At 69.9% G+C, this 57671-nt stretch carries 39 protein-coding genes and 2 pseudogenes (1 of these 41 cut by a window edge); 20 read left to right on the top strand and 21 right to left on the bottom strand.

Annotated elements, in window-relative coordinates:
- The first annotated feature begins 230 nt into the window (after nucleotides 1-230).
- Both A3CE_RS0113240 and A3CE_RS0113235 read left to right on the top strand, forming a co-directional pair.
- Nucleotides 231-1034 (top strand): SDR family oxidoreductase, encoded by an 804-nt coding sequence (locus A3CE_RS0113240; RefSeq protein WP_026468439.1) that lies wholly within the window; start codon nucleotides 231-233, stop codon nucleotides 1032-1034.
- A 250-nt stretch (nucleotides 1035-1284) separates the two neighbouring features.
- Nucleotides 1285-2175: a helix-turn-helix domain-containing protein gene (locus A3CE_RS0113235; RefSeq protein ID WP_020640566.1), complete on the top strand. Its 891-nt coding sequence runs from the start codon at nucleotides 1285-1287 to the stop codon at nucleotides 2173-2175.
- Between the two features lie 130 nt (nucleotides 2176-2305).
- Here A3CE_RS0113235 and A3CE_RS0113230 read toward each other — a convergent pair whose 3' ends face one another.
- Complete coding sequence (locus A3CE_RS0113230; protein ID WP_020640565.1) at nucleotides 2306-2911, bottom strand: TetR/AcrR family transcriptional regulator; 606 nt, start codon at nucleotides 2909-2911, stop codon at nucleotides 2306-2308.
- A gap of 76 nt (nucleotides 2912-2987) precedes the next feature.
- Between A3CE_RS0113230 and A3CE_RS0113225 the strand changes: the two genes are divergently transcribed.
- Both A3CE_RS0113225 and A3CE_RS59865 read left to right on the top strand, forming a co-directional pair.
- On the top strand, nucleotides 2988-3608 hold the full coding sequence (locus tag A3CE_RS0113225) for a class I SAM-dependent methyltransferase (RefSeq protein WP_020640564.1): 621 nt from the start codon (nucleotides 2988-2990) through the stop codon (nucleotides 3606-3608).
- Between the two features lie 2 nt (nucleotides 3609-3610).
- Nucleotides 3611-4540 carry a DUF2218 domain-containing protein gene (locus A3CE_RS59865; protein ID WP_020640563.1) on the top strand — a complete coding sequence of 310 codons (930 nt, stop codon included), beginning with the start codon at nucleotides 3611-3613 and terminating at the stop codon, nucleotides 4538-4540.
- A gap of 13 nt (nucleotides 4541-4553) precedes the next feature.
- Here A3CE_RS59865 and A3CE_RS0113210 read toward each other — a convergent pair whose 3' ends face one another.
- From A3CE_RS0113210 to A3CE_RS0113195, 4 genes are all read right to left on the bottom strand, one after another.
- A complete protein-coding gene (locus A3CE_RS0113210) occupies nucleotides 4554-6752 on the bottom strand; it encodes a xanthine dehydrogenase family protein molybdopterin-binding subunit (RefSeq protein ID WP_020640562.1) in 2199 nt (732 codons plus the stop codon).
- On the bottom strand, nucleotides 6749-7729 hold the full coding sequence (locus A3CE_RS0113205) for an FAD binding domain-containing protein (protein ID WP_020640561.1): 981 nt from the start codon (nucleotides 7727-7729) through the stop codon (nucleotides 6749-6751). Before A3CE_RS0113205 ends, A3CE_RS0113210 begins: the two co-directional genes overlap by 4 nt.
- A 6-nt stretch (nucleotides 7730-7735) precedes the next feature.
- Nucleotides 7736-8371: a (2Fe-2S)-binding protein gene (locus A3CE_RS0113200; RefSeq protein WP_020640560.1), complete on the bottom strand. Its 636-nt coding sequence runs from the start codon at nucleotides 8369-8371 to the stop codon at nucleotides 7736-7738.
- A 265-nt stretch (nucleotides 8372-8636) separates the two neighbouring features.
- Nucleotides 8637-9653 carry a zinc-dependent alcohol dehydrogenase family protein gene (locus tag A3CE_RS0113195; RefSeq protein ID WP_020640559.1) on the bottom strand — a complete coding sequence of 339 codons (1017 nt, stop codon included), beginning with the start codon at nucleotides 9651-9653 and terminating at the stop codon, nucleotides 8637-8639.
- A 148-nt stretch (nucleotides 9654-9801) separates the two neighbouring features.
- Between A3CE_RS0113195 and A3CE_RS0113190 the strand changes: the two genes are divergently transcribed.
- Nucleotides 9802-10671 (top strand): helix-turn-helix domain-containing protein, encoded by an 870-nt coding sequence (locus tag A3CE_RS0113190; RefSeq protein WP_026468438.1) that lies wholly within the window; start codon nucleotides 9802-9804, stop codon nucleotides 10669-10671.
- Here the strand turns inward: A3CE_RS0113190 and A3CE_RS0113185 are convergent.
- On the bottom strand, nucleotides 10584-11537 hold the full coding sequence (locus tag A3CE_RS0113185) for a helix-turn-helix domain-containing protein (protein ID WP_020640557.1): 954 nt from the start codon (nucleotides 11535-11537) through the stop codon (nucleotides 10584-10586). The two genes, A3CE_RS0113190 and A3CE_RS0113185, sit on opposite strands and share 88 nt — an antisense overlap.
- Nucleotides 11538-11689: 152 nt before the next feature.
- On the opposite strand from A3CE_RS0113185, the pseudogene A3CE_RS59860 reads away from it, so the two are divergent.
- From A3CE_RS59860 to A3CE_RS0113170, 3 genes and pseudogenes are all read left to right on the top strand, one after another.
- Nucleotides 11690-12211 (top strand): annotated as a pseudogene (locus A3CE_RS59860) (SDR family oxidoreductase); the annotation flags it as partial.
- A 25-nt stretch (nucleotides 12212-12236) separates the two neighbouring features.
- Nucleotides 12237-13640: an amidase gene (locus A3CE_RS0113175; RefSeq protein ID WP_020640555.1), complete on the top strand. Its 1404-nt coding sequence runs from the start codon at nucleotides 12237-12239 to the stop codon at nucleotides 13638-13640.
- Between the two features lie 232 nt (nucleotides 13641-13872).
- On the top strand, nucleotides 13873-15339 hold the full coding sequence (locus A3CE_RS0113170) for an MFS transporter (protein ID WP_020640554.1): 1467 nt from the start codon (nucleotides 13873-13875) through the stop codon (nucleotides 15337-15339).
- Between the two features lie 146 nt (nucleotides 15340-15485).
- On the opposite strand, the gene A3CE_RS0113165 is transcribed toward A3CE_RS0113170, so the two are convergent.
- Nucleotides 15486-16067, bottom strand: coding sequence for a dihydrofolate reductase family protein (locus A3CE_RS0113165; RefSeq protein ID WP_020640553.1), 582 nt, complete (start codon nucleotides 16065-16067; stop codon nucleotides 15486-15488).
- An 82-nt stretch (nucleotides 16068-16149) separates the two neighbouring features.
- Nucleotides 16150-17097, bottom strand: a complete 948-nt coding sequence (locus tag A3CE_RS0113160; RefSeq protein ID WP_245589507.1) for an LLM class F420-dependent oxidoreductase — start codon at nucleotides 17095-17097, stop codon at nucleotides 16150-16152.
- 519 nt (nucleotides 17098-17616) lie between these two features.
- Between A3CE_RS0113160 and A3CE_RS0113155 the strand changes: the two genes are divergently transcribed.
- Nucleotides 17617-19143: an FAD-binding oxidoreductase gene (locus A3CE_RS0113155; protein WP_245589506.1), complete on the top strand. Its 1527-nt coding sequence runs from the start codon at nucleotides 17617-17619 to the stop codon at nucleotides 19141-19143.
- Between the two features lie 359 nt (nucleotides 19144-19502).
- On the opposite strand, the gene A3CE_RS0113150 is transcribed toward A3CE_RS0113155, so the two are convergent.
- Nucleotides 19503-20219, bottom strand: a complete 717-nt coding sequence (locus tag A3CE_RS0113150; RefSeq protein WP_026468436.1) for an RNA polymerase subunit sigma-70 — start codon at nucleotides 20217-20219, stop codon at nucleotides 19503-19505.
- Nucleotides 20220-20653: 434 nt separating this feature from the next.
- On the opposite strand from A3CE_RS0113150, the gene A3CE_RS0113145 reads away from it, so the two are divergent.
- The 3 genes from A3CE_RS0113145 to A3CE_RS0113135 all read left to right on the top strand — a co-directional run bounded on the left by A3CE_RS0113145 (nucleotide 20654) and on the right by A3CE_RS0113135 (nucleotide 23969).
- Nucleotides 20654-21922, top strand: coding sequence for a cytochrome P450 family protein (locus A3CE_RS0113145; protein WP_020640549.1), 1269 nt, complete (start codon nucleotides 20654-20656; stop codon nucleotides 21920-21922).
- A 104-nt stretch (nucleotides 21923-22026) separates the two neighbouring features.
- A complete protein-coding gene (fgd, locus tag A3CE_RS0113140) occupies nucleotides 22027-23031 on the top strand; it encodes a glucose-6-phosphate dehydrogenase (coenzyme-F420) (RefSeq protein ID WP_020640548.1) in 1005 nt (334 codons plus the stop codon).
- Nucleotides 23032-23075: 44 nt separating this feature from the next.
- Nucleotides 23076-23969, top strand: coding sequence for a bifunctional transcriptional activator/DNA repair enzyme AdaA (locus A3CE_RS0113135; RefSeq protein WP_020640547.1), 894 nt, complete (start codon nucleotides 23076-23078; stop codon nucleotides 23967-23969).
- Between the two features lie 39 nt (nucleotides 23970-24008).
- Here the strand turns inward: A3CE_RS0113135 and A3CE_RS0113130 are convergent, their stop codons facing one another.
- The gene (locus tag A3CE_RS0113130) at nucleotides 24009-24758 is read right to left on the bottom strand and encodes an SDR family NAD(P)-dependent oxidoreductase (RefSeq protein ID WP_020640546.1); all 750 of its coding nucleotides are present in this window, start codon (nucleotides 24756-24758) and stop codon (nucleotides 24009-24011) included.
- Nucleotides 24759-24760: 2 nt separating this feature from the next.
- Nucleotides 24761-25723 (bottom strand): LLM class flavin-dependent oxidoreductase, encoded by a 963-nt coding sequence (locus A3CE_RS0113125; RefSeq protein WP_020640545.1) that lies wholly within the window; start codon nucleotides 25721-25723, stop codon nucleotides 24761-24763.
- Between the two features lie 380 nt (nucleotides 25724-26103).
- Here A3CE_RS0113125 and A3CE_RS59855 point away from each other — a divergent pair.
- The 5 genes and pseudogenes from A3CE_RS59855 to A3CE_RS0113105 form a co-directional block, all read left to right on the top strand.
- A pseudogene (locus tag A3CE_RS59855) lies at nucleotides 26104-26325 on the top strand (acyl-CoA dehydrogenase family protein); the annotation flags it as partial.
- A 77-nt stretch (nucleotides 26326-26402) separates the two neighbouring features.
- Nucleotides 26403-26522 (top strand): hypothetical protein, encoded by a 120-nt coding sequence (locus A3CE_RS59850; RefSeq protein WP_084641532.1) that lies wholly within the window; start codon nucleotides 26403-26405, stop codon nucleotides 26520-26522.
- Nucleotides 26519-26947: an SgcJ/EcaC family oxidoreductase gene (locus tag A3CE_RS0113115; protein ID WP_020640543.1), complete on the top strand. Its 429-nt coding sequence runs from the start codon at nucleotides 26519-26521 to the stop codon at nucleotides 26945-26947. The genes A3CE_RS59850 and A3CE_RS0113115 overlap by 4 nt, the downstream gene beginning before the upstream one ends.
- Nucleotides 26948-27158: 211 nt before the next feature.
- Nucleotides 27159-27575 carry an SgcJ/EcaC family oxidoreductase gene (locus A3CE_RS0113110; RefSeq protein ID WP_020640542.1) on the top strand — a complete coding sequence of 139 codons (417 nt, stop codon included), beginning with the start codon at nucleotides 27159-27161 and terminating at the stop codon, nucleotides 27573-27575.
- Nucleotides 27576-27805: 230 nt separating this feature from the next.
- Complete coding sequence (locus A3CE_RS0113105) at nucleotides 27806-28678, top strand: SDR family oxidoreductase (RefSeq protein ID WP_020640541.1); 873 nt, start codon at nucleotides 27806-27808, stop codon at nucleotides 28676-28678.
- Between the two features lie 160 nt (nucleotides 28679-28838).
- Here A3CE_RS0113105 and A3CE_RS0113100 read toward each other — a convergent pair whose 3' ends face one another.
- The 5 genes from A3CE_RS0113100 to A3CE_RS0113080 form a co-directional block, all read right to left on the bottom strand.
- Nucleotides 28839-29279: a YybH family protein gene (locus A3CE_RS0113100; RefSeq protein ID WP_020640540.1), complete on the bottom strand. Its 441-nt coding sequence runs from the start codon at nucleotides 29277-29279 to the stop codon at nucleotides 28839-28841.
- Nucleotides 29276-29704, bottom strand: coding sequence for an SRPBCC family protein (locus tag A3CE_RS0113095; RefSeq protein ID WP_020640539.1), 429 nt, complete (start codon nucleotides 29702-29704; stop codon nucleotides 29276-29278). The genes A3CE_RS0113100 and A3CE_RS0113095 overlap by 4 nt, the downstream gene beginning before the upstream one ends.
- A complete protein-coding gene (locus tag A3CE_RS0113090) occupies nucleotides 29701-30045 on the bottom strand; it encodes an ArsR/SmtB family transcription factor (RefSeq protein ID WP_026468434.1) in 345 nt (114 codons plus the stop codon). Before A3CE_RS0113090 ends, A3CE_RS0113095 begins: the two co-directional genes overlap by 4 nt.
- A 133-nt stretch (nucleotides 30046-30178) precedes the next feature.
- Nucleotides 30179-30910 carry a hypothetical protein gene (locus A3CE_RS0113085; protein WP_020640537.1) on the bottom strand — a complete coding sequence of 244 codons (732 nt, stop codon included), beginning with the start codon at nucleotides 30908-30910 and terminating at the stop codon, nucleotides 30179-30181.
- Between the two features lie 260 nt (nucleotides 30911-31170).
- Entirely contained in the window at nucleotides 31171-32220 is a 1050-nt protein-coding gene (locus A3CE_RS0113080) for an alpha/beta hydrolase (RefSeq protein WP_020640536.1), read from the bottom strand.
- Nucleotides 32221-32343: 123 nt separating this feature from the next.
- On the opposite strand from A3CE_RS0113080, the gene A3CE_RS0113075 reads away from it, so the two are divergent.
- Nucleotides 32344-32958 carry a TetR/AcrR family transcriptional regulator gene (locus A3CE_RS0113075; protein WP_020640535.1) on the top strand — a complete coding sequence of 205 codons (615 nt, stop codon included), beginning with the start codon at nucleotides 32344-32346 and terminating at the stop codon, nucleotides 32956-32958.
- 1001 nt (nucleotides 32959-33959) lie between these two features.
- Here the strand turns inward: A3CE_RS0113075 and A3CE_RS0113070 are convergent.
- The 3 genes from A3CE_RS0113070 to A3CE_RS0113060 are packed head-to-tail and all read right to left on the bottom strand — an operon-like array spanning nucleotide 33960 to nucleotide 47814.
- Complete coding sequence (locus A3CE_RS0113070; protein WP_020640534.1) at nucleotides 33960-37190, bottom strand: phospholipase D-like domain-containing protein; 3231 nt, start codon at nucleotides 37188-37190, stop codon at nucleotides 33960-33962.
- Nucleotides 37187-40843: a hypothetical protein gene (locus tag A3CE_RS0113065; protein ID WP_043790836.1), complete on the bottom strand. Its 3657-nt coding sequence runs from the start codon at nucleotides 40841-40843 to the stop codon at nucleotides 37187-37189. Before A3CE_RS0113065 ends, A3CE_RS0113070 begins: the two co-directional genes overlap by 4 nt.
- A gap of 2 nt (nucleotides 40844-40845) precedes the next feature.
- Entirely contained in the window at nucleotides 40846-47814 is a 6969-nt protein-coding gene (locus A3CE_RS0113060) for a hypothetical protein (RefSeq protein WP_211231849.1), read from the bottom strand.
- A gap of 494 nt (nucleotides 47815-48308) precedes the next feature.
- On the opposite strand from A3CE_RS0113060, the gene A3CE_RS0113055 reads away from it, so the two are divergent.
- Both A3CE_RS0113055 and A3CE_RS58000 read left to right on the top strand, forming a co-directional pair.
- Entirely contained in the window at nucleotides 48309-50159 is a 1851-nt protein-coding gene (locus tag A3CE_RS0113055) for a CHAT domain-containing protein (protein WP_043790834.1), read from the top strand.
- A 116-nt stretch (nucleotides 50160-50275) separates the two neighbouring features.
- The gene (locus tag A3CE_RS58000; RefSeq protein ID WP_211231848.1) at nucleotides 50276-55210 is read left to right on the top strand and encodes a peptidoglycan-binding domain-containing protein; all 4935 of its coding nucleotides are present in this window, start codon (nucleotides 50276-50278) and stop codon (nucleotides 55208-55210) included.
- Here the strand turns inward: A3CE_RS58000 and A3CE_RS0113045 are convergent.
- Nucleotides 55184-56689, bottom strand: a complete 1506-nt coding sequence (locus tag A3CE_RS0113045; RefSeq protein WP_125591637.1) for an esterase/lipase family protein — start codon at nucleotides 56687-56689, stop codon at nucleotides 55184-55186. The two genes, A3CE_RS58000 and A3CE_RS0113045, sit on opposite strands and share 27 nt — an antisense overlap.
- Nucleotides 56667-57671: the 3' portion of a CHAT domain-containing protein gene (locus A3CE_RS55120; protein WP_084641526.1), read on the bottom strand. 1242 nt of this gene lie beyond the right edge of the window; only the last 1005 of its 2247 coding nucleotides appear in the window; the start codon falls outside the window, past its right edge — the gene reads right to left on this strand; it ends in the stop codon at nucleotides 56667-56669. Before A3CE_RS55120 ends, A3CE_RS0113045 begins: the two co-directional genes overlap by 23 nt.

Below are 57671 nucleotides of genomic sequence, written 5' to 3'. Positions count from 1 at the left end.
CGCAGCCGCGTCCGGACCGCGTGAGGGAGTTTCGCGGCGACGAACGGCTCGGTGAGGAAGCCGAGTGCTCCGGCGTCTGTTCGTGCGTGCCAAGACGGGCTCTCGCAGTACCTTGATCGCCAGGGTCTCCCAGCCGTCCAGGACGCCTGTCAACCTGGATCCACGGGAGGCGCACACGGCGGCCGCCCGATAATCAGCACCTGCTTCCACGACAAAAGGGACGAAGGCCAATAGTGGACGACCAATTCACCACTCACGCAGACCTTTTCGATCTGAGTGGGAAGTACGCACTTGTCACTGGCGGCACCAGGGGTATTGGGATGATGATAGCGCGCGGCCTTCTGCAGGCGGGCGCCCGCGTCATTATCAGCTCGCGCAAGGCAGACGCGTGCGCGGAGGCACAGCATCTGCTGTCCGAATTCGGCGACGTGCAAGCAATCCCCGCTGACCTGTCCAGGCACGACGAGTGTCAGCGCCTCGCTGATCTTGTCAAGGCCGAATCGGAACGCCTGGACATCCTCGTCAACAACGCGGGAGCGATGTGGCGCGAGCCGCTGGAGACGTTCCCGGACGAGGCCTGGGACGCGGTGATCGACCTCAACCTCAAGTCGCCGTTCTGGCTGGTGCAGGCGCTGCTCCCCGCACTTCGCAGGGCGGGCACCGCCGATGATCCCGCGCGGATCATCAACATCGGCAGTATCGCCGCCATTCACGTCGCCGAGTCGCCCAACTACTCCTACGCCAGCAGCAAAGCGGGACTCCATCAACTCACCAGGGTGCTGGCCAGGGAACTGGGCCCACAGCACGTCACGGTGAACGCGGTAGCCCCTGGACCGTTCCCGTCGCAGATGATGGCGTCCACGCTCGATGCCGTCGGCGACATGATCACGGCGAAGGCCCCTCTGCGCCGGCTCGGCCGCGACGACGACATGGCAGGTATCGCCGTGTTCCTCGCCGGCCGGGCCGCATCTTACCTCACGGGCACCATCATCCCGGTCGACGGTGGCATCGCCACGACCGCAACAGGTACCTAGTGTTGCGCGTCGTGGGTTCGTTGACAGCGCAGCTGCGAGGGCGAGCGTCCTGAATGACTCATTCAGGTCTTCGGAGGTCCTGAATGAGTCATTCAAGACCTTTGGCCGGGGCTGGCGAGCCTCGCCGGGGCTGAGCGAGCGCCCTGACTCCGGCGGCCTGAGCGTCGAACAACTTGCGACGCGCGACACTAGGCGACGGGGGTACCAGCAGTACCTCCCTTCGCCTGCGGACACGGACTACGGTGAAGGGGTGGCCACGATCGATCTGCGCACTGAGATCAAGGAATTCCTGAGCTCGCGTCGCGCGCGGATCACCCCAGAGCGGGCCGGACTGCCCGCCTACGGCGGCAACCGCCGGGTCAAAGGTCTGCGTCGCGAAGAGGTAGCTCTACTGGCAGGGGTATCGGTCGACTACTACGTGCGTATGGAGCGCGGCGGTCTCACCGGCGCCTCCGACGGGGTGCTCGACGCGGTGGCCGCTGCCTTGCACCTTGACGAGGCCGAGCGCGATCACCTGTTCCACCTTGCGCGGCAGTCCAGGCCGCCCAGTGGTCCACGCCGACGGCGACCCGCCGTGACGGTGCGTCCGGCGCTTCAGCAGGTGCTCGACGCCATCACCGATGCGCCGGCTTGGATTTGCAACGGCCGTTATGACGTGCTGGCCATGAATCAACTTGCCCGCGCGCTGTATTCCCCGGTGCTGGCCGACACGCGACGGCCGGCGAACACCGCGCGGTTCGTGTATCTGGATCCCGAGGCGGCGAAAACGTTCTTCGTCGACTATGACCGAATCGCCTGCGATGTGGCCGCGAAGCTACGCATGGAAGCCGGCCGCAGTCCGCACGACGAGGAGCTGATCGCCCTGGTCGGTGAATTGTCAACACGCAGTGAACTATTTCGGCGGCGGTGGGCATCTCGGGACGTTCGGCTCCACCGGTCCGGACGCAAGCGTTTGCACCATCCGGTAGTGGGCCGGCTCGACCTGGACGTCGAGTCGATGGAGCTGCCTGCCGAACCCGGCCTGCTCCTGACCGTCTACACCGCGCTCGCCGGCACGGCGACCGCGGACGGTCTGGCCCTGTTGGCGTCGTGGGCGGCCGGCCAGGAGAGGCCGGCGACCGAGATTCAAGCACTCAGCTGATATTCCGCTCGCAGTGGGGGCGCAGGCAAACCCGGTCCCCGGCATTCCGGCGAATTGCGCCTGGGCACGAGATCCATCACCGAGTCGCGGTTGTGTGCCGCCGCCGTGGCGACGGATATGCCTGACGGGATCAGTGGGCCGGATCAGCTGGGCGGCGCAGGCCGGCCAGGGTGACGGCCACCAGCCGGTGGGCCGCGGCGTCGGACGGCAGGCTGCCCGCGGCGGTCAACGCGTGGAGGCAGTAGCTCGCGAGTTCGCCGGGGGACACGTCGTCCCGGATGTCGCCGGCGTCCGCGGCTTCTGAGAGGAGATCGCGGAACATCGCGTGCAGGTGGTGCTGGGCCTGGGCGACGTGTTCGCCGGGGTGCAGGAGCGCCGCCAGTTCGGCGCCGTGCGGTTCGTGCCGGTGGTGCCGAGCCCGCTGGAACTGGATCGCCGCGTAGGCGTTGAGCACCTTCTCGAGGCGGTCGCCGGCGTCGCCGTCCTGGTCCCGGATCTCGGTGAGCTGCGTCAGATGGCTGCGGATCTGGCGTTCGTGCCAGGCCGACAGGATCGCTTCGACGTCGGGGAAGTACTTGTACAGCGTCGCCCGGCCGATCCCGGCTTTCGTGGCGATCTGCGACATCTTCACGCCGGTCAGCCCGTGCTCGGCCACCAAGGCCGCGGTCGCGTCCAGGGCGGCTTCGCGCACCGCCTCCCGGTGCGCCTCGATCGTGTCGGTCCACAGCTTCGGCACGTCTGGAGCATACACAGCGGCACCGTCGAGACAGTCAGCATTGACAGCGACAGAGTGTCTCGATAAAACTGGACCGATGACCGCATCGCCGCACTACTCCCGTTCCCACCGCCCTGGCGGCCCCGGCGACCTGTACCGAAGCCCGCCGCCGTGGGACATCGGACGGCCGCAGGGGGTGTTCCGCGCGCTGGCCGACGCGGGCGCGATCCGGGGCCGGGTCCTCGACGTCGGGTGCGGCACCGGTGAACACGTGCTGATGTGCGCCGGGCTCGGCCTGGACGCCACCGGCGTCGACCTCGCGTCGGCGGCACTGCACCGTGCCGAGGAGAAGGCACGCGAGCGCGAGCGAAGCGCGCGGTTCCTCCGCCACGACGCCCGGAAGCTGGCCGAGCTGGACGAGTCGTTCGACACCGTCCTCGACTGCGGCCTGTTCCACAGCTTCGACACCGACGATCGCGCGGCCTTCGTCCAGGGCTTGCGGATCGTGGTGAATCCGGGCGGCCGGTACTTCATGCTCTGCTTCGGCGACCGCCAGTCCGGCGGCGACTGGCCCTGGGTGCACCGCGTGACGCAGACGGAGATCACCACCGCCTTCGCCGACGGGTGGCGGGTCGACTCGATCGAGCCCGCCACCATCGAGATCACCCCTGACCCGGACGGCGTCCGCGCGTGGTTCGCCGCCCTGACGAGGATCTGAGCATGCCGGTCGCCGAAGCACACATCGCCACGCGGCGAGCTGAGCGGTTCCTCGTGCAGTTGTGCCGCCACGCCCAAGCCATGGGCGAGAAGGCCGGGCACCTGCACGGCGGGGACGGTCAGGCACGCCCCCAGGTGGTGGACGTCGAATATGCCGAGAACGAAGGCAAGATCAGATTCAGCTGGGGTGACTGCGCGCTCCGGTCCACATCGGACACTTTGACGGTGCGGGTCGAGGCCGGCGACTTGGATCAGCTGGCGCGGCTCCAGGGCATTCTGGGCGCGGACCTGGAAAGGTTCGGCCGGCGCGACGGCCTGAAGGTGAGCTGGGAAGGTCCCTCGGGACCCAGCCGCGACGGCGAGGTGGTTCGGCGAGCGCGGGGGACCACGATCGCGGTCGTGGTGGCTGTGGTGCTGGCCATCGCCGCGCACATCGCCTTCGGTGGTGCGGCGCTGGCGGCTTGGCGCTGGACGAGCGTGGTCGCCGACATCCTCCTCGCGCTGGTGGTCCTGAAGATCGTCATCGTGGCCCTGTTCGCCCGGAAGCGCTTTCGACCGCACCGCGTCGGTTTCGCAGCTCACTCGCACCGCCACCCGCCTGCACCCTCAGCCGGCACGCCCACCGCTCGTGACAGCCACACGGCCAGCATCGCCAGGCCCGCCACGCGCCCGGACTCGATTGCCCCACCGGTAGCCGTCCGCCATGCTGCCGGCATGGCGCATGGCACTGTCAAGTTCTTCAAACCCGAGAAGGGCTGGGGAGCGATCGCCTCGCCCGACCTGCCGGCGGGCTGCGACGCGTGGGTCCACTTCAGCGCGATCGAGATGGACGGCTTCCGCGCCCTGGAAGCCGGTGACCCGGTCGAGTTCGACTACGAAGCAGCCCAGCAGGACAGCTTCCGCTTCCGAGTGACCCGCGTCCGCAAAGCCTGACCCTCGGCCACGCTCACAGCAGGGCATCAGCGGTGATCGGAAACTCACGGATGCGCCGTCCGGTCGCGTGGAAGACCGCGTTGGCGATCGCCGGGGCCACGCCGACAAGCACGAGCTCGGCGAGGCCCTTGACGCCGAGAGGGTCGGCTTCGCGGTCTTCGCCATCCAGGTAGATCGCGCGAAGGTCGCGGATGTCGGCGTTGACGGGGACGAGGTAGTCGGCGAGGTTGGCGTTGACGATGCGGCCGTCGCGCGGGTCGGTGACGGTGTGCTCCAGCAGGGCGGCGCCGATGCCGCCGACCATGCCGCCGAGGGCCTGGCTGTCGGCGAGCTTGGGGTTGACGATCCGGCCCGCGTCGTAGACGCCCAGCATGCGCCGGAGCCGGACCAGGCCGAGGCGCGCGTCGACGGCGACTTCGGCGAAGACGGCGCCGTAGCCGTACATCGAGAACCGGTTCTGCTCCGGCGGTGCCCAGGACCCGATCACCTCGAGGTGGTCGCGGCCGTTGCGCGCGAGGACTTGGCGGTAGGTTTCGCCGCGCGTCGGGTCGTTCTTCGCGTGCATCCGTCCTTTTCGGACGATGATGTCGTCGGGGTTGATGCCGCGCAAAGGGGAGCGAGGGTCGTTGACGGCCAGGGTGATGGCCTGGCGGCGGACCTTGTCGCAGCCGTCCTGGACGGCGGAACCGACGCTGGCCATGGTCATGGATCCGCCGTGGGGCGGGGTCGGCGGCATGAGCGAGTCGCCGAGCCGGAACTCGACGGTGTCCATGGTCAGGCCGAGTGCGTCGGCGGCGACCTGGGGCATCGAGGTGTAGGTGCCGAGGCCCATGTCGCTGGTCGCCGACTGGACCAGGGCGGTGCCGTCGGCGTTGAGCCGGACGTGGGCCTGTGCCGGGGCGCGGGCGGTGTCGTAGACCGCGGCCGCCATGCCGGTGCCGATCAGCCAGTCGCCGTCCCTGGTGGACGCCGGCTTCGGGGTGCGGCGGCGCCAGCCGAACTCGCGGGCGCCGACGTCGTAGCATTCGCGCAGCCGGCGGGTGGAGAACGGCTGACCGCTGGATTCGTCGGCCGCCGGTTCGTTGCGCTTGCGCAGTTCGATGGGGTCGATGCCGAGCTGGTGCGCGAGCTCGTCCATCGCGGATTCGATGACGAGCGCGGCGGAGGCGTAGCCGGGTCCGCGCATCCAGATCGGGGTGTTCACGTCCAGCGGCACGGTGGAGTACGCCTGGCGGACGTTCGGCATGGAGTAGAGCATCTGGCCGGGCGCCAGCACGGCCTCGGTGAACGTCTCGTAGCGGGAAGTCTCGCTGCGGATCTCGTGCGTCATCGCGGTGAGCCGCCCGGTGCGGTCGCTGCCCGCCCGGAGCCGGTAGGAGTAGGCGGGCCGGAAGCCGGTGCCGAAGTACAGCTGCCGCCGGGCGAGGACGAGCTTGACCGGACGCCCGGTCTCGCGGGCGGCGAGCGCGGCGATCGTGGTGTGCGGCCAGGCCCGCAGCCCGCTGCCGAACGCGCCGCCGACGAAGGGCGAGATGACCCGGATCGACGTCTGCGGGATGCCGAACACGGCGGCGAGCTCCTGCTGGGTACCGCCCACGACCCACTGGGTCTTGTCCCACACGGTGAGGCGGTCGCCGTCCCAGCGGGCGATGGTGGCGTGTGGCTCCATCGGGTTGTGGTGGTTGCGGGCGGTCCGGTAGGTCAGGTCCAGCCGGACCGGCGCGGCGGCCAGTGCGCGGTCGGCGTCGCCTCGCGCGTAGGTCGTGGGCTCGTCGGCGGGTGCGGTGGCCAGGTCGGTGACGGGCTGCTCGGCGGCGTAGGACACCTTCACCAGGCGTGCGCCTTGCTGGGCGGCCTCGTGAGTGGTGGCGACCACGACGGCGACCGGCTGGCCGAAGAACCGGACCCGGTCGTCCTGGAAGACGCGCAGCCGTGAGTTCGGCGCGGGGTTGTTCGACCCCGGGTTGTCCACATAGGGCAGGCGCGGGGCGTTGAGGTGGCTGATCACGCGCAGGACGCCCGGGTGGGCGCGGGCGGCGCTGTCGTCGACGCTCGTGACGCGGCCACGTCCGACGCTGCTGTCGACCACGGCCGCGTAGAGGACGCCGTCCGTCGGGTGGTCGGCGGCGTAGCGGGCTTGTCCGGTCACCTTGAGCCGTCCGTCCACCCGGGACTGCGGGGTGCCGACGGCGGTTCGGGGCTGGAGTGTCACCGGGTGCCTCCCACGACGCGCAGCTGGCGTTCGACCGTGCGCTTGAGCAGTTCGACCTTGAATCCGTTGTGCCGCAGGGGACGGGCCCCGTCCGCGGCTCGTTGTGCGGCCTCGGCCCACAGCGCGTCCGACGGCCGTCTGCCGAGCAGGTGCTGCTCGACGGCGGGCAGTTTCCACGGGACGGTGCCGACACCACCGGCCGCGACCTTCGCCGCGCGGATCACCCCGCCCTGGATCTGCAGGGCCACCGCGGCCGAGGTGAGGGCGAATTCATAGCTCTGCCGGTCCCGCACCTTGAGGTAGCCCGACCGCGCCGGGGGCGGGAGTGCCGGGATCTCGACGGCGGTGATGAGCTCGCCCGGCCGCAGGGCCTGTTCCCGGTCCGGGGTGCTGCCGGGCCGCAGGTGGAAGCCGGCGAACGGGAGGGTGCGCTCACCGCTCGGACCCTGCAGGCGCACGACCGCTTCCAGGGCAGCGAAGGCGACCGCGACGTCCGACGGGTGCGTGGCGACGCACGCCTCGGAGCCGCCGAGGATGGCGTGACCGCGGTTGTAGCCGTCGAGGGCGGCGCATCCCGAGCCCGGTTCGCGCTTGTTGCAGCGCGCGGTGACGTCCCGGAAGTAGGGGCACCGGGTGCGCTGCATGATGTTGCCGCCGATGGTGGCCATGTTGCGCAGCTGCGCGGACGCGCTCAGCTCCAGCGCCTCCGAGACCACCGGAAAGGCGGACCGCACCCGAGGGTCCGCGGCGGCGTCGGCCATCCGCACCAGCGCCCCGATCCGCAGGCCGCCGTCCGGAGCGGGGGAGATGCCGGTGAGCGGCAGCCGGGCGATGTCGACCAGCGTGCCGGGGCGTTCCACGGTCTCGCGCATCAGGTCGACCAGCGTCGTGCCGCCGGCGATGTACCGGCCGCCGCGCTGTCCGGCCGCGACGGCGGCCCGGATGTCGGGAACTTCGGTGTAGGAGAAGGACTCCATCGGTCGTCAGCTCCCCGCCTGCTGGATGGCTTTGACGATCTTGACGTAGCAGCCGCAGCGGCAGATGTTGCCGCTCATCCACTCCCGGATCTCTTCTGGCGAACCGGTATGGCCTTCCCGAGCGCAGCCGATGCCGGACATGATCTGCCCGGGGGTGCAGTACCCGCACTGGAACGCGTCCTGGTCGACGAACGCCTGCTGCAACGGGTGCAACGGCCCGTCGTCGCCGCGCGTCAGGCCCTCGATGGTGGTGACCTGCGCGCCGTCCAGCCGCACCGCCAGGGTCAGGCACCCGTTGACGCGTCGGCCGTCGACGAGGACCGTGCACGCGCCGCAGGCACCGGCGTCGCACCCCTTCTTGGTGCCGGTCAGGCCGACGTGTTCACGCAGCAGGTCCAGCAGCGAGGTCCGGTTGTCGACGGTGACGGTGTGCCGCGTTCCGTTCACGGTCACCGAGACCCGGCTGCTCGACGCGTCGCCGGCGGCGGTCGCGGGCTCGGCGCCGAGGAGCGCTGGGCCGGCCACGGCGACAGCGCCGGTCACCGCCGACGCCGCGATGAACGTCCGCCGGGAGTGGGCCGTGGGCGGCTCCGCCTCGGTGCCACCGGGCGGCAGGGAACTTTCGGGGGACTCGGGGGACATGGAGTCGACCCCACCAGGCGTTCGCGAGGTGTGGGAGTCCCTGACGAGAGGTGTACTGGCAGTGCGTCGTAAAGCGGGCAAATTGCCGATATCTTGGCCGGTTGGCTCGGTCAACACGGTACGGCGACCTCCTCGGTCTCGCGAGCACCCACACGACGGCGGGAAGCTTGCCGGGACGCAGGGAAATCTCTCCTTCGCAGAGGGCATCGCCGGTCCGGGCCGCACCGCCGTCGCTGCGACCCGGACCGGGTGTGCCGGTCTTCGATCAGGGGGTGAGCAGGGTCTTGATGGCGCGCCGCTCGTCCATGGCCCGGTAGCCCTCGGCGACCTGGTCCAGGGGCAGGGTGAGATCGAAGACCAGTCCCGGGTTGATGTGGCCGGTCAGGACCCGGTCGATCAGGTCGGGCAGGAAGCGGCGCACGGGCGCGGGGCCGCCGCGCAGGCCGACGTGGGAGAAGAACAGCTCCTCGCCCGCGATCCGCACGTCGTGCGGGACGCCGACGAACCCGACGTTGCCGCCCGGGCGGGCCGAGTGCAGGGCCTGCTTCATGGATTCGGCGGTGCCGACGCACTCCAGGACCGAGTCGGCGCCGATGCCGCCGGTGAGGTCCTTGATGGCGGCGACGCCCTCGTCACCGCGTTCGGTGACGACGTCGGTCGCGCCGAACTCGGTGGCCAGCTTCTGCCGGGACTCGTGGCGGCTCATGGCGATGATGCGTTCGGCGCCGAGTTCCTTGGCGGCGATGACGCCGCACAGCCCGACCGCGCCATCGCCGACTACGACGGCGGTGGAGCCGGGCTTCACCTCGGCGGCGAGGGCCGCGTACCAGCCGGTGCCCATGACGTCGGACACGGCGAGCAGGCTGGGCACGTACTCGTCGTCCGGGTGCTCGGGGGTGGCGACGAGCGTGCCCTGGGCGTGGGGGATGCGGACGTGATCGGCCTGGCAGGTGCTCATGAACTCGCGGTGCAGGCAGGAGGACTGCCAGCCGTTGCGGCAGTTCGCGCAGGTGTTGTCCGACGTGGCGAAGGAGCCGACCACGAACTGGCCGGGCTTGACCGCGGTCACCTCGCTGCCGACCTCTTCGACGACGCCGACGTACTCGTGGCCCATCGGGTGCGGGTCGCCGATCGGTTCGAGGCCGCGGTAGGGCCACAGGTCCGAGCCGCAGACGCAGGTGGCGACGGTGCGGATGATCGCGTCGGTCGGCTGCTGGATCTTCGGGTCGTCGAGCTGCTCGAAGCGTACGTCGCCGGGAGCGTGGATGACGGCTCCGCGCATGGGTGACTCCTCTGGCGGTGGTGGTTGCGGGGGCCGGACGGCCCCTGGGCTTCCAGGCAACCGCGTTTTCGCGTGGGCAGCGAGTCACTGGTGAAGGGTGTACCGGCAGTACACCCCACCGCCGGGTGACGGCGCGTACGGTCGCGCTGTGGACAACCGTGACGAAGTGCGCGAGTTTCTCGTCTCGCGGCGGGCCAAGATCACGCCGGAGCAGGCCGGGCTGCCGGGCGGAGCCCGGCGTCGCGTCCCGGGGCTGCGGCGCAGCGAAGTCGCCGCGCTGGCCGACGTCAGCGTCGAGTACTACGCCAAGCTCGAACGCGGGAATCTCGCCGGTGCCTCGCCCGCCGTTCTCGAAGCCGTCGCCCGCGCGCTCCAGCTGGACGATGCCGAGCGCGCCCACCTGCTGCACCTGGCTCGGACCGCCGAGGGCGCGGACGTGCTCGTCCGGCCCCGCCGGCGCTCCGGCAAGCGATGGACGCCGCACCGGAGTCTGCAGTGGACACTGGACGCGATCACCGCCGGTCCGGCGTTCGTCAACAACGGCCGCCTGGACCTGCTGGCCGAGAACCAGCTCGCCCGCGCGTTTTACAGCGGCATGTACGGTGGTGCTTCCCTGCCACCGAACATGGCCCGCTACCAGTTCCTCGATCCCGCGGCCCGCCGCTTCTACGCCGACTGGGAACTGGCCGCCGACATCACGGTCGATGTCCTGCGCACCGAAGCCGGCCGCAACCCGCATGACAGGGGCTTGCACGACCTGGTCGGGGAGCTCAGCACTCGCAGCGAGGAGTTCCGCGGACGCTGGGGCGCCCACAACGTCCGTCGGCACGGAAGGGGCGTGAAACGCTTTCGTCACCCGGTCGTGGGTGATGTCACTCTCTCGTGGGAGGCGATGGCGATGGCGGCCGAACCGGGGCTCACTCTCGTGGTCTACACCGCCGAGCCCGGTTCGGCTTCCGCCGAAGGCTTGGAGCTCCTGGCGTCCTGGGCCGCTTCGCCACGGCGGGCGGGGGAGTGACTGTCCATGATGGACTCCTCTTGCGCGGCCGCCCAGGAGGAGAGCAGCCGGAGGGCTTCGTCCGACGGTGAGTCCGGCTCGGCGGTGTAGACGGTGAGGGTCAGGCCGGGCTCGGCGGTCAGTTCGAGGCCCTCGTAGGCGAGGGTGAGGTCTCCGACGACCGGGTGGTGGAAGGTCTTCGACCCGGTGCCGTGGTGGCGGACGTTGCGGGCGCCCCACCGGGTGCGGAACTCGTCGCTGCGGGTCGACAACTCGCCGACCAGGTCGTGCAAGCCCTTGTCGTGCGGGTTTCGGCCGGCTTCGATGTGCACGATCTCGACGCAGACGTCGGCGAAGAAGCCCCAGTCGGGGTAGAACCGGCGGGCCGCCGGGTCGAGGAACTGGAAGCGGGCGAGGTTGGGTGGCTGCTGCGGGCTCGCGTAGACCTCGGAATAGAACGCCCGCGCCAAGCGGTTCGCGGCCAGCAGGTCCATCCGCCCGTTGCGGACGAACGCGGGTCCTTCGGTGACCGCGTCGAGGACCCACTGCAGACTGCGGTGCGGGCTCCACTGCTTGCCCTTCGGCCGCCGCAGGATCGCGCTGGTGCCGTCCGCGGCGCGGGCGAGGGCGAGCAGGTGCGCCCGTTCCGCGTCGTCGAGCCGGAGGGCCCGGGCCACCGAGTCCAGTACAGAAGGGGACGCGCCGGCGAGGTTTCCCCGTTCGAGCTTGGCGTAGTACTCGACGCTGACGTCGGCCAGCGCGGCGACTTCGCTGCGGCGCAGTCCCGGCACCCGTCGGTTGCTCGCGGTGGGGAGCCCGGCCTGCTCCGGCGTGATCCTGGCCCGCCGCGAGACGAGGAACTCGCGGACTTCCTGACGATTGTCCACGGTGCGACCGTACGCGTGACCACGACGGGGTGGGGTGCTCTGCCAGTACACCTTTCGGGAGAACCTCCCAGGTCACGATGGCTTCTGGTTCCCTCGGAACCCGGGCCCGACCGTGGTCGTCCTCCGCACCCTGAACCTGGAGAACACCCGAGATGAACCCCACCTACGACTTCACCGGCCAGGTCGCCTTCGTCACCGGAGCCGGCTCCGGGATGGGCCTGGCCGCCGCCGTCGACCGCACGGTCGGAACCTTCGGCCGCCTCGACATGGCCTACAACAACGCCGGCATCCAGATCCCGCCCTGCGATGCGGCCGACGAAGGCGCCGAGATGTTCGACCGTGTCCACGCGGTCAACCTTCGTGGCATCTGGGCCTGCATGAAGCACGAACTGCGCTACCTGCGCGCCCAGGGCAGCGGCGCGATCGTCAACTGTTCCTCCCTCGGCGGCCTGCCCGGCCGCGCCTCCTGCCACGCCTCCAAACACGGTGTGATCGGCCTGACGACCAGCGCCGCACTCGAATACGCCCCGCGCGGCATCCGCATCAACGCCCTCTGTCCCGGCATCATCGACACCCCCATGGTCAGCGACATGTTCGCCACGGGCAACCTCGACCGCGCCGAAGCCGAAGCCGGCCAGCCCATCAACCGGCTCGGAACCGCCGAGGAGATCGCCCAGGCCGTAGTGAGAGGGTGTGTCCATGAGCGGGATCGAGATCGTTTACCGCGACGCGACCGAGCTGGCGGCCATGATCAGCACCCGGCAAGTGTCGGCGGAGGAGGTGGTGCGGGCCCACCTGGAGCGCATCGAGGAAATGAATCCGAAGGTCAACGCGGTCCTGGCGGTGCCGGCCGAGTCCGCGCTCGCCGCGGCGCGTGCGGCGGACGCCGCGGTGGCGTCAGGCGAGGCGCTCGGCCCGTTGCACGGTGTGCCGTTCACGGTCAAGGACGCGTTGGACGTGGCAGGCGTGGTGACCACACGCGGCTCGACGGTGTTCCGGGATCGTGTCGCGGAGGTGGACGCGACCGCGGTGGCCCGCCTCCGGGCGGCCGGCGGAATCCCCCTGGCCAAGACGAACCTGCCGGAGTTCTCCTACTGGACCGAGACCGACAACCTGCTCGTCGGCCGGTCCCGCAATCCCTGGGACGGTGACCGCACTCCGGGCGGCTCCAGCGGCGGCGAGTCCGCCGCGATCGCCGCCGGGATGTCGCCGCTGGGGCTGGGCAGCGATGTCGCCATCTCGGTGCGGGGCCCGGCCCATGACACGGGAATCGTCGCGCTGAAAGCGACCCGCGGGAGGATTCCGATCACCGGGCACTGGCCCGAGGTTCCCCGTCGCTACTGGCACGTCGGTCCGATGGCGCGCAGCGTGCGGGACATCACGACCGCGGCCAGGCTTCTTTCCGGTCCCGACGGCGTCGACGGTTACGTCCGGCACTCCCCGCCACAAGACGACCGGCCGGCGGACGTAACCGGATTGCGGGTCGGCTGGGCGAGCGCGCCGGCCTTCGGCCCGGTGGACGCCGAAGTAGCGACCACCGTCCAGGCCGCGGCCGACGCCCTGAGGACGCTGGGTTGTGTCGTCGAACCAGCACCCCCGCCGGGGCTGGAGTCCCTTGACGCGACCGCGTTGAGCGCGGTGCTGTTCACCGCGGAGATCGTGCCGTACTTCCGGCAGGTCACCGCCGGCCATGAGGCGGACCTGCACGCCGTCGTCCAGCGCACGCTCACCGCCCCGGAGGTGACGCTGGCCGATTACCTCGGTGCACAGCAGCAGGTCGACTGGCTCAGCTCGATGTTCAGCGGGTACTTCGAGAGCTACGACGCGTTGTTGTGCCCGGTGTGCCCGATTCCCGCACCGCCTCATGCGCAATCGAAGTTCCGCATCGGAGACGTCACCGTGCCGGCGCGCGGCATCATGCGCGCGACTGTGCCGTTCAACCTCACCGGCCTCCCCGCACTGTCGTTACCGTTCGGGGCCGGCGGCGGCAACCTGCCGATCGGTGTTCAGCTCGTCTCTCGCTGGTACGACGAGGCGACCGTTCTGCGTCTGGGCGCCGCGCTCGAGTCCCTCAGCCCGGTGCGCGACCGCCGGCCGGACTGACCGGCCCACCCGGCACTCGGTGTCCGGGTCGCACAATTGTTCGGTAATTGTCGCCGACATTCGGTGTTCGCCAATTCAGGTTGCCCATTACTGGCCAGATTTCGGGGAGCCGTCATGCCGTCCGCCCGCGTTCGGCTCGGCCGGTTCCGGCGCGCTGGTCACATTTCCGCACGCGTCCTGAATTCGCATTCTGGAAGAACTCGGCGGGTAATCGCGTCTGTACTGTCGATGCATGAGTGCTACGACACCACTTTCCACCACCTCGGCGCGGTGGGACGGCCGCCTGTGGGCCATTCTGCTGACCGTGTCCGTGATCGTCGGCCTGGACGCGCTCGACGTTTCGATGGTCGGCGTGGCACTGCCGGCGATCCGGGCCGACCTGGGCATGTCCACCAGCGCGCTGCAGTGGGTCGCCGGCGGCTACGCGCTCGGGTTCGGCGGCCTGCTGCTGCTCGGTGGGCGCACCGCGGACCTGCTCGGCCGGCGCCGGGTCTTCCTCGCCGCCGTCACGGTCTTCATCATCGCCTCGTTCCTCGGCGGCATCGTCGACGACGGCGCGCTGCTGATCGCCACCCGGTTCATCAAGGGCGTGGCCGCGGCGTTCACCCTGCCCGCCGCGCTGTCGATCATCACCACGACGTTCCAGGAGGGCCCGGCCCGGTGGCGGGCGCTCGGGATCTACGCGGTGTTTGCCGCCAGCGGGTTCGCCGCCGGCCTGGTGTTCTCCGGGCTGCTGACCCAGGCCGGCTGGCGCTGGACGTTCTTCCTGCCGGTGCCGATCGCGCTCGTCGCGCTGCTGGTGTCCGCCAGGGTGGTTCCCGGCCACCGCCCGGAACGCGGCGGCATCGGCTACGACCTGCCCGGCGCGATCACCGGGGCCGCCGGCTCGCTGCTGCTGGTGTTCACCATCGTGCAGGCCCCGGAGGCCGGTTTCGGCGCACCCCGCACGGTCCTGGGCTTCGCCGGTGCGGTGGCGCTGCTGGTCGCGTTCGTGCTGATCGAGCGGCGCAGCCGCAGCCCGTTGCTGCGCCTGGGCATCCTGCGGTCGCGGTCGCTGGCCACGGCGAACCTCGGTATCGCGCTATTCTTCGGCGCCTACCTCGGTTTCCAGTTCGTGGTGATGCTCTACCTGCAGTCGGTCCTGGGCTGGTCGCCGCTGCAGACCGCGCTGGGCTTCCTGCCCTCCGCCGTGTTCGTCGCGTTCGGCTCGCCGAAGATCGGACCGCTGATCTTCAAGGTCGGCACCGAGCGGATGATCTTCGGCGGGCTGCTCGCGCACGTGCTGGCGTACGCGCTGTTCCTGCGCGTCGACGAGCACTCCGGCTACTGGGCCGCGGTGTTCCCGAGCATGGTCCTGCTCGGCATCGGCTTCCTGATGGCGTTCGCCTCGTTCAACATCCAGGCCACCGCCGGCGTGGCCGACCACGAGCAGGGGCTGGCCGGCGGCCTGCTGAACACCTCGCTGCAGGTCGGCGGCGCGATCGGGCTGGCCGTGGTCGCCGCGGTGCTGACGGCCAGCGGTGGCACCGGCGGGGGAGCGGCCTCGCTCATCGACGGGTTCGTCCCGGCGATCAGCATCCCGATCGGTCTTGCCGGACTCGGCGTCCTGGTCGTGCTACCGGGCACGTTCCGCCGGCGCGGCGGCGTGGCGGCCGTCCCGGCCGACCCGCCCGCGACCGAGCTGGACGAGGCCGCGTAGCGGCGGATGGCACGGCACCGTCCCCCGCGGGGGACGGTGCCGTCGTCGTCGTTCCGGCGCATGTGGTGTCCACAACGGACTGATGCCTCGGATGCCCTGTGGCGCAGGGATCCGAGGCATCGGCCGTTGTGGGACCGCCGGGGTGCTCAGCTCGTCGCGGGCGGCTGGGGGTGGTAGCTCTGGATGGCGATGCCGGTGTCGAGGCGGGTGTGCCCGGTGAGCTCCAGTTCCACCACCGGACCACCCTCGCCGAACAGCCGCTTCCCGGTGCCGAGGAGGACCGGGCAGACCATGAGATCCAGCTGGTCGACCAGGCCGTCGCGCAGCAGCGAGCGCATCAGCGTGACGCTGCCGTACATCAGGATGTCCTGGCCGTCCTCTTCCTTGATCTTCTTCAGCGCGCCGATCGCGTCGCCTTTCAGCAGGCTCGCGTTCCAAGTGAGCGGCTCGGCCAGTGTCGTCGAGGCGACCAGTTTCGGAATCGCGTTCAGCCGGTCGGCGTACGGTCCGGTGCTGTTCGGCCACGCCTTGGAGAACATCTCGTAGGTGTGCCGGCCGCACAGGAAGTAGTCACAGGACAGCAGGCGTTCAAGTGACCGTTTTCCGACTTCTTGGTTGAAATACCGGTCCGCCCAGCCGCCGTGCTCGAAACCGGCCATTCCGCCCGGATCCTCGACGACGCCGTCGGCCGTGACCAGGGTCGAAACGATGATCTTCCGCAATGTCATCCCTCCTTAATGCCGGTGGACCGCGCCCGCGCTTTCGGCGGGCGCGGTCCACGAACTGACCCGACCAATCTTCGGTAGGCTACTACCGCAGGAATTCCTGCGCGTACCGCTGGATCGTGGTCAGTTCCAGGGCGTCGACGAATGTCACCACAAGCTCGTCCACGCCGGCGGCCTCGTAGGCGGCGAGCCGCTCGCGGACGGTGTCGATGGTGCCGATCAACCCGTATTCGGCGACGTCACCGGGGAACACGCTGGGCGCCCACGGCGGAACCTGTTGCGCGGCCTCCTCGTCGGTGTCGGCGATGATGCACAGGGTCAGCGCGGTCTTGTGAATGCTGTCGAAGTCGCGCCCGACCGCGGTGCAGTGGTTCTTCAGCACCTCGAACTTGTGCGCGAGCGTGGCCGGGTCACCGGAGACGTTGCACAGGTCGCCGTACTTGGCCACCAGCTTGAGCGTCACCTTCTCGCCACCACCGGCGATCAGCAGCGGAATGTGCGGCTGCTGAAGGCCCTTCGGCTGGTTGATCGCGCCGTTGACCTGGTAGTACTGCCCGTCGAACTTGGCCTCCTCCTTGGTCCACATCGCGAGGATGACCTGCAGCGACTCGTCGAGCCGGCGCAGCCGCTCGGCGGCGTCCGGGTACTCGTACCCGTAGCCCACGTAGTCGGGCTCCCACCAGCCGGCGCCGATGCCGAAGGTGAACCGGCCGCCCGAGATCACGTCCAGCGTCGAGGCCATCTTGGCCTGCAGTGCGGGATTGCGGTAACCGTTGCCGGTGACCATGGTGCCGACGCGGACCCGCTCGGTCCCGGTCAGCAGAGCGGTGCTGGTCGTCCAGCACTCGAACAGCATGTGCTGGGTGTTCATCGCGTTGTGGAAGTGGTCGGCCACCCACACCGTCTCGTAGCCGTTCTCGTCCGCGGCCTTCGCCACGCGGGTCAGCGCCTGGTACGCCTCGGCTGGGTCCTGCATGCCCGCGAGCTCCAGCGAGAAGCCCTGGGGCAGGAACACACCATGCTTGATAGCCAACGTGCACACCTCTTCTTTTTCGGTCGGGTCGTCGGTCTTGTCACCATGTACAGACCGGCGCGGGCGGCGAAAGGGGGCGCACCGTCAACAACTTTCTTTCCCGCCGTACCGGCGGCCAATTATTGTCACTATGGGTTACCGGAGCGGGAGTGCTTCACGTCATTTCTCGTGGACTGCAGGCCTGCGCCGTCGCGATTACGCAGCAGCTCGGAAGGGCTACTCCGGTCCAAAGTGACAGCAACATTTTGAGCGCCCGCCGAACGAACGCCGGGTACCGTCGGTGACCGAATCGGTGGCTTCACCCCGCACGGATGAACCGTGGTGGACACCGGTGAAGTCGTCTTCGTCAAGCCTAACTTTGGAGGACCCATGGCTGACGGTAATCTGGGGCGCCGCGCCGTGCTCGTAGCCGGTGTGGTGGGAATCGCGGGGCTAGCCGGAGGTGAGCTCATGGCGGCATCGGCCGCTCAGGATGGTAACGACAATGCGACTACGCGTGCAGTCCCATCAGCCGTGGCCGTGACGGCGAATGATCCGCAGTACGCCGACTGCGTGCGCGGTCTCAACACCCGGTACATCGGCACGCCGGAATCCGTGCGGATCGTCAACTGCACGGATCAGGTCGTGCAGGTCGTCCAGGAGGCCGTCACGAACAAGAAGCGGCTGACCGTCATTTCCAGCGGGCACTGCTACGAGGATTTCATCTTCAACCCGGACGTGAAGGTCGTCGTGGACATCACCATGATGAACAACGTGTACTACGACCCGGCGATGAACGCGGTCGCCATCGAGTCCGGCGCGACGATGCTGGAGATCTACAAGACCCTGTACAAGCAGTGGGGGGTGACGGTCCCGGCCGGCTTCTGCTACTCGGTCGCCGCCGGCGGGCACGTCGCCGGCGGCGGGTGGGGGCCGCTGGTCCGGGTCAACGGTCTTGTCGTGGACCACCTCTACGCGGTCGAGGTGGTCGTCGTCGACGCCAACGGCACGGCGCGCGCCGTGGTGGCGACGCGGGAGCCGAACGACCCGAACCGGGACCTGTGGTGGGCACACACCGGTGGCGGCGGCGGAAACTTCGGTGTCATCACCCGTTACTGGTTCAAGTCGCCCGGCGCCACCGGTTCCGATCCGCGGACCATGCTGCCGCGCCCGCCGCACGACGTGCTCATCAGCGCGATCGCCTACAACTGGAGCACCCTCACCCAGGACCAGTTCACCCGGCTGGCGCGGAACTACGCGAGCTGGCACGTCGCCAACCGCGCGGCGGACAACCCGAACCGGGTGGTGACGAGCTACCTGCTGCTCAACCACCAGTCCAACGGCCAGATCGGGCTCATCACCCAGGTCGACGCCACGGTCCCCAACGCCCAGACGATCCTGGACAACTACATCGCCTACATGCAGAGCGGTGTCACGGCCCAGCACGTCGCGCTCACCAACCGGATGGCCGAGATCAGCCCGATGCCGCAACTGGTCCAGGCGCGGCGGCTGCCCTGGCTCGAGGCGACCCGCATGCTGGGCACGACGAACCCGCCGCTGAACGACCCGACCTACCGGGCGGAGTACAAGTCGACGTTCATGCGCGGCAACTTCCCGGACAACCAGATCGCCGCGGTGTACCGGCACCTCACCAGCACCGCGATCAGCAACCCCCTGGCGGGCGTGCAGTTCACCCCGTACGGCGGGCAGGCCAGCGCCGTGGACCCGGCGGCGACGGCGATTCCGCACCGTGGCGCGGCGTTCAAGATGCTCTGGTCCGCGCAGTGGATCGACCCCGCCGACGACGCCAAGCACATCGACTGGATGCGCCGCGGCTACGCGGACACTTACGCCGACACCGGCGGCGTGCCCGTGCCCAACGCTGTCACTGACGGCTGCTACGTCAACTACCCGGACGGCGACCTGAGCGACCCGAACTTCAACAAGTCCACCACTCCCTGGTACACCCTGTACTACAAGGACAACTACGCCCGGCTGCTCCAGGCCAAGCGCCGCTGGGATCCGCTCAACTTCTTCCGCCACCGCCAGTCCATCGGCACCACGTAGGCCGTGCGGCCCCTGACGAAGCGTCCTTCCCCACGCCCAGCGCGCGGAGGGACGCTTTTTCAATGACCGACCGCGGCTCCCGCTCCCGATCCCCGTCGCGCGCGACCTACGCCGCCGCAGAACACCCCCACCCAGCCGCGCGTCACGCCCCGGGCCGCACACCATCCTCGGGCCGCTGGAGTCAGGGGCGCTCGCTCAGCCCCGGCGAGGCTCGCCGGCCCCGGCCAAAGGTCTTGAATGACTCATTCAGGACCTCCGAAGACCTGAATGAGTCATTCAGGACGCTTGCCCTCGCAGCCGCCCTGTCAACGAACCCACGACGCGCAACACCAGGTTCGCCGACCGTTCTCGGGGCGGCGCTAGGCGACGGCCATGGCGGGGGTTTCGCGGACGGCGTCGTGGCGGAGGACGTTGCGCAGGGCCGTGGCGTCAGAGTTCTGGAAAGCCGAGATGTACCGGTCGAGGAGGGCGCGGCTGGCGGGTTCGGCGAACTCGGCCACGTCCTCGGCGACCGGGGCCTGCTGCAGGATCCGGGTACGCGCGCGTTTGAGGGTGCTCTTGACCGCGTCGGTGGTGGTCTCCAGCAGTTCGGCGACCTCGCTGGCCGGCCAGTCCAGGACGTCGCGCAGGATCAGCACGACCCGCTGCCGGGCGGGCAGGTAGGCGAGGCTGGCCATGAGGGCCAGGCGCAGGTTCTCGCGCAGCGCGACGATCTCCGCGGGATCGGCGAAGCCGTGCTGGGGCGGCACCTCCTGGCCGCGCCAGTCCCCGGCCAGGACGGCCATGGCCGCCTCGTCATCGGGTCCCGCGAGGCCCGCGGGCAGCACGTTGCGGTGGCGCTGGCTCATCGCGGTCAGGCAGGTGTTGGTGGCGATCCGGAACAGCCACGTCCGTACCGAGGAACGGCCCTCGAAGTTGCCGAACGCGCGCCAGGCCCGCAGGTAGGTCTCCTGGACGGCGTCCTCAGCGTCGTCCACCGAACCCATCAGCCGGTGGCAGTGCGCGAACAGCTGCCGCCGGAGCTGCTCGGTATGCCGCACGAATTCCTCGCAGTCGGCGGCGGCTCGAGTCGTCATCATTCCTCTCCTCCAGCGCACCGGTTTACCGGCCGCGTATTTCCCACCCGACCCGAAAACGCGAATCGGATCCGGGGCCCGCGTACCACGGCTGAGGCTATCCACGACCGAATGAGTCCGACCATCGCCGCGGCGCGATGGAGCACGTTGGAAGATCGGCGGAACGGATGCAGCAATATGGAAGAGGGGGTACCGCTGACCAGGAGCGGGCCGGGTCGCGGCCATCGCGGACCGGCCCCGTGCCGGTGAATCAGCAACCTCGAAGAAGGCCGGCCCGGTCCCGCCCCCGCTGCGTGCCCGGCCGGATGCGAACCGTTACCTGGCCTTCCGTCGACGACCGGGCCGCGATCAGTCCCGAGCAGGAGAGCACGACCGGAGTGGAGCGGAGGGTCGCATTTGGACATGCTGGACCACAGACGAGAAGGGAGGCCACAGTGGACGATCACGGGACCGGTCAGTGCCCATTCGCACTGGACCCAGCAGGTACGGACATTCACGCCGAAGCCGACGAGCTGCGCCTGCGAGGTCCGGCCACCCGGGTCGAGCTGCCCGGCGGCGTCGTGGTCTGGTCGGTCAACCATTACTCGGGTGCCAAGCAGATCCTCAAGGACCCGCTGGTCACCAAGAGCGCCCGGGACCACTGGCCCGCTTTCATCAACAACGAGATCCCGCCCGGCTGGGAGCTCATCAGCTGGATCACCATGGACAACATGGCCACCGCGACCGGCAAGAACCAGGTACGGCTGCGCCGCCTGGTCAGCAAGGCGTTCAGCCCCAAGCGGATCGAGGCGCTCCGGCCGCGGATCGAGGAGCTGGTCGACGAGCTGGTCGACAGCCTCGGCGCTGTCGCCCCCGGCGAGGTCGTCGACCTGCGGGAGCGGTTCTGCTACCCGTTGCCGGCCCGGCTGATGGCCGACATGCTGGGCATGTCCGAGCAGTCCCGGACCAAGACCGCCCAGGTCATGGATATGATGGTGAACACGACGGTGAGCCCGGAGCAGGCCCAGGCGCTGCTGATCGGGTGGCAGAGCGCGATCGCCGATCTCATCGAGCTCAAGCGGCACGACCCCGGCGAGGACATCACCAGCGACCTGATCCTCGCCCGGGACGACGAGAACTCCAAGCTGACCCAGGAAGAGCTGCTGGGCACGCTCTTCGCCATCCTCGGTGCCGGCACCTCGACCACGGTCGACTTCCTCGGCAAGTTCCTGGTGGAGCTGCTGACCCACCGCGACCAGCTCGACCGCCTGCTCGCCGGCGAGGTCTCCTGGGACGAGGCGATCGAGGAGGGGCTGCGGGTCGAGGGCCCGGTGGCACACCTGCCATTGCGTTACGCGGTCGAGGACATCGACATCGACGGCGTCACGATTCCCAAAGGCGAGGCGATTCTGGTCAACTACGCCGGTGTCGGCCGCGACCCGGAGGTGCACGGCGACACGGCCGGCGAGTTCGATGTGGACCGTACCGACAAGACGCACCTCGCCTTCGGTGTCGGTCCGCATTTCTGCCTCGGCTGGGCGATCGCCCGCGAGGAGGTCAAGATCGGCCTGGGCAAGCTGTTCGCCAGGTTCCCCGACCTGGAGCTGGCCGTGGACCGGACGGAGCTGCAGTCGACGCCCACCTTCATCATGAACGGGTACCGCTCGCTTCCGGTTCGCCTTGCGGCGACGCGATCCGGCGCGGACCGCACCGTCGCGGCCTGAGTCAGGGCCGGCACGTCTCGTGCAGTGGTTCGCGAGGGAAGACCGCCATCGGCGGCATCGGCGGCTGAGCGGGTTTCCGGGCTCGTAGACGACAAGGAGCGGGAATGGGCTTGACGATTGGCTACAAGGCGTCGGCGGAGCAGTTCGGGCCGCGGGACCTTGTCGAGTACGCGGTTCGTGCCGAGGAGGCCGGCCTGGACAGCGTGGTGGTGTCCGACCACTTCCTGCCTTGGCGGCACGAGGGTGGGCACGCCTCGTTCGCGCTGTCCTGGATGACCGCGGTGGGCGAGCGGACCAGCCGGGTGCTGATCGGCACCAGCGTGCTGACCCCGACCTTCCGGTACAACCCCGCGGTCATCGCCCAGGCGTTCGCGACCATGGCGCTGCTCTACGAGGACCGGGTCATGCTCGGCGTCGGCACCGGCGAGGCGCTCAACGAGATCGCCGTCTCCGGCCGCACCTGGCCGGAGTTCAAGGAGCGCTTCGCCCGGCTTCGGGAGTCGATCGCGCTGATCCGCGAGCTGTGGTGCAGCGAAGAGGTCGACTTCGACGGCGAGTACTACAAGCTCGCCGGGGCGAAGATCTATGACCGTCCCAAGAGGACGGTCCCGGTCTACGTCGCGGCCGGCGGCCCGGTCGTGGCCAAGTACGCCGGTCGCGCCGGCGACGGGTTCATCTGCACCTCCGGCAAGGGCATGGAGCTCTACGTCGACCAGCTCATGCCGGCGGTCGCCGAGGGCGCGCAGGCCGCGCGGCGCGACCCCGCGCAGATCGACAAGATGATCGAGATCAAGCTGTCCTATGACCGCGATCCCGGCCAGGCGCTGGAGAACACGAGGTTCTGGGCGCCGCTGTCGCTGACCGCGGAGCAGAAGCACAGCGTCGACAGCGCCCGGGAGATGGAGCGGCTGGCCGACGAGCTCCCGATCGAGCAGGTGGCCAAGCGGTGGATCGTCGCGTCCGATCCGGACACCGCGCTGGCCGGAATAAAGCCCTACGTGGACGCCGGATTCACCCATCTGGTCTTCCACGGACCCGGTCACGACCAGGAGCGCTTCCTCGTCCAGTTCAGCGAGGACGTCGTTCCCGCGTTACGCGAGCTCGGCTGAGCGGCGCAGACCGCTCCCGGGAATCCGATCGACGGAGTTGCACGATGCACGACGAACGGCCGTATGTCAGTGAGAACCAGCGGTGGCGAGCCGTCCAGGAGCGGGACTCCCGGGCCGACGGCGCGTTCTACTACGTGGTCCGGACCACCGGCCGGTACAGCCGGCCGTCCTGCGGCACCCGGCCGGCGCGGCGGGAGAACGTCACCTTCTACGACACCGCCGCCCAGGCCCTGGGCGAAGGTTACCGCCCGTGCGGCCGCTGCAAGCCGGACCGGCCCGGGCTGCGGGAATGGTATGCCGCAACGATCACCCGGATCTGCCGCTCGCTGGCCGAGCGCGACGGCTGCTCGTCGCCCAACTTCGACGAGCTGGCCCGCGAGGCCGGGCTGAGCCGGTTCCATTTCCACCGGATGTTCAAGCTGTACACCGGGGTGACGCCGCACGCCTATCTCACCGACGCCCGGGAGAACCGCGTGCGGCACGAGCTCGCCGTCGCGCCCTCGATATCCGAGGCGATCTACCGGTCGGGGTTCCGGTCCAACGGGCATTTCTACACGGTGATCCGGGACATTCTCGGCATGACGCCCTCGTCGTTCCGGTCGGGCGGCCTGGGCACCGTGATCCGCTTCGCCGAGGCCGGCTGCGCGCTCGGGCACGCCCTGGTCGCCGCCACCGACGACGGCGTGTGCGCGGTCCTGGTCGGCCAGTGCCCGGGCGACCTGCGCGAGCAGCTCAGCCGGCGGTTCGTGCACGCCCGGCTGGTCGGCACCGACGAGGCGTTCGCCGCGCTCGCCGTCCGGGCGTTCGGCACGGCGGATCCGCCGGAGCAAGGCCGCGACCTGCTGCCGGCGGACATCCTCACCGTCGCGTTCCGGCAGCGGGTTCGGCAGGCGATGCGCGCCGAACCCGCCGCCGCGGTCAGCGTGTGTTCCGCCTGAGCCGTCCCCGGAACGCCCCGGGCGAGGCACCGCCGCGGATCATGCCGTCGCGCCACCGTCGATGACGACCTCGGTGCCGACGGCGAACCCGGAGTCCTCCGAGGCGAGCCAGAGCACGGTGCCGACCACCTCGGCGAGGCTGCCGACCCGGCCGATCGGCAGGGCGCTGCGCATCCGGGCCGCCTGCTCGTCCTCGTTCTCGCCGCGGATGAGCGAGAACGGGGTGGCCACCGGGCCCGGACTCACACTGTTGATGCGCACACCGGCCCCGATGTTCTCCAGCGCCGCGGTGCGCGTGATGGAGCTGATCGCCGCTTTCGCCGCACCGTACGCGCCGGTTCCGGGAATGCTCCGGCGGGTGCCGATGATCGACGACATGTTGACGATCACCCCGCCGCCGTGCGCGCGCATGTGGGCGATCTCGTGCTTCATCGACAGCCAGGTCATCGTGGCCACCGACAGCGCCTTCGCCCAGGTTTCCGGCTCCAGGTCGGCCAGCGGCCCGGGCACCATGATGCCGGCGTTGTTGAACGCCACGTCCAGCCCGCCGTGCTGGTGCACGGCGGCGTCGACCGCGGCCCGGACGTCGGACTCGTCGGTCATGTCGCCGACGAGGTAGCCGGCCGTTCCGCCGCGCGTCTCGATCTCCTTGACCGTCTGCCGGAGTGGTTCCTCGTCCGGACCGGTGACCAGCACGGCGGCACCCTCACCGGCGAAGGCGTTCGCCGCCGCCCGGCCGATGCCGGTGCCGCCGCCGGTGACCAGGACGACCTTGCCTTCGAATCGCATGTTCAGTCCACCTGAATCGAGTGAATGGCGGGTAAGACGTTCTCCGCGATGGCGTGCAGGTGCCGCTCGTAGTCGGTGAAGGAGCTGATCCGGATGATGATGTGCCGCGCGCCGGCCTCGACGTACTCGCGCAGGAACTTGACCATTTCCTTTTCCGGTCCGCCCCAGTAGATCTGGTAGGGCAGCATCGCCGGCAGCGGCAGCTCGTTGTAGCGCATCGTGTAGTCGTTGAGCCCCACCTCGGCCACCGCGGGGTCGGCGTTGACGTTCACGTTCACGTACAGCGCCGGGGTGATCTTCTCCGGGTCACGGCCGGCGACCTTCGCGCTCTCGCGGATCTGCTTGAGGGACTGCCGGTACTCGTCCGGGTCGATGCGCACCGGCAGCCACCCGTCGTAGAACGAGCCGGTCCGCTCGACCGCGAGCGGCTTGCCGTTGCTGGCCAGCCAGAGGTCGGGACCGCCGGGCCGGACCGGCGCGCTCTGGTCGCGCAGGCCGGACAGGTTGCGGTACTTGCCGACCAGGCTGCCGTCCTCGTCCCGCCACACCTTTTTCCAGGCCTGCACGGCCTCGTCGACCCGCTCGCGGCGCTCCCGGTAGGTCATGGTCACCGCGTCGTACTCGGACTGCACCGGCAGCGGGGCGCCGGTGCCGATGCCCAGCTTCAAGCGTCCCTTGCTGATCTGGTCCAGGGTCACGATGATGTGCCCGAGGGCCAGCGGATCGCGCAGCACCGCGGTCAGGGACGCGGTGCCCACGGTGATCTCCTTGGTCACCATGGCGATGGCGGCGAGCAGGGTCAGCGGCTCGAGGCGGTGCCGCGCGACGAACGAGTCGCCGACCCACACCGAGTCGAACCCGAGCTCCTCGACCTGGCGGGACAGATTGAGCAGGGGGTCGGCGTCCCGCGCGCCAAGTATTGCGAACTCCCGGACTGGCAGTGCGATGCCAATTTCCACGGACACCGTGCATTCCTCCTGCTTCGCTGGCTGCGGACAAACTTCCCCACCGCCCAGAACCACGGCCGGCATCCACGTCGGTGGCGACCCGTTGCGGCGTCGGGTCCCAGTATCACGGCCGCCCAGCGGGCCATCTTCTTCCGGTTTGCGCTGTCGGGACCGATACCACGTCCGGTAGCGCCTTCTTCCCCGTTGCTCGGCGCCGGTCCGGTAACCGGCGCGCGCGAGCGGACCGGTGACCGGGCCGCTCTTTCGTGCTTGTCCCGGCGTGCTCGATGACGCCGTCACGGATATGTGGTGAACAACCCACGCACGTGAAGAGACGCCTTCCCCCGGGTGGCGGCTTCACGCTCGTGTAAACGGCCGGTGCCGGGAGGGCGAGAAACATGGTGGGAAACGCGCGGGATGTCCTGGGTCGCGTGGCGGAGCTGGTTCCGTTCCTGGCCAAGAATGCGCGGCGGTCGGACGAGAACCGGCGGCTGAGCGAGCAGGTGATCGACGCGCTTTCCGAAACCGGCGTCTTCCGGTCGCGCACTCCCATTCGGTACGGCGGTTACGAGGCCGGCACGCGGACGCTGGTGGAAATCGCCGCCGAGCTCGGCCGGGGCGACGGCGCCGCCGAGGAGCGGGCGAAGGCCCGGGCGGACATGGGCGCCGTGGTCGGTCTCGCGCGGCAGGCCGTGACATCCTCCACGGCGCCGGCGGTTCCTCGATCTATTCCGGCATGCCCATTCAGCGTATTTTCCGGGACGTCCACGCCATCAGTCAACACGCTCTCCGTCTAGCCGAAGGAAACAGTTCATGACCACTTCACAAACGTCCCCGGCCGATGCCGCCGATATCGCGGCGTTGACCCAGAAGGTCATCGCGTCCTGGGCGCATCAAGATGCCGCCGGTTTCGCCGACCTTTTCATCGAGGACGGGACGATGATCCTGCCCGGCGCATTCGCGAAGGGGCGCGAGGAAATACGGCTGTACATGAAGGAGGCGTTCGAGAGCAAGTACAAGAACACCCAGGTGACCGGGCGGCCGCTGGACCTGCGGTTCTTCGGCGACGGCTGCGCCGTCCTCATCACGCAGGGCGGATGCCTGGCCCCGGGGGAGAGCGCGGTCGCCGAGGAGCAGACGATCCGCGCGTCCTGGGTGGTGGTCAAGCGGGACGTCCGGTGGTGGATCGCCGCCTACCAGAACAGCCCCGCGTACCGGCCGCTACCGGTGCCCGGAGCGTAAATGACAGGTTTGCCGCCGAAAATAGTAATGCCTGCCGGGAACAAACGGATCCGCACAGTTGTTCCTCGCAGGTTTATTCCCGATTCTGAGGGCAATTTTGAAGATGACGCGGGTGTCGGGGTGCGGCAACATTGGTGGCAGCAGCGCATGCCTGCGGATGCTGGAGCGGAAATAAGGGAGAAGTTCACCGATGACAACCAACTTTGCTGACATGGCGACGGAGGCCGAGGTGGCCGCGGTGCGTGCGGTCGTGGACGGCATCGCCGAGTCGTGGGCCGCCAACGACCCCGACGGGTTCGCCGACGCCTACGCCGAGGACGCCAGCATGGTCCTGTCCGGCGACCGCTACTTCAAGGGCCTCGAGGTCATCCGGAAGATGACGGTGCACCAGTTCAAGACCGCGCACAAGGGCACGACCCTGCTGCAGAACATCGTCGACCTCCGGTTCCTGTCGCCGGAGACCGCCGTGGTGGTCACCGAGGGCGGCGTGCTCACCGACGGGGAGACCGAGCCGCACCCCGCGCGCGCCCTGCGGGCCACCTGGGTGATGGCCAAGAACGGCGAGGGCTGGAAGATCGCCGCGTACCAGAACGGCCGCCTGGCCGACCAGCCGCTGCAGGGCGAGTAACGGCTCGACCGTGCCATCGCCTGCCTTTCCCGCTGAACGCCTGACCCAGCGGCCATCACGAATACCGGCACGTCGCGGAGCGTCCACATCCGACAGTGGACGTCTCCGCGACGTGCCGTATTCCCGCCCGCGGGATCAGCGCAAGATGAGAGAGGTGAGCCGGCCCGAATTTCTATACGTTGCTGTTACGGCGCAGGGACAACCGTCGATGTCGATAAAGGGAGAAAGCCATGATCTTGGTGACCGGGGCGACCGGCACGGTCGGCAGAGAGGTTGTGCGGCAACTGGTCGAGGCGGGCCGCCCGGTCCGGGCGCTGACCCGGGACCCGGCCACGGCCGCGGCCGTGCTCGGCGACGGGGTGGAGCTCGTCGCCGGTGATCTCGGCCGGCCGGAGACGCTGCCGGCGGCCGTCGCCGGGGCGCACAGCGTGTTCCTGCTCTCCGGCGGCGGGCCGGAGACGCCGCTGCACGACGCGAACCTGGGGCAGGCCGCGGCCGAGGCCGGGGTCGGGCACGTGGTCAAGCTGTCCATCATCGGTGCCGAGTACGGGTTCACCGACCTGGTCAGCACCTGGCACCTGGCCGGCGAGCGGGCCCTGCGGCAGATCGGCGCCCGGCCCGGCGGCCCGGCCTGGACCTTCCTGCGCCCCGGCGAGTTCAGCTCCAACGCGCGGCTGTGGGCCGGTCCGGTCAAGGCCAAGGGCACCGTGTTCTGGTCGCAAGTGGACACTCCGGTCGCGGTCGTGGACCCGCGCGACGTGGCCGCGGCCGCCGTTGCGACGCTGCTCGGGCCGGGCCACGAGGGCCAGAGCTACCGGTTCGGCGGGCCGGAGGCGCTGACCGTCCGGGAACGCGTGGCGAAGCTGGGTGCCGCGCTCGGCCGGGAGCTGAACCTGATCGACATCCCGATCGCGGCCGCCCGCGACGCCGCGGCCAAGTCCGGCCGCCAGCCACTGGTCGTCGAGACGACGCTGGGCAACCTGACCCGCGAGGAGTTCCAGGTGCACGCGGTGAAGGTCCTGCCCACGTTCGAGAAGCTGGTCGGCCGGCCGCCGCTGACCTTCGATCAGTGGGTCGCCGACCACATCGAGATCTTCCGCTGACCGCCGCACCGAGGCGAACGATGGGCTTGTCCGTCTCGCCGCCGGCCTAGCGGATCAGCGTGCCCGCGTACTCGCCGCCCGGACGGAGCACTCATCGGACCGCGACCGTCGGCGACACCCGATGGCTGCCTCAGTGCGGCGTTCACGCGCGAGTTCGGCGTCAGCCCGCCGCAGTACCGGACTCGGGCCGCAGCCGTGTGAGCGCCTCGCCGGTCGCGCCGTCGAACGGCACCGAACTGTGCTCGTGGACGATCTTCCAGCCGTGGTCGTCGCGGCGGAGCCCGGCGGTCGAGCGTACCCACATCGCCACGTCGGTTCCGTCCAGCATCGTGCCGCGGACGTGGAACAGGTAGGCCGCGAACGCGACGTCGCCGCCGGCGACCACGTCCAGGTCGCGGATGTCCAGCTCGATCGCGGACCGGTAGGCGCCGAACCACTCCCGCAGCCGGGCCCGTTCCGCGTCCCGGCCGGTGTCGCGGAGGGGACCGACCGCGTCGAACAGCGTGACGTCTTCGGCGTAGCAGGCCAGGAGGGCGTCCAGGTCCTTTGCCGCCACCGCCGCGACGCGGGCCTCGATCACCGCCCGCGGGCCGGTGGTCACTTCAGCTCCTCGCCGAGCTTGTCCAGCCAGGCACTGGTGCCCTGCTCGCGCCAGGCGGGTTCTTCCGCGCCGTCGAGGAAGGTGCCTTGCTCGGTGAGGACCAGCCGGGTGCCGCCGGCGTCGGGGAGCAGCTCGATCGTCGTCGTCGAGAGGGTGGCGAGGGTGTCGCCGCCGGTCAGCGTGGTCGAGTAGACAATCCGCTCGTCGGGGATGATGTCGTGGTAGGTCGAGGAGGCCTCCAGCTTGTTCCCGTTCGGCGCGGTGCCCGTGGTGACCTCGCGGCCGCCGGTGCGGAAGTCCAGTTCGTGGGTTTCCCCGCCGAACCAGCGGGCTTTCGCGGCGGGGTCCGCCCAGGCGTCGAATACCCGCGCGGGGGGTGTGTTGTAGGTGCGTTCCAGGGTGAACGTGGCGTGCGTGACGGTCATGAGGCATTTCCTTCCGAGTCACCTGGCTCGAGGAAGTCCCCGAGCCGGTCGAGCTTGCTTTCCCACGCGGTGCGCTGGTGTCCGAGCCAGTGCTCCCCGGCGCGTAGAACCGACGGTTCGATCCGGCAGGTGCGCACCCGGCCGACCTTCTCCGAGCGCACGATCCCGGCCGTTTCGAGTACCTGCAGGTGCTGCACGACGGCCGCGAGCGACATCGGCAGCGGCGCGGCCAGCTCACTGACCGACGCCGGACCGCGCACGAGCCGCTCCACCAGGGCGCGCCGCGTCCGGTCTCCCAGCGCGCGGAACACCAGGTCCAGCGACTCACTATGGTTAAGCATGTACTTAAGTTATCTTCGACAGGCTGATTGGTCAAGTAACTACTTAAGTTTTTCGAGATGTCTTCGTCCTGCCGGGCTGCACCCCGGCTCCGCTCGCCATTGGCGTGCCGTCGACCGACTCGCGGCAGGCCGGCTAGCCGTTCCGAAGGCCGGCTGCGACCGCACGCCGGTACTCGTGGTGCAGCTGAGCGAACCTCACCTCGTCGACCGCGGCCGGGTCGGCCAGCAACACGATCACCGCTGCCTCACCGGGAGTCCGGCGAATGTCGGCGCCCAGCTCCAGGGCGAAGGGCTCCAGCAGCCGGTAGCGGTCGGCATCGAAGTAGGTCCACCAGCTCAGCCAGTCCGGCCACGAACCCCAGGGCGGCGGGGTGTTGCCCGAGGTGGGATCGGGTAGCTCGGACCAGATCTGCTCCAACGACCACTCGTCTTCGACGCGGCCGAACAGCGCTTCGGTCTCACCCGCGATGGCGACCCACAATTCGGTGAGCAGCCGGTGCAGCCGCCGGAACGGTTCGGCTCGGGCAACGGGAGTCCGTGCGCAGTAGGACGAGTCCAACGCCAGGTGCACGGAGTCCCAGCCGCTTCCGGCGTCAGGCTTCGTGGATAGCCAGACATCGTCCTCGGACCGGGTCCACAGGTTGGTCGCCCAGGAACCCGCGACGAGGTTCTGCATCAGCTGTTCCCAGTTCAGTACCCGGTGTTCGCCTTCGTGACCGGGCGCATTGTCGAATCCGTTGATCCCCCCACCGGGTCGGTGCGGCGACAGTCCGAACCTGCCGGCCAGAGCCAGCAGCCGCTCGACCGTCGCCGAATTCAACGTCCCGCCGGGGAGCGCCAACGTCCATGACCAGTCCGAGCCCATGGTGGGGATCTTCGCACCACCCGCACTCGCAGAGCCAGTGCTCCGCTGGTGTCCGTGTCATCGTTCGTCCGGCCGTTCACCGACTCCCCGTCGGATACCGCGCGCCCGCTCCTGAAGCCTGCGAGTCCGTGTTGGCCATGCGTCGTCGACCCCAACAGGGTCCGCACTTTCTTTGGATCGGTGGTCGCTGCGCTGGTAGCGGGCAGGTCCACGATCTCGAGGACCTCCGGGCCCTCGAACCCGGCTGAACTCGACCGCCTTCATGAGTCCCTCTCCTCCTCTGGAACGGTTGCTGCCAGAGCGCGGTGTAGCCAGGCGCCGTACTTGTCAAGGAAGTGACGCTGTTCGGCGGCGGCTTCCCGGTCCTCCGGGGTGTCGCCTCCGAATCCGCCGTGCGGCATCGCCTCGAACACGTGCAGTTCGGCCTCCACACCGGCGCCGCGCAGCTTGCGATGCATCCGGACGGTGTTGGAGAGGAACAGATCGCGGGTCCCGCTTCGGAGGAACGTGGGCGGGAAGCCGGACAGCTCACCCAGGAGCGGGGAGAGATACGGATCCCGCAGGTCGGCCCCTGCCGCGTAGAGGGCGTTCGTCGCTCGCAGGCTGCGGAGAACGTTGTCCACCCCGGCCAGGGTCTGGAAGGTGTCGCCCGCCTCGGTGAGGTCGACCTGCGGGGTGTTGAGCACCAGGGCCGCGGGCATCGGCAGCCCGGCGTCTTTGGCGCCCAGCAGGAGGGCCGCGGCGATGTTTCCTCCCGCGGAGTCGCCTCCGGCGAACACCCGCGAGGGATCGCGGTCCCGCAAGAGGCGCCGGTACACGGCGATCGCGTCGTCAAGCGCGGCAGGATGGGGATGCAGCGGCGGCAGCCGGTAGTCCACGCCCCACACGAGCATGCCCATGGACAGCGCGGTCCTGGCCGTCGTCGCGCGGCACGCGTCCCCGCCGCCGACCAGGAGACCTCCGGGGTGCATCCAGAGGAAGACCGCCTCGTCCGCCTTCTCCTCGACCCCGTCGGGCCTCGCGGCGTACACGGTGGCGCCGTCCACGTCGAGGTCCTCGACAGTGACCGGCAGCTCGGAGATCGGGAACCGCCGGGCCGTGGATCGATTCGCCTGCTCAGCCATCGCGAGCCACGCCTCGGTGTCCTCGGCGGCCGGATAGGACAGCTCGCCACCGTCGACGGCGAGCCAGGCCCGCGCCTGCTCGCTGACCGTGGACGGAGCGGGGAACCTGCGCTCGCTCATGACGCCGGCCCCTGTCGATGCCACCTCGTCGCCCGTGCCCGGCGGCACGACCGTCTGTCGCTGCATGGGACCTTCTCCCCTCGGCCAACGCGACTCACTGGGCAGCGTCGGCAATCATGTTCGTTGCACAGTGGCGGATCAAGCACTAGGTTAACTAACTAAATTTAGTCACACAAGAGAGTGAGGCGCATGCCCAGAACCAGCGAGCGCGGCGGCCCGCAGACACGCGCACGGATCCTGGAGGTCGCGAACCGGTTGTTCTTCGAGCGTGGGTACGAAGCCGTCACCGTCGCCGAGATCGCGCGCGAGGCCGGCGTCTCGAGCGTGACGGTCTTCAACCACTTCCCGCGCAAGGAAGACCTCTTCATGGACCGCGCGGCCGACGCGGTCGACCTGCTGCGCTCGACCGTCCGCGACCGCGCACCGGGCATCGACGCACTGACATCCTTGCGGGACACGAGCTTCCGCCTCCTCGACACCCGGCACCCGCTTTCCGGTGTCTCCGACCGTTCCGTGCCCTTCTTCCGGACGGTCGCGGAGTCACCCGCGCTCGTCGCGCGCGCGCGAGCCATCGCGTCCGAACTTCAGGGGGCGCTGGCCGAGGAGCTCGATCGCGACCCGGCTTTCGAGGGCGACGCGCCGTTGCTCGCCGCGTTCTTCATCGCCGGCTACAGCACGGTGCTGGTGGAGACCGCACGCCGCCTCATCGCAGGCGAGCCGACGAACACCGTCGTGCAGGACCACCGCGTGCGCCTCGAGCGGCTGTTCGCCGCGCTGCGCGACGGAGTCGGCCCCGCAGCGTAACGGCGCCCACACGCGCCATACGCTGTATGAGCGGACAACTCGCCGTCCGTGAAGCGTGCCCCGCCCACCCGCCACGACGCGCCACGCCGCGTCGGCCATCCATCCGTGTGAAAGTTCTATCGCCGGTCCGCTGTCGCTAGCGCGCGGGCAGGTCACGTGCTCAGCGGCACAGCCAGATGTTCTGCGTGTCGGTGCTCGACGAAGGAACGTCCCTCTGATGCGCTGTCGGGGTACCTGCGGGCCGTCACGCGGCCCACCTGATCTCCCGGCCCCGGCAGGTCGAGCGCGCGTCCTCTACTCCCCGCTGGGTCTGCTTTCCTTCGACGGCCGCTGCACATCCGATACGCGAGGGTCAGATTCGCTCATCAGCTCAGCACTGAGAACGCGATTCAGTCCCGCAACCGCGTCCTCCGGAGCGACGACCGGCCGGGAGCCTTGGATATCAGCCCGAGACACCACGTCACTAGCCTCAGCATCACTTTGGATCCCGGCCTCCATGTCACGGAGGGCCCGTCGCACGCTTTCGCTAACCGCGAAATGACCAGCACGCGACCGCCGCTCGCCAAGTTCCGCACGATTGCTATCGTGCCGCCTCACCTCGGTTGAGGCTGCCTCGGGGAGCGGGAGAGCATTCCGACGAGCGCGGTGGCTGGAATTCCTCGGCGACCAGCCGGCCACGGCCGAGTCGAAGCGCCAGTACGGCCGGCTGCGCGATGCGGCGATCCGAAGGCCTCGAACGCGCGCGAAAGCCTCAGCAGCGCCCTGCTCAAAATGGCCCCGGCACGTCTGCCGGGCCTTCGTCGTGGTCGGCTGACACGGCCGGAAGACGGACCACACGAACTCGTCCCGGCGGTTGTCTAGCGTGCCTGGCGCCAGGGGGTGCTCGATTTCGAGGACCGGGCGCGAAGGATTCAACCGTTCCCGAGGCCAACGGAAACGCTCTGCGTAAGCAGGTGGAGAAGGGTGCACCGCCGGCGTGCGTTCTCGGGAAGCCTGCTGACTCAGACCGCTGTGTTGCCACCCAATGCCGCCGCGACCGCGGTCACGAAATTCGCCCCGCCCCGACCATCCGGGTCAGCGACCGCCGGAGGATGAGCGCTGACCGCGTTCGGCTCGGCGGGGTCCGGCCCCGGCCACACGGGCAGCAGCTTGCCCAGTCCACCCGCCGCCAGCACGTCGGCGAAGAGGGCGTGGGCCGAGAGGCCTGAGTGCAACCCTACGAACGCGGGCTCGGGGGCGCCGACCGCGGAGGCCGGCGCGCCGCCCGGCGTGCCGGCGACGCCCGGGCCGGTGCCGAGGTGCGCGCCCATCAGTGCCCTGCGGTGCGCGCGGATGGCGGCTCCTGCCGAGCGGTCGAGCGCCCAGTCGGCGAGCACGACGTCGTTGGCGCCGTCGAAGGTCAATCCGCGCCGGCTCAGCGAGGACGTGCCGGTGATCATCCAGACGTCGTCCACGATCACCGTGGTCGTGCGGATCACGAGCGGACGCCCGGGAACCCCCGCCGGATGCGCCATCACCACCCGCGGCCGCGTCCCGCCGCCTGGTGCCGGGAGATCGCCGGCCGCCCCTTGCAGCACCTGCGCCAGGGCGTTGCGTGCGGCGTAGAAGTACATCGACCACGGCTCGTACCCACGCGCGAACGGTGGTGTGCGGGGCACCATGATCACGACCCGCAGTCGTGGCTCCTCGGCCAGCCGAGTGGCGAGCTCGGTGAAAATGTCGACTGCGGCCTGTGGGTCGTCCGGGCCTCCTGCGGCGGGCGCCGTCGAGGCGAGCAGCGGCGTCTCGATGTAGACCAGCTCGCGCGCGTGTCGAAGCGCCCGGCGCAGCGCCCATTGTGCGTCTCGGCGCCCGTACTTGCACGAGCGCACCTCGCGAAGAATCTGCCGCCCGATCTCGGGCTGATTGGGCATGGTCAGGTAGTTCGGCAGGGTCTGCCGCACGAACGTGGTGACGTCACCGACGCTGTCGTCTGGGATCAGCGCGAGCTCGGGCGTCTCGACGAGGGCTGGAACGGTCTGCAGGACCGCTCCGGCGAGCGTTGACGGCGTGGCCGGTCGGGCGGGAGGCGCCGAAGTCGTGTTGGCCTGCAGCAGCACCCAGTTGGACGGCAGCCCGGCGTTGGGGCCGTCGGCGATCGGCCCGGCGACATCAGCTGTGGGCACGACCGGACGTGCGCGGTGCAGTGCCGAGACCCACAGGTCGAAGCCGAGCTGTGCGGACGCGGCGACCCCCGGCGCGTGCACCTCGTGCGCCCCGGCGGCGCCAGGGTTGCCGATGCGGTAGGAGTGCGAGTCGGCCTCACGGGTGAGCCAGCCGCCGGTGAGGACGCTGCGGTACAGATCCGGACCACCAGCGGGTTGCAGTTGGATCGCGAGCAGGGATTCCGTGCGAGCCATCGTCGGCAACCGCGGCGCCTCGCGCGGGTTCTGGTCGGTGGTCAGCTGCCGGACGATGCCCTGCACGAACGCGAGGGGATCGGCGAAGGCGGCCGAGAGGCCGGTGAACGACCCGCGCGGCAGCGAGCCGAGCAGCGGTGCCGACGCCGTGCCCCGCCAGAAGCCGGCGGCCAGCAGGTTCGTCGGCGCAGCGGCCGGACGCGGCACATCCGCACCCACCGCACAGTCCAGGTTCGCGACGATCTTCACGACCACGGCGCCGCCCGGTGATTGCCAGGCGACGACGGCGTCGGCGCGCACCTGCGGTGAACCGGCGCGCACCGGCGCTGTCCCGAGCCGGAACGGGTCCGCCAGCACGATCGTGTCAGTGCCGCCCGTCGTGATCGCGGCGCCGCCATCGGCCCGGTGCAGCAGCGGTTGTTCGTCCGGGGCGGCGCCGAGCAGGACCTCGACCGGGTACAGCCGCACGGCCACGCCCGCGGGCAGTGTGGCAGGCAGCGTGATCAGCACGTCGTTGCTGCCGGCGATCCAGCCGGCGGTGGTGGCGGTGCGCAGCGGGGCCAGCCGGCCGAGCACGGTGGCATCGTTGCCGGGCACCGGTGTGGCGGCGGGCGAGCTGGGCCAGCGTCCGCCGCGGCCGGGTGCAAGGGGGAGTGGCCACGCCTCGTCGTCGAACGTGACGGACGCAGCGAGGATCGGCCCGGCTGTGAATGATGCGTTCGGGTTGCCGCCCTGCAAGGTGAGGATCGCCTGGCGGAAGAAGCCGAGGCAGGAACGTCCGTCCGGCAGGAGCGTGACCGGACTGCCGTCGCGTACCAGGGGCGCCGCCTCGGCGACGGACAGCGTGTCAGCCCCGGCGACCTGATCGCGCGGCGTCGCGGTGCGGTTGCCGAGCAGATGGAAGGTGGGGTCGGTGACGGTGACGCGCAATGTGTCACGTACCGGTGTCCGCGCGCCGGCCGGCGGCCAGGCCAGCGGGGTCGTGCCCATGCCGCCGAGCGTCGCGAAGCCGAAGCGCAGCAGCGCCGGTGGTGGTGGCTGCTGGGCACCAGCCGGATCGGCGCGGCCGGCGAGCACGGCACCGGACGGCCACTGGTGCACCGTGCCGTCGCCGAGGTGCGTGCCCTCGACCTGCGCGCCGCTGTAGAGGCTGACGCCCGGGTTCGCCCCAGGTGGATCGCTCCACGGCCGGCCGTGCAGGTCGAGCAGGTGGACGAAGCGTCCAGCCGGGGCGGCGGCCGCGATCGCGGCGAGCGTGCCTGCGGCTCCGCCCGGTGCGGCAATGCCGAGCGCCGGCGTCTGGGTCAGGACCGCCGCCAGGCAGGCGGCGAACGCGAACGGATCGACGATCAGGCCGTGCTCGTCGAACATGCTCACGGTGCCGGCGACCATGAACTTGTCACCGGCGCTGAGGTTGAGCGGGTGGTCGACGGTCGATGCGCCGGTGATCAGGATGAGCGACGGGACGGGACGGATCGACTGGTCGGGCGGCCCACCCGCGGCCTGCAGCGCGGCGACCAGCTCGCGCTCGATGCGCAACCGCGCCTGCGGGTGGATGCGGAACACCAGGCAGCCGGCGTTGCCGGTGACGGCGGGTGTGCCGTCGAGCTTGGACAGGCCGAGCTTCGTCCCGTCCGTGACCTGCATCAGCATGCCGGCGCACGGCGCGTACCACAGGCCGGGGACGGTGAAGGTCAGGGCCGTTGCGTCCATCGCGGGGACGGCATCGGTCCACGCCGGGCACAGCAGCAGGCCGGCCAGGCCGAGCGCGGCGAGCCCGTCGGAGTCGAGCCGTTGGGTGACGTCGGGGATGCCGGCAACCGTGAACGTCATGCCAGCACCTGCGTGGCGGTGTCGATCTGTCCGTCGGCGTTGGCGAGCCGCACGCCGACCCGGATGCCGGCCGCCGCGCGCAGCCACATCACGATGTGCGACGTGCCGTCGATGCGGCGGATCTCGAATAGCGCGGGGTCGAACGCCGGGCTGGGCATGGCGGCCTCATTCGGGATTGTGGCAATGGCCGAGACCGAGAACGTCTGTGTGCTCGGTGGTGACGGCGGGAAGTTGAACAGCCGTTGCGTGGCGACCGTGAGCATCCAGTCGTGTGCCGGGTTGGGCGGCCGCGGGACGTTGGTGTCGATGCGCAGTCGGGCGATGCCGCCGAAGCGGGTCGCCGCCAGGGTGACGACCGGTGCGGGGTCGGGCACCTCGGCCGCGATGGTGAGCACGCCGTGGGTGCTGCGCGCGAGCGGGTCGGTGACGTCGACAGCGAGCGCCAACTCCTGCCCGGCCGCCCGAGGTAGCCGCAGGTGCAGCACGCCGCCGACGTAGCCCGCGTCCTCGGTGTCGGCGGCGAGCGCCGCTGTGGTGGCGAACTCCGGCACCGTCCCCAGCGAGGACGCGAACCGGACCGGGCCCGGGTTCGCGGTGTACGCGATCGCGAAGTCGCCGACGTCCGAGCCCTTGCGCAGCGCGCCGGTGTCGACGCGCACCAGCGAAGCGGTATCGGTCGTCCCCTCGACGTTCGGGGTGAGCGTGAGCGTCGGCGGGTTCTGCGGCGGGTTGAGGAGCGCGTACGCGCGAGACGCCTCGGACGGTACCGCCATGCCCGCGCGCTCCGGGTCATCGGTCGCGAGGGCGACGGCGCGGTACTGAAGCCGTGACCAGCCGGCCGGCGCACCCGAATCGGGAATCGTCGTCTGCTTCCACGCGCCGGGCGCGCCGCTCGCGGGCGGGACGGTGGCGACGAGCTGCATGGTTCCGGTCGAGCGAGCCAGGATCGCGTTGGCCGCACGATAGAGCCTGATCTGCGCGGGCGGCTCGGCGCCCTCGAGCCGGACCGTCACCTGCGGCACGCCGGCGCCGTCGAGGGTGGCACGCAGCTGCGGCATCGCCGGACGCAGCGGACGCGGGATCGCGTACCCGTCGAAGGCCTTTCGTCCGTTGGCGTCGGGCTGCGGCCAGCCCGAGATCACGTTCGACTCGGTGACGCCCACGACCACGTAGCAGTGGATCAGCGAGCTGCCGCGCGGCAGCAGAGACTGGAAGTGCATCTTGCCGTCGATGATCGGCGGCAGGACGGGTTCGGTGCCGAGCTTGCGGAACGCCTTCTTCAGGTTCGGTAGGTTGGCGGCGACCCGGTACAGGTCGAAGAGCGCCTGCATGCGTGCGGTGAAGCCGTCGGTGAGCACCGGGCCCGGCTGTCCGCACGCGGCACGCAGCGCGGCCTCGGTGGCCTCGTACACGCGGTAGCGCCAGGCGCCGAACGGCGTCCAGCTCACCGTTGCGTAGGACAGCCCGGCCGCGTCGGGCAGCGAGGCCCAGTACGGATATACCGCCGGCAGCGGCGCCGAGGGCGGCGGCGGGATCGGGTTGGCGGCGATCGCCGCCTCGCGGGTGTGGGCCCAGCTGCTCCACTCGCCGGGACGGATCGTCTCCTCGGCTCGTGCATAGACGGCGACGGCGAGCTCGTGGCGCCCCGCGAAGGTGACGGGCAGGTCGTGGAGGGTGATGCGGTAGCGCCGCTCGACGGGGTCGGCCGGGTGGGCGGCGTCGACGGGTGTGCCGTCGTCGTGGACGAGGGCGATGTCGACGCCCGCGGGCGGTGCGCCGGGCGTGCCGTCGGTGGCGAAGCTCAGCGTCACCGTGGTGAGGGTGACGGCGCCGCCCTGCGGGGTCTCCGGCGGCCGGTCGTACGCGGCCGGGGGAGGCGGGGTCGGCGGGTAGGCGTCGACGGCGAGCGTGAGCCGGTGCAGCGACCGCTCGCGGATGTCCCAGACGACCTCGGTCGCGACGGTGAGCACGCACGGGTCGGCCGCCCCGGCGGCGCGGGCCTTCACGGTGGCGACCGCCGGGGCCTGCACACCGGCCGCGCCCAGCGCGCACCAGGTGGTGGCCCACGCGCTCCACTGCCCGAACAGGTCGGTGGCAGCGGCGTAGTACTCGTACGTGTGCGCCGGCCCGGTTTTCGGGCGCTCGACACCGCTGTTGCGCAGCGTCACCGTGTTCGGCGGTGTGCGCGGATCCGGCGGCGTGCCCGGCTCGGGGACGGGCACTGCCGACCCGATCGGCACCCAGCCACCGGCAAGCGGGTGCTTGCGCAGCTGGTACCTGCCCGCGCCCGGATCGCCATAGCGGGCAAGGGCGTACGCGGCGGCACGCGGCTCACGCGGTAGTGCCGGCGGACGCGCGGCCTGCAGCACGACGCTGGCGTGGTACGGCTCGTCGACCGCGTTCGCGCCCTCGTCGTGGCCGAGGCCCGCGGTCAGCGGCGAAGGGACTCCCGGCGCGGGCCGCAACCCCGGTGACAGCACGATCGCCGTGAGTTCGCGCGACACCTCCTCCTCGATGATCACCGGCGGTGGCGCGCCCGGCAGCCACGGGAACGGCCACGGCTCCTGCACCGCGGTCTTCAGGATGCCGTCCCACGGCGCGGTGACCATGTAGTCGTGACCACCGTCCTTGTCGTCGCCGTCGAGTGAGTCGCCGGTGCCGAAGCCCAGCGCCAGGCTCGCCCATGTGTCAGTGGCGACGGACGTCGTGAGCGCCTGCAGCGGCCGCACGGTGATCTCGGCCCGGTCGCCCGCCGCCCCCGAGTTCAGCACCTTGGTGCGGGCGCCGATGACCTGACCCAGCTGCTCCAGCTTGTGCACGATCGCCGCGCCGACCTGCGCGCCGACCGCGGGTGGCGGGTGGGCGGCCAGCACCTGGACGAGGCCGGTCAGCAGATCGCCCTGCATCTCCTCGACCAGGGGCTTGGCGTTCGGCGGCACCCAGGGGGCGAGTCCGGCCAGGGGCAGCCAGCCCAGCACCGGGCCCCACCGTTCGAGGCGCCGGACGGCAGCCTCGAACGGGTCGGTGAGCGCGCCGATCGGCCCCTGCTGCGCGCCGCCGTAGTAGGTGGCGTTGAGCTGGTCCGGCGTGAGCGGCAGGCCGACGATCTCGAACGGCTGCCAGCCGTTGCCGTTGGCCATCGTCACCAGCGACAGGCCGCGTGCGGCGCCGATCGCACCGGGGTTGTCCGTGCGTACGCCGAGCATCGGGCCGGCGTCGAGCACCACCGTGTCGCCGGCCTTGCCGCCGGCGCTCTGCACGGGGTCGAGGTCGCTACGGTGCAGCCCGGTGATCGTGGCGGACGCGGTGAGGTCGATCTCGATGCGAAGCAGCTCGGTGACACCGTCCCACTCGAAGGTGCCGAAGCCTGTCTGGTGCCAGCCGCCGATCGGCTGGGCGGCCTCGCGCTTCCGCGCCGGCCGGCGCCAGACGGTGAACGGCTCGAGCGGGATGCCGAGCGCCGGGTTCAGCACCCAGCGCAGCGCGACGTAGGGCGCACGCCGCTTGACCCGTTCGCGGGTTGCCTCGTCGAACGGGACTCGCCGGCCGTAGTCCTTGTCGTCGACGTCGAAACCGACGTCGAGCTGACGCTCGGGGTAGCTGACGATCGCGTCCAGGAACAGCTCGCCCGGCAGGCTCACGCGTGGCGCCATCGTCACACCACCTCCCACGTCGCGGCGTCCATCGTGACGGCGAACAGCATGGCGTCCTGCGTCCCCGCTGCCTCGCCGAGGAACTGGTTGCCGTGCCGGCGCAGGGTCAGGTCGATCGGGGCGCCGCGGCCGGAGTCGACGATCACGACCACCGTGTTCATGCCGGGCCTGCCGACGATGTGCAGCGGTGCCGCGCCGGCCACCCCGGGCGTGGCGACGACCTCGAGGTACGCCTTGTCCTGCAGCGTGATCACCTTCCGCTGCAGGCGGGGTACGCCGGGTGGCTCGTACTGGTGGGGCTCATTGCGCGTGCGTACGAGCGGCTCGGGCGTGCGGATCACGAGCACGCGTGGCTGCAGCGTGCCACCCACCGTGACCCACAGCAGCTCGACGACGGGGTCGGTCACCGCGACCACCGGTCGCAGCCCCGCCTGCCGCAGCGCCGCGTCCAGTGCGGCCGCCGAGACCGGCCCGGGTGTGCTGACCAGTGCCTCGAGCTGTGAGACATCGTCGGCCGGTGCCTCGACGAGATTCGCCGCGGAAACCGCCGCCGCCATCTCCTGCCAGCTCTTGTACCGCGATGTCGTGAACGGACGCCGGAACAGCGGTGACACGGTCGAGTCGGCGGGCGGCGCGGGCGGGTTCACCGGCTCGATGTCGAAGACGTAGTCGGTACGAGGTTCGAGCAGCAGATCCATGTCCAGGATCTGCTGCCGCGACACCGCGCCGGACGAGTCGATGCACGGCGCGTCTCCGAGGACGCCGCGGACGGTGTCCTCCCACGGCGTGAAGACGTTCGCCTCCTTGAGCGCCTTCGCGACGGCCGGCCCGAGGGCAAGGACGGTCTTCGCGAAGCCTGGGCCGGCCGGGTCGGCGTTCTTGAACGACGCCGCGCGAACCTTCGCCTGGATTGCCACGCCGTACGTGGCGTACATGTGCAGCAGGTAGTCGACGGCGAAGACGACGCGCACCTTGTCGCCGTAGAAGAAGAAGCGGTCGCCGTCGAAGGGATCGGTGAGCAGCACCCACGGATCGAGCCGCACCGGCATCACCTGCGCGGGACCGTTGGCGATCTGCACGGTGCGCGGCGCCAGTGGCGCGCCGTCGGTGCGGAAGTGGAAGTTCTGTGCCGTACCGGCCGTCCAGGTCGCCGTGCCGGGCACGGTGCCGTGTTCGTCGCAGGTCGTCCACTCCCACGTCACACCGACCGTGTAGTCGGTATTGGGCAGCAGCAGCGCGGGCTGGTTCGCGGGATCGGCCAGCGCGCCGTCGATCACCGTGATCTTGCCGTCCTTGACGAGGGTGTCGTGCTGCTCGCGGGCGACCTCGGCGGCGGCCAGAGTCTCGACGACGCCGAGCAGGTAGCTCGGCCGAGCGAGGCCCTTGGCGGTCAGCCCGGCCGCGTCCCGAAGGCCGAACTGCGCGTACGCGGTGCCGTCCGGCACGTCGGCGTCGACGAGCACGAGGTGCATCCGCTCCCTGTCCGTGTTCGGCCACAGGTAGCTCAGCACCTCCGCGACCCGGCAGAACCACGGGCCGTCCGGGTCGGTCCACGACGGCGGCAGGTCGGCCGGCGCGGTGACGAGGCGGCTCGGGCCGCTGCCGTCGACCGGGAACTCGGCCAGCACCGTGCCGTCGTCGCCGAACAGCCGCACGGTCAGCGCGCGCGCCTGCAGCGCCAAGCCGGGCACCGCGAGCAGCGCGCGGAAGCGCACGATCGACTCGGTCTTGAGCGCGATCACGTCGTCGAGCGGGTCCTTGCGCTGGGCCGCGGCCTGCTCGGCGAGCTTGATCAGCACTTCACCCAGCGGATGCTCGGTGAGCAGATGGAAATCCTGGTGACGCAGGAACGGCGCCTCCAGCACATGCGCCCAGCAGGTGGGCAGCCGGTCCCTCGGCATCCGCGGAGCGCAGCGCTCGTCGCACTTCACGGTCGCGCCGATCACCCGCGCCGGTGCGATGTCGACGGCCAGATCGACGACCGGGTCGCCGGTGCGCCACGTCTCGGCCACGTCGAGCCGCACGTCGGGCGCAACACTGCGCGTGCTGCCCGGCGGGTCCGGCCAGGCCTTGCCGGTGAGCACCCAGCCGACGGTCGACGGTCCGAGGGGTGTGTCGTGGAACGTCCAAAGCACCGGCGTCGCCGGCGCGATCCGGTCGCACACCGTCTCCCAGGTCTGGCTGAGCTTGTCCTCGAGGTGCTTGCTGCGTTCGACCGCACACGGGTGGGGGTCGGGCACGCGCGTGAGCAGGGCCAGCTCGCGCTTGCTCTCCGACGTCGGGTGCGGCTCGTTCGGCCACCAGACGATCGGGACGTCGCCGGCGGTGACGGCGTGATCCAGCGTGATGCCGGTGATGCGGTAGGTGTAGAACGGCTCGCCGCGACGGACGGCGGGGGTGGGTGGGCCGTCCGGCGTCAGGACCGGCACACTGACCACGCCCGACGGATTGCCGGTCGTCACTGCCGCGCCGCCCTTGATGCGCGGTGTGCAGTCGAGGTGGATCACGATGATCGAGTCGATGGGCACGGCCTCGGCCTGCGGCGCCGGGCCCTCGGGATGTGCGTCGAAGAGCTTGCCGTCGATCGGCCGGTCGCTGGAGACGCCGTTGAGCAGCGCGGCCGCGCGCGACTGCAGGCTGACGCCGGTCACGAGCGGCGGCGGCGCGGGCGGGGAGTCGGGCGAGCCGCCGAGCGTGACGTGGACGGATCCCTCGATGCTGAAGAAGAAGAAGTCGACCTTGCCGTGCACCTCGCCGTCGATGAGCACGATGTTGTCGTTGCCCTTTTGCCCCGCGGTCACCGACAGCTGAGCGGACGCCTCGATGCCGATGATCCACAAGTGCAGCTCGCCCCACAGCTTGAGCCGGCCGGCGAACATGATCGGCTCGAAGCCGAGTCCGACATCGACGGAAGCCCCGACCGACAGGTAGAGCCCGCTGCTGCGGCTGCCCCAGAGGAACGACACCGAGACGCCGGTCATGATCGAGAACCCGTTGAGCGAGCTGGGCAGCGGGAAGTTCCCCTGTCCGGTGTCGTAGTTGTCGGCGGGCGCGCCAGTGTCGGGGATACCCTTGCCGCGGATCATGAAGTAGCCGCGCGCGGTGAACAGCCGGAAGAACTCGACCGTCGCCGGCGCGTACCAACTGCCCGCGTCGATGGCGAAGTGCGCGAGATCGTTGAACGGGAAGATCGCGCGTACCGGGACGTGGACCTTCAACAGCGGCGCGACGTCGTAGTCGAAGGTGAGCCCGATCGTGATGCGCTGCCGGCCGAGGTCGAGGTCGATGACCGCGAGGATGGCTGCGGTGACGTTGCCCTGCCGCGGCGGTCGCACCTTGATCACGTTGGCCTTCATCACGAGCAGGATGCGCGGGCCGGGCAGCTCGAAGATGAGCATGCCCTTGACGTTCAGCGTGAAGCCGGCGTCAATCGTGCCGAGCACGGCGCCGAGACCGATCGCCCAGTGGTCGATCTCGGGCTTCCAGCCGCTGATGTCGAGCGGGTTGCCGTTGACGCGCTCGAGCCAGCCGAGCGCGGGCACCGGGTCGCCGGGGTGCTCGTCCCGCTCGTGGTGCACGGCGAACAGACCACCGAAGCCGTAGATGCCGAGACCGGAGCTGCCGAGCGCGATGGGCACCGGGAAGTCGACCTCGAGGGTCACCAACACCGCTGTCGCCGTACGCGTTCCGGGCGGGGGTTCGGCGACGTGCCGCACCGCGAGCCCGGCGGCCACGCGCACCCCGACGCCGGGCAGGGACACGTCCAGCTGGCCGGCGAAGCCGTCGGGATAGATGGCGAGGTAGCCGTGCCCGTCGAGTGCGCCGGGCACGTCGATGTGCACGCCGAGCGCGCTGATCGTCGGTGCCTGGCCGCCCTCGAGCGGGATGCGGATCGTGGTCTTGTCGACCGAGACGACGCCGAGGTCGGCCTTGAGCTCCAGGTCGAGTTCGAGATTGACCGGGTTCGACCGGGCGATGCGCGTGCCGGCGATCTGCAGGATGTCGCCGAGCGGGTCGGGCACCTTGATGCCGCCGGTGCTCGGGATGTTGATCGTGTAGCCCTTGGCCGAGTCGAAGACCGGCAGCAGGTCGCGCGCCTGCGGCCGGTCCGACGTGCCGAAGCCGACGGCCTTGTAGCGCACCGTGATCGGGTTGCGGGGGTCGGTGTCGATGATCTTGGTGGCGCCGAGTTCGAGCGTGACCACGAGAGCGACCTCGACGTCGAGCAACAGCACTCCCCGGGTGCCGGACTCGTCGTGCGTGACGGTCAATTCCCCGCCGTACAAGGTGATTCGCGGGACGTGCACGATGTGCAGCGACGTCGCGGCGAAGGGCACTGCGACCGACACCGACAGTGCGACGACGTCTCCCGCCGCGGTGTTGGACGCACCCAGCGCGTCGGTCAGCGGCGCGAGCACGATGAGGATGCCGAAGAACGTCCGCCAGTACTGCTCGACCGGGCTGCCCTCGTCGGCCGCGCTCGGGGCGGGCGTCTGCAGGAAGCCGTCGGCGTCCTCTTCGAACAGGCCGGCCACCACTTGCCAGCGGTCGACGGTGTCGTCGAGCGTGAGCTGCACGCGTATGTCGAGAACGCCGTCGTCGGGATCGGTGGCCTTGCCGACGGGAAGGCTGGGAGTGCCGCCGGGCTGGCCCTGACCCGGGTTGGTGGTGTTGACCCTGGCGAGCTTGCTTTCGAGCACCGTCTGCAGGTCGATCTTGAGCCTGATCTCAGCTGCGACCAGGCGGTTGTGGTCGATCTCGACGCGGACGTGCAGTTCCTTGAACCGCCAGTCGTCGTTGCCCGCCGGCCGGCGCTGCACGACGGCCGGGCGTTGCGGCACCGGCAGCTGCGGGCGGGGCGGACGGCCGATGTGCACGGCGCCGTTCTTCGTGGCGTCCGGCGATCCTCCGGTGTGCACGGTGCACTCGACGCGGCGGAAGCCGGCACGGTGCGGTTGCAGGTAGGTGCCGCCCGGCGGCTGCTCGCCGAGCGCGCTGCCGTCGATCGGGTTGGTGATGCCGTGCGCACGCAGGAACGCCTGCATCGCCCAGACACGCCGCTGCGAGAGCGCCACGTTGTAGGCGATGTTCGGCGCGTGCTCCTTGCTCGCCGTGCCGACCAGTGCGATGTGCTCGGTGGGGTTGGCCCGCGCGGCTGCCCGGAAGGCCGCGAACTGAGCGCTGCCGGCGAGGAGGTTGTCGTCGGCCGTCCAGCCGCCGTTCGGGCTCGACTCGTCGCGCGAAGGGACCGTGCGGATGTTGCTGTCCACCGCGGCGAACGCGGTCCAGGCGGGGTCGTTCTCGTCCGGCACCTGGTTCGGCGTCTCGGGCGGCTGCGCGTACTGGAACTGGCCGGTCACTGCCACCGGCGACGCAGCCGGTGTCGCCGCCACGTGCCAGCTCGCCGCGACGTCGATCGATGCGCCGTGCACGAGTGGCACCGTCGCGCGGCCGCCGCTGACGGCGAGCGGATTGCCGCCGGCTGTGGCCGTGGCCGGATCGGGGGGAGCGAAGACGAGAGTCACCGACTCGTTGGCCGGGCTGTCCTCCATCGTGATGGTGTAGCCCGGGCCGGCGTTCGTGGTGACGGTGAGGGCTGCCGGTTGCGCCCCGCCGTGCTGCGCCTGGCCGGCGCTCAGCGACGCGGCGGTGAGCCGGATCGGGACGTCCCCCGTGCGAGACTGGCCGCCCGCGTGCACGTCCGCGACGGTTATCGCGACCGCCTTCGCCTGCTGCCCGGTCGGGAACGTCACGTCGATCGGCTGGTTCGTCTGCACCTGTCCGTCGACGTTGATGTTGTAGGGCGGCTGCCCCCCGTGGACGTCGACCACCCATTGCGTGTGCGCCGGAACGTCGATCGGATCGTGACTGTACGGGTTTACTCCGTCCGGGAATTCGAAGCGCTGCAGGAACTGTCCGTTCTCGTCGTAGATCGAGACGACGACGTTCTGCGGGGAGTCCGGCTTGACCACGTCGAGGCCGAAGATGCCCGAGACGCCACCCTCCGGGCCGATGCCGATCAGCAGCTCGCGGGCCGAGACGTCGATGCCCAGGCCATCGAGGCCGGGCGGACGCACGAACACACGCACGTCCGGCAGGTAGAGACCGCGGAAGTCGTCGCCGACGCCGAACTTGCTCATCAGCTCCGGGGGCGTCTCGGTACCGGACAGGTCGAGGATCAGCGACTGGAAGCCGAAGCCGAGCGCGTTGCCCGGGCCGATCAGTGCGTACGGCGGGTTGATTCGGATCAGGTCGGCGTACACGGTGCCTGCGGGGTCGTCGATGTCGTGCGCAGCCCACGAGTCGAGCGCGATGGTCAGTTGCGGATCGGTGCCGGCAGTACCGGCGCTCTGCTCGAAGGAGAGCTTGATCTTGGGCAGCGTGACCGTGACTTCGGCCCGCGCGGGGTCCACTTCGAGCATGCCGTTGGCGTCGAGCTTGGCGCCGGTGAGGAACGGCAGGTGCAACGTGGCGGCGTCGACGAGCAAGTCGAGGTGGAAGACCGTGGTCGGCGCATCCTGTGCGGGTTGGCCGACAGCGGGCACACCCTGGCCCAGCCGTGGCAGTACGGTCGACGCAGCGGGGTTGCCGGTCTTCGGCGCCGGCGTGCCACCCGGACCTCCGGTAACTCCGTCGACCGCTGGGGAGGACGCGCGGGGCGTGCTGAGCCGGAATCGGATCGCGACGTCGGGGAAGTCCCACCACGCGCCATCGTGCCGTGCGGTTCGATGGCCGACGTTCACTGTGCCGCCGAAGCTGATCGACGCGGGCGGCGTGAACCGCGGCGGATTGGCCGTGAGGTCGGCGCTGAAACGCGCCATGCCACCGACAACGACGCCTGCGTCGTCGAAGGATGTCTCGACATCCTGGACGAAGAGTGCGGAGACAAGCTCGTGCAGCGGCTCGCCGATCGCGGCACCGCCCAGCACATAGGGCGCTACCAGGTCGAGAAGCGTGAGGCTTCCAGGCACGGCCCACCTCCTTGCGCGCGGCTGCATTGTTCAGCCTGCCGCAAGGTAGACGGCGACGAGCACGTTGACGATCTTCCGGCAGGTTCGACCTACCTTGCGAACTTCGAGTCGAAAACCGAGGTGTCCTGTTACGGGGCACGAGCCGACATCACCCAAATGGCTGTGGCTCGGTCGACTGGCTCGGCTGTGCATTATTTTCAAATCGTGACGAGTGGAATTCCGTCATCACCCATGCCGGGCTGTGCCTTGCGTCTCCGGAGCGCAGCTGATGTTCCCCAGCGCGTTACCGCGGTCGTCAGTGCTGCGCCCGGCTTGCCGACTGCTCGGCCGCCGCCACGCCGTTTCCCGCACGTTGCCTGCGTGCCGCCAGGCCGGCATCGCGCCCGATCGGAAGTGCCGGCCCGGGTGTAACAACTTCGTCGAATTTTCGTGACTTTCCGTAACGACGGGCCGGGTGGGGCGACCTTATGCCGGGAGGGTGCCCGATGCCTGACATGAATCGCCTGCTTTTCCGGATGGCTGCGGCCGACGACGACGGTTTCTTGATCACCGCCGCGCTTCTCGACGAACGCGGCGAGATCGTTGGGCGGCGGTGGTGGGAAAGATCGCTGAGCCGAAAGGACCTGCCCGTCATCCCCGAACTCGGTGACGCCGATGAAGCGACGATAACGCAGATCGGCGCCGAGCTGGGAGCGGTGTTGACCGGTGGCGGATTGGCTGCGGCCTGGGAGCAGGGGGCGGAACGGCTTGTTTTCGACATCAGGACCGGCGAACTCGCCGAGATTCCCTGGGAGTTCCTCACCAACCCGCAGGACAAATCCCTCTTCACCAGGAAAGAGCAGCCCTCGTTGCGGGCACGGGTGCCGTACCGGCGGATGCTCGACGACGTGGACGTGCCGATCAACGTGCTGGTCGTCGTCGGTGACGACGATTCGACGGAGATCGATTACCAAGGCGAGATCGAAGCGATCTACCGGGGCTTGCGGGGTGCACCGTGCTGCTGGCACGTGGAAGCCGTCGTCAAGCCGAGCGAGCAGCAGTTGCGGGACCGGTTCGCCGATGTCCGGCCACAGGTTCTCCACTTTGTCGGGCACGGACACCGGACGGAGGGCGGCGCGGCGCTGCGGGTCATGGCGGACAGCGGCGAATGGGACCTGGACAACCGGTTCGTGGCCCGGGCCTTGGAGGGCAGTACTGACCTGCGGTTGGTCGTCCTCAACGCCTGCCGAACCGCGACCGTCACCCCGGCGATGCGGGGGCTGGCGGACGGTTTCCTGGGAGAAGCCTCGGCCGTCGTTTCCACGCAGGGTGATGTGACGTCCAAGGCGGCGATCGTGTTCGCCGAACGGATGTACCACGAACTGGCGCACGGGAAGGCCATCGATGCCGCCGTCGCAGCTGCCCGTGACGACGTCCAATTCACTCCGGAACTGCCGGATTCGGCATGGGGGCTACCCGTCCTGCACGTGGCCGACGCCCCGGAAACGATTCTACGCCACCGTAAGAAATGGCAGCTCGACGACGTGATCGTCAAATTCGGCGAGCTGGCCGAGGTCGTGAGCCTGGTCGATCGCACGGCGATCCGCCGCGACGTGCACCGGCGCGACAGCGGGCTGTTGCTGATCACCGGCAAGAACAAGGTGGGCAAGAGCCTGGTACTGCGTTCCTACCTGCTGACCAAGCTGGTCGGCGGGGCGCCGGCGGTCTATTTGAGCCTCCGGGCGAACACCAGCACCGGCGATTTCATCCGGGACGTCATCATGCAGGCGAAGCGCTGGCTCGAGCCGTGGGCGGGAGAGATCTGCGACGACGCGCTCACTGCGTTGTCTGGTCCGGCACCGGGACCGGTCATGCTGGGTTTCCGGCCCGAAGACGCGTTCCAGGACATCGACCCGAGGTACCGGATCCTGCAGGACTTTTTGAGAAAGCTCGCCCGCCATGCACCGCTCGTGCTCGTCCTCGACAACCTCAGACGGGTCCTGGAACGCGAACTGTTGTTCCACGGCCTGTTGCTGCCGGCCGCCGTCCGGGAGCTCGGCTCGGTCCGGGTCGTGGCGGCGATCGACCCGAGCGACCTGAGCGACCTCATCTCCGAAGACGCGTTGCGTCCGCGAGCGATCCGGATCCAGCCGTTCCGGACGAAGGACGCGGAGATGCTGGCCCGGGAGCTGGTGGCCCGGTTCCCGCTGGACCCGGGCGACGACGACGTCCAGGCCCGGTGGCAGCAGGTCCGCGAGAGGATGCTCGCCTGGGCGGAGCAGCTGGCGACCCAGGAAGGTGAGTTCCTCCCGGCGGAGCTGCAACTGCGCCGGGACACGCTGCTTCAGGAAGCGGGGTTGAAATGAACTCACGGCCGGCCTCACCCCGAACGGTGGTGCGTGACCACGAGCTTGCGCTGCAGTTGTTCGATACGTTCGGTGAGGCGAACCGCGCCACTCTCGCACGAGCCGCGCTGCCACAGATGTTCGACGAAAAGACCTATGAAGCCGTACTGCGGGCCGACGGTGCGCCCGATCTCGACCGGCTGCACGAGCTCGGTGGCGTCGAAGTACTACCAGGGGGTGACGGCAAGTACCGCATCCACGGCGGACTGCGTGATGTGGCCTGGGGATCGTGGTTCGCCGGGGTGCCTGCTCGCCAGGTACCGGCCGGGCTACGGGCGTTCGCGACACGGTTCGTCGCGCACTGTGACGCACAGGGCCTGCCGATCGAGCGCCTGCGCGCCCTCCTGCTGGTCGACGAGGACCGCGCGAAGAAGGCTCTCACCACCGGCTTCGAAGCGTGCGTGCGTCGGATGGACCTCGCCGGCTGCCACAACCTGCTCGACGTCTTGACCGATCCGCTGCTGCTTCCCTTCGTCGGGAAGAGGCTGTGGGCCCGGCGCAACGAACTCGCGCGCACGTTGGTCGCCCGCGAGCTGCACCGCAGTACGTTCCTCGGCGCGGCCCGCTACCTGCACCGCCCGGCGCTCGAAGCCGAACTGGACCGGCTGCTCGACGGCGGCCCGCGCGCACTACGGCTGGTCGGCTCCGGCGGCTACGGCAAGACGACGCTGCTGCGATGGTTCATCTCGCGCCGATGCGTGGAAGCCGGGATTCCGTGCGCGCTGGTCGATCTCGACGCGCTCGACCCGGTGAACGCGGTCAGGTATCCGTTCTTGATCGCGCTGGAGATCGCCCACCAGCTCAACGGCCAGTTGACCGGCGCGCCGTTCGAGGAGCTGCTGCGCGAGCACGGGTCGTACCGGAGGTTGCTGACGAGGCAGGCCGGCGGCCTGGAGCCGGTGGGTCGCTCGGTGCTGGGCACCGAGACGTCGCGGGTCAGCGCCGAGGAGGTGCGGGAACGCTTCCTCGCCGTGTTCGCCGATCTCCCACCGGAAGAGCCGGTGGTGATCGTCATGGACACCCTGGAAGAAGCCGCGCTCCAGCAGGACGGCGACGTTGACGATCTGACGGACCTGCTCGTGGAGCTGCGGCGCAAGGCCGTGGTCCGGCTCCTCCTGTCGGGGCGGAGGACGCGGACCGAGGAGGGGATCCCAGGATTCCGGCAGCTGGCCCGGTCGACCGCGACCTGCAAGGTCGACGCGTTCACGAGCGAAGAGAGCCGCAGGTATCTGGTCTCTACGCGCGAGATCGGTCGCGACGACCTGGTTTCGGCCATCGTTCTGCGGGTGCACGGGGTTCCCTGGCAGCTGGCGCTCTACGCCGACGTCGTCAGACGGTATCCGGCGATCTCGGTGGCGGACCTGAACCAGCTGGACCCGCGCGTGGCATGGACGATCGACCGGGTGGTCGCCCGGGTCAGCGACGGAACGGTCCAGTGGCTGATCCGCTACGGCGCGATCCCGCGGGTGCTGAGCCGCGAGTTCGCCGAGAAGGTACTCATGCCGCGGATCGCCGAATCCATGGCCGGTTCCGACCTGGATCGCCCCGAACTGGACCCGGTACCGCCTGGTGCAGCCGCGGTATTCCCATCCGGCGTGGTGAACGGGGACTTCGAGGCGGTCTGGAATCGACTGGCCGGGTACGCGGCCGATTCTTCGTGGATCTGGACGGCGCCGGGCGGGGCCGACGCGGTCCGGTTCGAACTCTCGGTGCAGGAGGCGATGCGCACGCTCGTCGCGGCGCAGCCGATCCACCAGGTGATCCATCGTGAAGCCGTCCGCTACTACGAGTCCGTCGCCGAGCGGAGCCGTGACTGGCTGTCTCCGACCATCGAGGCGATCTACCACCGGTTCCGGCTCGACGGCATTCCGGCCGCTGAGCACTGGCACGGCGCCGTGGCCAGGGCATGGGCCGCCAACCGGCCGGACTGGGTGGTTCGCCTGAGCGAGGAACTGCTCGGTCGCGACTACCTGGACGACCGCGAACCGGTCGAGCTGAGCCCCGGCTTGCCACTCGTGGAAGAAGATGTGGTGGCTGCCGCGCACGCCGAGCGGGCTTGGGCCCTCGCGACCATCGCGAGAATCCGCAACGCCTCCGGAGACCACACGTTGTGGAGCCGGGTCGAGCGCAGCGTCGCCGCGGTCGCGAACCTGCCGATCGGTCCCGGTTCCCGGCTCCGGCTCATCGCCGCCGACGCGGCGTTGTCGATCGCCAGGAACCGGCCAGAGGAGGCTGCCCGGCTGCTGGAAGAGTCGGATCTGCGAGGTGTCGACACCGCGGGACAGTCTTTGCTCGATCGCCTGCTCGCCGACGCGCGTGGGGCTCAGGGGGATTTCGAGGGTCGCCGGCTCAGCCTCCTCGCCGCACTGGACCATTCGCGGTCGCCGGAAACGACGGTCGAAATCCTCGAACAGCTGGCGGAATACGAGCTCAGCGTCGGTCGGATCGGCCGTGCCGAGGCGTGGCTCGAACGGGCCACGGGCGTGAACGCGGTGTCGGTGCCGACCGGCTTGCAGCGGCTGCGGATCCGGGTCGCGCTGGCATCGGGCCGGCCGGCGACCGCCTTGCGTCTCGCCGTGGGCGAGGGGTTCGAACGAGAACGCGTTACCGCGCTCCTCGCGCTGGACCGCGCGCCCGAAGCGGTGACACTGTGCACCAACGCCATGACCGACGTCGTCAGCCGGCGCCGGCACGCCGACCTCCTGGTGCTCCGCGGTCTGGCCCTGTCCGAGCTGTTCGACGTGGACCGCGCACAGGACGACTTCCTGCGGGCGAGGTCGGAGTACGCCCAGTCGGCGGACAACGAGCGGGCGGCCATGGCTTGTGTCCGGGCGGCAGAGCTGGTGCTTCGCAAGGTCGGCAACGTCCGTGAGGCCGGGCACCTGCTCGGCGAGGCCAAAGGGATGCCACTGCAGCAAGGGAGCGCCGCGTGGCGCGCCATGATGCTGCTTTGGGCGGAGCTCGACAAGCGGAGGGGACGCCAGGCCGACGCGACCGCACGGGTGGCGGAGGTCCTCGGTCGGCTGGACGCGCGGGTGCCGCCGAGCCGGTTCGCGGACGTCGTCTTCGCCGCCCTGCTTTCGGCACCTGCGTTGACGGAGTCGTGGCTGCCGTCACTGGCCGCGCGGCTCACTTCGATCACGCCGGTAGCCGCCCGGCTCGCTGCCCTGGACGGGCTCGATCGCGCGCCGCGGACACCGTGGGGTGCCCAGCTGGCCGACCTGGTGCTCCACGGGCCGGCCGGCGACGACGAGGTACGGTCGGAAGACTCGGCGGACAAAGCTTGGCTCCAGCTGCGCCATGCACACCTGCTGCGCTTCGCGGGGCAAGACGACCTCGCCGTCGAAGTGGCTTCCGCAGCAACGAGCGTGCTGGGCCGGAACACCTTTCTCGCCCAGCTGAGGCTGCTCGAACTGGTCGCGCAGAGCGGACGGCCGGACGCGGCGGTTGCTCCCCAGCCGTTGTGGGAAGCCGACTTCCCTCTGCTGAGCGCGGTGACGAAGCTGGAACAGGCCGACCTGGTGTTCGACGAGACCTCCGCCGACGGTATGCGCCTGATCCTGGACCAGGCGAGCCGCGCGCTCGACGAGGGCACCCAGCGACCGACCCAGTGGCGGTGGCGGCTCCTGGACCTGCGGCGCCGGCTCGCTGTGCGCGAGGGCGACGCGAGACTGGAGGACCACTATCAGCGGCGTGCCGAAGCAGTGCTGGTCGACATCGGTGAGCGGGAGCAATACCGCAGCGGCGATCTCGCACCGGAAAGGCACCGCGTCCGCCCGGAAGTGCGGCTGAACCTCGTACTCGAACAGTCCGGCGCGCTGGTGGCCTTCGCCGACGGCCGTGAGCTGCTGCGGGTGTCGGCTCACCACGAGCTGGCCGCCGCCGTGCGTCAGGATGTCGACCGGCGGGCCAAGTCCCCCCTGGTCAAGTGGGTCCGGGAGGCTGTCCGCCTGTCGTCGGTGCTGGACGTCCGGCGGTCGCTGCGCCGGCCCGGCACGGGTAGGGGCCGTTTCGACCTGCGGATCTGTGCCGATCCGCCGCTCGCCCAGTTGCCGTGGGAGCTGCTGACCTTCGACGGACGGCACTTGGACGAGCTCCCCGAGCTGCGAGTTACGTATCGCGGTCAAGCCGCGTTGCGCGGTGACCAGATCCGCGTCCGGGTCTTGCAGGAAGCCTTGCGCGAGGCAGGTGGAGACTTCGACCCGGGGCCGCTGGACGGCTATCTCGGCCCGCAGACCCAGCGCGCGGTCACGCTCCTGCAGTACAGGAGCGGGCTCACCGTGGACGGCGTGGCCGGTCCGGCGACCTGGCGGGCCCTGCGGGAGAGGTCCGTCGCCCGGCGGGCGCCCCACGTGGTGGTCCTCGAGCGCGAGCCGGAGACCGAGCTCTCCTCTGCTCGGGGGTACTCCATGGTCGGCGCCGACGACCTGGCGACGGTGTACGGCCGCGCGGGCTGGGACGTGGAGACGCTGCGCGGCGGCGATCTCCGGCTGCTGGACGTCACCGTGCCTCCGGCGCCTGTCGATGTTCTGCACGTCAACGCCTCGATGGACGTCAGCGGTTCCGTGCCATTCCTGGACTTCGGGGCCAGCAGGCTGGCCTGGTCGCAGGAACGTCCGGAGGACGTGGCCGTGACCGTCCTGGACCACGCGCTCTACCAACTCTCCCTGCGCGGCCACACGCCCTTGGTGGTGCTGGATATCGCCGCCGCTCCTCGGTTCACCAGCGAGACAGTCCGCCAGGTGCTGCTGCGCAACGATTTTGCGCACCAGCTCCTCACTCTGGGGAAAGTGCATTCGGTACTGGTGACGGGAGCGGCGACCGGCCCCCGTGCGGCGGAAGCGCAGACCGAGATGGTGACCGCGTTGAGCAGGCCGGGCAAGACCCCCGCCGACGTCGTCGAGGAGCTGCACGGCGCTTCGAGCGATCACCTGCGCAGGACGGCGCTGTTCACCGCCCTGCGCCCCGACCTGATGCCGCGGATCTCACCCGAACGGGAGAACCGCCGGTAGCGTCAGGCAGTGCCTGATCTCGGCGCGCGTCCGTTCGTCGCCGAAGTACGCACAGTGCGAAACCGACGGCGCGTCGAGCGCGAACGGGGCAGGGACGACGAACTTGCCCGCGTTCGACATACCGGTGACGGGAACAACGAGGTCGTTCCCGTCGGCGAAGAGCGCGTCGACGATCGTGTCGAGCGTTCGCTGGGCCAGGGAGGCTCCGGCTGAGGGCTTGTAGTTCGACGTGATCGCGTGCACCGCGTCCATCCGGACGTCGGTGTCGTTGAGGGCCAGCAGCTCCTCGTTGGCAGGATCCATGGCTGCCAGACCGTCCAAACCGGACATAATACCGACCGCGACCTGCTTCACCACTTCGAGTACGCCCGGCAAGGCGGCACCGCCGACGGCGTCGGGGAGCAGCGAGAACAGATTGGTGAACGTGTCGACGAGGGAGCCGAGGTTTTCGGGGCTCGCGAGTTTCGTCCCCGCGTTCGGTGAAGCGACCTGGACGAGCCGGCGGACGCTCACCCGGCCGGCCGCGGGCTGGCGGACCAGCTGCCGCGCGACCAGCCCGCCTCGCGAATGGGTCACGACGTCCAAGGTCAGCGTGCGGTCGTCCGGCAGGAAATCGAGTAGCCGGCGGGCGTTCTTCTCCGGGGTGGCTGCGACCGTCGGGTGCTCGAACAGCAGAAGCCGCCGTCCGTAGTCCGCGTACCACCGCGCGAAGTCCGGATGCAGGCCGGCGAACGCGTCGGAGGTGCTGAACGTGCCGTGGACGAACAGCAGGTACGGTCCGGTGCCCAGCTGCGCCAGCAGCCGGGCGTCCACGGCGGCTCCCACGGTGCCGTCGGGATTGGCCAGGCGCAGCGCGTGCGGGCGGTGTCGCCCCTCCCACCAGCGCGCGCCCCATTCGGCCACCTGCCCGGCCACGTACTCGACGGGGAAGCGGATCACATGCAGTACCTTGCTGAGACCGAAGCCGACGATGCCGCGGCTCGCGGGGCCCGCTCCGCCGATCTCGAACCGGTCGCACGGGATGTCGAACTGCTGCTTGACGGCGGCCCGGTGGCCCTCGGCGGCGGCTTCGACGCGGGGCAGATGCCAACGGATGTGCCCGGTCTTGCCGTCGACTTCCAGGATCACCTGACCTTCGTCGGCGCGGGCGGGCGCACCGACCTCGAGCCGCAGGTGCGGAGCCGTCACCGGGCCACGGGTCCGCGGGGCCGGGCCGCTTCGGCCGGCGCTCAGCCGGGGGAGAGCGATCGTGGTGTGCAGCCGCATTCCGGAATCGTCGAGCGCGCCGCCGAGGCGATCGGCGGCTTCGGGCGCGGCGCCGGACTGACGCAGGTACGCCTGCGGAGTCCTGCCGGCCGTTGCGCGCACCGAGGCGTCCGGCGCCCGTTCGGCACGCCGGGCCTCACCGCTGACGTTCACCGCGTGCATCCGGACGCCGTTGCCGAGATCCACGGCGCTACCGGGGGAAAAGTTCACCATGGCCGCCCTCTCCCTTCCAGGTGATGGCCAGTCGCGGGTGCCCGAAGAACACGTACGCGAACTGGCTGCTCTCACCGTCGACGCCGCCGCAGCGCCGGCGACGGAGGAACGACGCGGGGGTCTCCGTGGCCGCGAAGACGTCGGAGTAGAAGTCGTCGGCGATCCGGGCGGCCACGGTGTCGTCGACCTTCCACAGTGGAGCGACCAGCCCGCCGACTCCGATCTTGATGAGCGCCGCCGCCATGCCGGCGTACGTGCCGAAGACCTGGCGCCCCTGCGCCACCTGGCAGGCGTTGAGGAACACGAGCCGCACAGGGCTCGTCTCCACGCCTTCGACGTCCTCCGGCGCGAGGTACTCTTCACCGTCGATCATCATGAGGCCGTCTTGGTACCCGGCGGCGTCGAAGTTGCCGTGCAGCGCTATGTGAAGCACGTCTGCCGGGACCTCGCCGTCGAGCGTGGCCAGGATCTTTTCGATGGTGGGTAGCACTTCTGCCGCACCGTACTTCGTCATCAGCGCCTTGCCTTCGGCCTCCGCCGCTGGCAACGCGAGGCCGTCCGGGTACGTGCCGAAGACGATCGCCATCTTGGCGGCGTCGAAGGCAGCCGGCGGCGTGGGTGAACTGCGGTGGCCGAGGTAAGGCCAGCGGCCGAGGGTGACTTGCGCGCCGAGCCAGGGCCGGTCGGGCGTCCAGGGCGTCGGGACTCGCGCCAGTTCCCAGGGGATGTAGGCGTCTTCGGTGACGAGCAGGACGGTCGGCGGGCCGCCTGCCACTTGAGCTGCTGTCTGCAGCGCATCCCAGACCCGGTCGTGCACGAGTTGGCCGATGTGCGTGGCCACGCCCTTCAGGAAGTACTCAAGATGAGAACGACCCTCGCGCTCTTCGATCCCTCTGATGAATCGCTGCATCGCTTCCGCGGTCAACTCGTCGAGATTGACCCGGAGAGCGTCGTCGGTGTCGGAGATCCGGGAGTGTGGCGA

Origin of the sequence: Amycolatopsis balhimycina FH 1894 (assembly GCF_000384295.1) — a bacterium.
Classification (GTDB): Bacteria; Actinomycetota; Actinomycetes; order Mycobacteriales; family Pseudonocardiaceae; genus Amycolatopsis; species Amycolatopsis balhimycina.
This window is presented reverse-complemented; position numbering and strand designations above follow the sequence as displayed.

Bases quoted from the DNA above. Each gene is read 5' to 3' on its own strand.
- A3CE_RS0113080 (WP_020640536.1), bottom strand. From the start codon at position 32,220: ATGCAGCGACAGACGGTCGTGCCGCCGGGCACGGGCGACGAGGTGGCA.
- A3CE_RS0113200 (WP_020640560.1), bottom strand. From the start codon at position 8,371: ATGTCCCCCGAGTCCCCCGAAAGTTCCCTGCCGCCCGGTGGCACCGAG.
- A3CE_RS0113085 (WP_020640537.1), bottom strand. From the start codon at position 30,910: ATGGGCTCGGACTGGTCATGGACGTTGGCGCTCCCCGGCGGGACGTTG.
- A3CE_RS0113095 (WP_020640539.1), bottom strand. From the start codon at position 29,704: ATGACCGTCACGCACGCCACGTTCACCCTGGAACGCACCTACAACACA.
- A3CE_RS0113115 (WP_020640543.1), top strand. From the start codon at position 26,519: ATGACCACTTCACAAACGTCCCCGGCCGATGCCGCCGATATCGCGGCG.
- A3CE_RS0113225 (WP_020640564.1), top strand. From the start codon at position 2,988: ATGACCGCATCGCCGCACTACTCCCGTTCCCACCGCCCTGGCGGCCCC.
- A3CE_RS0113130 (WP_020640546.1), bottom strand. From the start codon at position 24,758: ATGCGATTCGAAGGCAAGGTCGTCCTGGTCACCGGCGGCGGCACCGGC.
- A3CE_RS0113205 (WP_020640561.1), bottom strand. From the start codon at position 7,729: ATGGAGTCCTTCTCCTACACCGAAGTTCCCGACATCCGGGCCGCCGTC.
- A3CE_RS0113195 (WP_020640559.1), bottom strand. From the start codon at position 9,653: ATGCGCGGAGCCGTCATCCACGCTCCCGGCGACGTACGCTTCGAGCAG.
- fgd (WP_020640548.1), top strand. From the start codon at position 22,027: ATGGGCTTGACGATTGGCTACAAGGCGTCGGCGGAGCAGTTCGGGCCG.
- A3CE_RS0113055 (WP_043790834.1), top strand. From the start codon at position 48,309: ATGAATCGCCTGCTTTTCCGGATGGCTGCGGCCGACGACGACGGTTTC.
- A3CE_RS59865 (WP_020640563.1), top strand. From the start codon at position 3,611: ATGCCGGTCGCCGAAGCACACATCGCCACGCGGCGAGCTGAGCGGTTC.
- A3CE_RS0113045 (WP_125591637.1), bottom strand. From the start codon at position 56,689: ATGGTGAACTTTTCCCCCGGTAGCGCCGTGGATCTCGGCAACGGCGTC.
- A3CE_RS0113170 (WP_020640554.1), top strand. From the start codon at position 13,873: ATGAGTGCTACGACACCACTTTCCACCACCTCGGCGCGGTGGGACGGC.
- A3CE_RS0113105 (WP_020640541.1), top strand. From the start codon at position 27,806: ATGATCTTGGTGACCGGGGCGACCGGCACGGTCGGCAGAGAGGTTGTG.
- A3CE_RS0113065 (WP_043790836.1), bottom strand. From the start codon at position 40,843: ATGGCGCCACGCGTGAGCCTGCCGGGCGAGCTGTTCCTGGACGCGATC.
- A3CE_RS58000 (WP_211231848.1), top strand. From the start codon at position 50,276: ATGTTCGACGAAAAGACCTATGAAGCCGTACTGCGGGCCGACGGTGCG.
- A3CE_RS0113110 (WP_020640542.1), top strand. From the start codon at position 27,159: ATGGCGACGGAGGCCGAGGTGGCCGCGGTGCGTGCGGTCGTGGACGGC.
- A3CE_RS0113075 (WP_020640535.1), top strand. From the start codon at position 32,344: ATGCCCAGAACCAGCGAGCGCGGCGGCCCGCAGACACGCGCACGGATC.
- A3CE_RS0113090 (WP_026468434.1), bottom strand. From the start codon at position 30,045: ATGCTTAACCATAGTGAGTCGCTGGACCTGGTGTTCCGCGCGCTGGGA.
- A3CE_RS0113070 (WP_020640534.1), bottom strand. From the start codon at position 37,190: ATGACGTTCACGGTTGCCGGCATCCCCGACGTCACCCAACGGCTCGAC.
- A3CE_RS0113165 (WP_020640553.1), bottom strand. From the start codon at position 16,067: ATGACATTGCGGAAGATCATCGTTTCGACCCTGGTCACGGCCGACGGC.
- A3CE_RS0113135 (WP_020640547.1), top strand. From the start codon at position 23,076: ATGCACGACGAACGGCCGTATGTCAGTGAGAACCAGCGGTGGCGAGCC.
- A3CE_RS0113150 (WP_026468436.1), bottom strand. From the start codon at position 20,219: ATGACGACTCGAGCCGCCGCCGACTGCGAGGAATTCGTGCGGCATACC.
- A3CE_RS0113175 (WP_020640555.1), top strand. From the start codon at position 12,237: ATGAGCGGGATCGAGATCGTTTACCGCGACGCGACCGAGCTGGCGGCC.